This is a genomic window from Rhodovulum visakhapatnamense (assembly GCF_004365965.1).
Lineage (GTDB): Bacteria > Pseudomonadota > Alphaproteobacteria > Rhodobacterales > Rhodobacteraceae > Rhodovulum > Rhodovulum visakhapatnamense.
Window position 1 is genome coordinate 1 of the sequence record NZ_SOEB01000022.1, and the last position, 57,079, is coordinate 57,079.

Annotated in this window: 53 protein-coding genes and 6 pseudogenes (1 of these 59 cut by a window edge); 40 read left to right on the forward strand and 19 right to left on the reverse strand. The window is 63.5% G+C overall.

Features of this window, described 5'->3' with window-relative positions:
• From EV657_RS16475 to EV657_RS16515, 9 genes and pseudogenes are all read left to right on the forward strand, one after another.
• On the forward strand, positions 1–1,273 hold a 1,273-nt coding region (locus tag EV657_RS16475; protein WP_481883015.1), incomplete at its 5' end, for an HlyD family secretion protein.
• On the forward strand, positions 1,270–4,008 hold the full coding sequence (gene rbbA, locus EV657_RS16480; protein ID WP_107978778.1) for a ribosome-associated ATPase/putative transporter RbbA: 2,739 nt from the start codon (positions 1,270–1,272) through the stop codon (positions 4,006–4,008). The genes EV657_RS16475 and rbbA, both read left to right, overlap by 4 nt.
• A gap of 7 nt (positions 4,009–4,015) precedes the next feature.
• Positions 4,016–5,128, forward strand: coding sequence for an ABC transporter permease (locus EV657_RS16485; protein ID WP_038070094.1), 1,113 nt, complete (start codon positions 4,016–4,018; stop codon positions 5,126–5,128).
• Between the two features lie 5 nt (positions 5,129–5,133).
• Positions 5,134–6,213 carry an alpha/beta hydrolase gene (locus tag EV657_RS16490; RefSeq protein ID WP_134078923.1) on the forward strand — a complete coding sequence of 360 codons (1,080 nt, stop codon included), beginning with the start codon at positions 5,134–5,136 and terminating at the stop codon, positions 6,211–6,213.
• A 318-nt stretch (positions 6,214–6,531) separates the two neighbouring features.
• Entirely contained in the window at positions 6,532–8,289 is a 1,758-nt protein-coding gene (locus EV657_RS16495) for a PHA/PHB synthase family protein (protein ID WP_051693716.1), read from the forward strand.
• A gap of 4 nt (positions 8,290–8,293) precedes the next feature.
• Positions 8,294–9,688: a bifunctional enoyl-CoA hydratase/phosphate acetyltransferase gene (locus EV657_RS16500; protein WP_089258481.1), complete on the forward strand. Its 1,395-nt coding sequence runs from the start codon at positions 8,294–8,296 to the stop codon at positions 9,686–9,688.
• Complete coding sequence (locus EV657_RS16505; protein ID WP_035745643.1) at positions 9,685–10,854, forward strand: acetate/propionate family kinase; 1,170 nt, start codon at positions 9,685–9,687, stop codon at positions 10,852–10,854. The genes EV657_RS16500 and EV657_RS16505 overlap by 4 nt, the downstream gene beginning before the upstream one ends.
• Positions 10,851–11,186 carry an SDR family oxidoreductase gene (locus EV657_RS16510; protein WP_074855046.1) on the forward strand — a complete coding sequence of 112 codons (336 nt, stop codon included), beginning with the start codon at positions 10,851–10,853 and terminating at the stop codon, positions 11,184–11,186. Before EV657_RS16505 ends, EV657_RS16510 begins: the two co-directional genes overlap by 4 nt.
• Positions 11,131–11,382: pseudogene (locus EV657_RS16515) on the forward strand (IS5/IS1182 family transposase); the annotation flags it as partial. The gene EV657_RS16510 and the pseudogene EV657_RS16515, both read left to right, overlap by 56 nt.
• 58 nt (positions 11,383–11,440) lie before the next feature.
• Here the strand turns inward: EV657_RS16515 and EV657_RS16520 are convergent.
• The 3 genes from EV657_RS16520 to EV657_RS16530 form a co-directional block, all read right to left on the reverse strand.
• Positions 11,441–11,920: a hypothetical protein gene (locus tag EV657_RS16520; RefSeq protein WP_051693715.1), complete on the reverse strand. Its 480-nt coding sequence runs from the start codon at positions 11,918–11,920 to the stop codon at positions 11,441–11,443.
• The gene (locus EV657_RS16525) at positions 11,917–12,510 is read right to left on the reverse strand and encodes a recombinase family protein (RefSeq protein ID WP_051693714.1); all 594 of its coding nucleotides are present in this window, start codon (positions 12,508–12,510) and stop codon (positions 11,917–11,919) included. The genes EV657_RS16520 and EV657_RS16525 overlap by 4 nt, the downstream gene beginning before the upstream one ends.
• Positions 12,511–12,629: 119 nt before the next feature.
• The gene (locus EV657_RS16530) at positions 12,630–15,566 is read right to left on the reverse strand and encodes a Tn3 family transposase (RefSeq protein WP_341800938.1); all 2,937 of its coding nucleotides are present in this window, start codon (positions 15,564–15,566) and stop codon (positions 12,630–12,632) included.
• Between the two features lie 82 nt (positions 15,567–15,648).
• On the opposite strand from EV657_RS16530, the pseudogene EV657_RS22310 reads away from it, so the two are divergent.
• Positions 15,649–15,789 (forward strand): annotated as a pseudogene (locus tag EV657_RS22310) (helix-turn-helix domain-containing protein); the annotation flags it as partial.
• Between the two features lie 114 nt (positions 15,790–15,903).
• Here EV657_RS22310 and EV657_RS16540 read toward each other — a convergent pair.
• The 3 genes from EV657_RS16540 to EV657_RS16550 form a co-directional block, all read right to left on the reverse strand.
• On the reverse strand, positions 15,904–16,368 hold the full coding sequence (locus EV657_RS16540; protein WP_134078927.1) for an HD domain-containing protein: 465 nt from the start codon (positions 16,366–16,368) through the stop codon (positions 15,904–15,906).
• Positions 16,369–16,520: 152 nt separating this feature from the next.
• Complete coding sequence (locus tag EV657_RS16545; RefSeq protein WP_134078929.1) at positions 16,521–17,363, reverse strand: hypothetical protein; 843 nt, start codon at positions 17,361–17,363, stop codon at positions 16,521–16,523.
• Between the two features lie 238 nt (positions 17,364–17,601).
• Positions 17,602–18,255, reverse strand: coding sequence for a hypothetical protein (locus EV657_RS16550; RefSeq protein ID WP_134078930.1), 654 nt, complete (start codon positions 18,253–18,255; stop codon positions 17,602–17,604).
• A 259-nt stretch (positions 18,256–18,514) separates the two neighbouring features.
• Between EV657_RS16550 and EV657_RS16555 the strand changes: the two genes are divergently transcribed.
• From EV657_RS16555 to EV657_RS16575, 5 genes are all read left to right on the forward strand, one after another.
• Positions 18,515–19,234, forward strand: coding sequence for a rhomboid family intramembrane serine protease (locus EV657_RS16555; RefSeq protein WP_243837686.1), 720 nt, complete (start codon positions 18,515–18,517; stop codon positions 19,232–19,234).
• 659 nt (positions 19,235–19,893) lie between these two features.
• Positions 19,894–21,564 (forward strand): c-type cytochrome, encoded by a 1,671-nt coding sequence (locus tag EV657_RS16560; RefSeq protein ID WP_132466042.1) that lies wholly within the window; start codon positions 19,894–19,896, stop codon positions 21,562–21,564.
• Entirely contained in the window at positions 21,561–22,214 is a 654-nt protein-coding gene (locus EV657_RS16565) for a TorD/DmsD family molecular chaperone (RefSeq protein WP_132466045.1), read from the forward strand. The genes EV657_RS16560 and EV657_RS16565 overlap by 4 nt, the downstream gene beginning before the upstream one ends.
• Positions 22,211–24,685: a trimethylamine-N-oxide reductase TorA gene (gene torA / locus EV657_RS16570; protein ID WP_132466048.1), complete on the forward strand. Its 2,475-nt coding sequence runs from the start codon at positions 22,211–22,213 to the stop codon at positions 24,683–24,685. The genes EV657_RS16565 and torA overlap by 4 nt, the downstream gene beginning before the upstream one ends.
• Before the next feature lie 40 nt (positions 24,686–24,725).
• Positions 24,726–25,010 carry a BA14K family protein gene (locus EV657_RS16575; protein ID WP_165905405.1) on the forward strand — a complete coding sequence of 95 codons (285 nt, stop codon included), beginning with the start codon at positions 24,726–24,728 and terminating at the stop codon, positions 25,008–25,010.
• Positions 25,011–25,510: 500 nt separating this feature from the next.
• Here the strand turns inward: EV657_RS16575 and EV657_RS16580 are convergent, their stop codons facing one another.
• The 7 genes from EV657_RS16580 to EV657_RS16610 form a co-directional block, all read right to left on the reverse strand.
• A complete protein-coding gene (locus tag EV657_RS16580; protein WP_134078932.1) occupies positions 25,511–26,458 on the reverse strand; it encodes a mechanosensitive ion channel family protein in 948 nt (315 codons plus the stop codon).
• 370 nt (positions 26,459–26,828) lie between these two features.
• Positions 26,829–27,272, reverse strand: coding sequence for a nucleoside diphosphate kinase regulator (gene rnk, locus EV657_RS16585; RefSeq protein WP_132466057.1), 444 nt, complete (start codon positions 27,270–27,272; stop codon positions 26,829–26,831).
• An 83-nt stretch (positions 27,273–27,355) separates the two neighbouring features.
• Entirely contained in the window at positions 27,356–27,823 is a 468-nt protein-coding gene (locus EV657_RS16590) for a hypothetical protein (RefSeq protein ID WP_132466060.1), read from the reverse strand.
• 294 nt (positions 27,824–28,117) lie between these two features.
• On the reverse strand, positions 28,118–28,333 hold the full coding sequence (locus tag EV657_RS16595) for a hypothetical protein (RefSeq protein WP_132466063.1): 216 nt from the start codon (positions 28,331–28,333) through the stop codon (positions 28,118–28,120).
• Positions 28,334–28,431: 98 nt separating this feature from the next.
• Complete coding sequence (locus EV657_RS22565) at positions 28,432–28,746, reverse strand: DUF1127 domain-containing protein (protein ID WP_341540309.1); 315 nt, start codon at positions 28,744–28,746, stop codon at positions 28,432–28,434.
• A 667-nt stretch (positions 28,747–29,413) separates the two neighbouring features.
• A complete protein-coding gene (locus EV657_RS16605; RefSeq protein ID WP_132466069.1) occupies positions 29,414–30,160 on the reverse strand; it encodes a uroporphyrinogen-III synthase in 747 nt (248 codons plus the stop codon).
• 173 nt (positions 30,161–30,333) lie between these two features.
• A complete protein-coding gene (locus EV657_RS16610; RefSeq protein WP_132466072.1) occupies positions 30,334–30,750 on the reverse strand; it encodes an RrF2 family transcriptional regulator in 417 nt (138 codons plus the stop codon).
• An 83-nt stretch (positions 30,751–30,833) separates the two neighbouring features.
• Here EV657_RS16610 and EV657_RS16615 point away from each other — a divergent pair, with 83 nt between their 5' ends.
• The 7 genes from EV657_RS16615 to EV657_RS16645 all read left to right on the forward strand — a co-directional run bounded on the left by EV657_RS16615 (position 30,834) and on the right by EV657_RS16645 (position 36,037).
• A complete protein-coding gene (locus EV657_RS16615; RefSeq protein ID WP_243837688.1) occupies positions 30,834–31,304 on the forward strand; it encodes a group III truncated hemoglobin in 471 nt (156 codons plus the stop codon).
• 4 nt (positions 31,305–31,308) lie between these two features.
• Positions 31,309–31,704 carry a hexameric tyrosine-coordinated heme protein gene (locus tag EV657_RS16620; protein WP_243837689.1) on the forward strand — a complete coding sequence of 132 codons (396 nt, stop codon included), beginning with the start codon at positions 31,309–31,311 and terminating at the stop codon, positions 31,702–31,704.
• 18 nt (positions 31,705–31,722) lie between these two features.
• On the forward strand, positions 31,723–32,103 hold the full coding sequence (locus EV657_RS16625; RefSeq protein ID WP_134078934.1) for a DUF488 domain-containing protein: 381 nt from the start codon (positions 31,723–31,725) through the stop codon (positions 32,101–32,103).
• A gap of 108 nt (positions 32,104–32,211) precedes the next feature.
• Positions 32,212–32,910, forward strand: coding sequence for a 5-formyltetrahydrofolate cyclo-ligase (locus EV657_RS16630; RefSeq protein WP_134078936.1), 699 nt, complete (start codon positions 32,212–32,214; stop codon positions 32,908–32,910).
• Complete coding sequence (locus EV657_RS16635; protein ID WP_134078938.1) at positions 32,907–34,106, forward strand: NnrS family protein; 1,200 nt, start codon at positions 32,907–32,909, stop codon at positions 34,104–34,106. The genes EV657_RS16630 and EV657_RS16635 overlap by 4 nt, the downstream gene beginning before the upstream one ends.
• A gap of 30 nt (positions 34,107–34,136) precedes the next feature.
• The gene (locus EV657_RS16640; RefSeq protein WP_166673724.1) at positions 34,137–34,622 is read left to right on the forward strand and encodes an NnrU family protein; all 486 of its coding nucleotides are present in this window, start codon (positions 34,137–34,139) and stop codon (positions 34,620–34,622) included.
• A 467-nt stretch (positions 34,623–35,089) separates the two neighbouring features.
• Positions 35,090–36,037, forward strand: coding sequence for a DMT family transporter (locus tag EV657_RS16645; RefSeq protein WP_243837690.1), 948 nt, complete (start codon positions 35,090–35,092; stop codon positions 36,035–36,037).
• Between the two features lie 6 nt (positions 36,038–36,043).
• Here EV657_RS16645 and EV657_RS16650 read toward each other — a convergent pair whose 3' ends face one another.
• Entirely contained in the window at positions 36,044–36,739 is a 696-nt protein-coding gene (locus EV657_RS16650; RefSeq protein WP_132466090.1) for a FadR/GntR family transcriptional regulator, read from the reverse strand.
• Between EV657_RS16650 and EV657_RS16655 the strand changes: the two genes are divergently transcribed.
• From EV657_RS16655 to EV657_RS16690, 9 genes and pseudogenes are all read left to right on the forward strand, one after another.
• Positions 36,669–37,580, forward strand: coding sequence for a sulfite exporter TauE/SafE family protein (locus EV657_RS16655; RefSeq protein WP_425057263.1), 912 nt, complete (start codon positions 36,669–36,671; stop codon positions 37,578–37,580). The genes EV657_RS16650 and EV657_RS16655 overlap by 71 nt on opposite strands.
• Before the next feature lie 288 nt (positions 37,581–37,868).
• Positions 37,869–38,363 (forward strand): hypothetical protein, encoded by a 495-nt coding sequence (locus tag EV657_RS16660; RefSeq protein ID WP_132466093.1) that lies wholly within the window; start codon positions 37,869–37,871, stop codon positions 38,361–38,363.
• A 14-nt stretch (positions 38,364–38,377) separates the two neighbouring features.
• A complete protein-coding gene (gene rnk / locus EV657_RS16665; protein WP_132466150.1) occupies positions 38,378–38,809 on the forward strand; it encodes a nucleoside diphosphate kinase regulator in 432 nt (143 codons plus the stop codon).
• 530 nt (positions 38,810–39,339) lie between these two features.
• Entirely contained in the window at positions 39,340–39,972 is a 633-nt protein-coding gene (locus EV657_RS16670) for a tyrosine-type recombinase/integrase (protein WP_134078941.1), read from the forward strand.
• A gap of 176 nt (positions 39,973–40,148) precedes the next feature.
• Complete coding sequence (locus EV657_RS16675) at positions 40,149–41,144, forward strand: AAA family ATPase (protein WP_134078943.1); 996 nt, start codon at positions 40,149–40,151, stop codon at positions 41,142–41,144.
• Between the two features lie 248 nt (positions 41,145–41,392).
• Positions 41,393–42,013: an IS66 family transposase gene (locus tag EV657_RS22315; protein ID WP_243837691.1), complete on the forward strand. Its 621-nt coding sequence runs from the start codon at positions 41,393–41,395 to the stop codon at positions 42,011–42,013.
• Positions 41,946–43,013: an IS66 family transposase gene (gene tnpC, locus EV657_RS16680; RefSeq protein ID WP_243837692.1), complete on the forward strand. Its 1,068-nt coding sequence runs from the start codon at positions 41,946–41,948 to the stop codon at positions 43,011–43,013. The genes EV657_RS22315 and tnpC overlap by 68 nt, the downstream gene beginning before the upstream one ends.
• 50 nt (positions 43,014–43,063) lie before the next feature.
• A pseudogene (locus EV657_RS16685) lies at positions 43,064–43,589 on the forward strand (plasmid pRiA4b ORF-3 family protein).
• Positions 43,590–43,604: 15 nt separating this feature from the next.
• Positions 43,605–43,955: a hypothetical protein gene (locus tag EV657_RS16690; protein ID WP_134078944.1), complete on the forward strand. Its 351-nt coding sequence runs from the start codon at positions 43,605–43,607 to the stop codon at positions 43,953–43,955.
• Positions 43,956–44,024: 69 nt separating this feature from the next.
• Here the strand turns inward: EV657_RS16690 and EV657_RS16695 are convergent.
• Positions 44,025–44,165: pseudogene (locus EV657_RS16695) on the reverse strand (transposase); the annotation flags it as partial.
• Between the two features lie 170 nt (positions 44,166–44,335).
• On the opposite strand from EV657_RS16695, the gene EV657_RS16700 reads away from it, so the two are divergent.
• Complete coding sequence (locus EV657_RS16700; RefSeq protein ID WP_208323291.1) at positions 44,336–44,677, forward strand: helix-turn-helix domain-containing protein; 342 nt, start codon at positions 44,336–44,338, stop codon at positions 44,675–44,677.
• Between the two features lie 10 nt (positions 44,678–44,687).
• Entirely contained in the window at positions 44,688–45,173 is a 486-nt protein-coding gene (locus EV657_RS16705) for an IS630 family transposase (RefSeq protein ID WP_166673725.1), read from the forward strand.
• A gap of 212 nt (positions 45,174–45,385) precedes the next feature.
• On the opposite strand, the pseudogene EV657_RS16710 reads toward EV657_RS16705, so the two are convergent.
• A pseudogene (locus EV657_RS16710) lies at positions 45,386–46,045 on the reverse strand (IS110 family RNA-guided transposase); the annotation flags it as partial.
• Between EV657_RS16710 and EV657_RS16715 the strand changes: the two are divergent.
• A pseudogene (locus EV657_RS16715) lies at positions 46,004–46,747 on the forward strand (IS256 family transposase); the annotation flags it as partial. The pseudogenes EV657_RS16710 and EV657_RS16715 sit on opposite strands and share 42 nt — an antisense overlap.
• A gap of 108 nt (positions 46,748–46,855) precedes the next feature.
• Here EV657_RS16715 and EV657_RS16720 read toward each other — a convergent pair.
• Positions 46,856–47,251, reverse strand: coding sequence for a CZB domain-containing protein (locus tag EV657_RS16720; RefSeq protein WP_134078948.1), 396 nt, complete (start codon positions 47,249–47,251; stop codon positions 46,856–46,858).
• A 124-nt stretch (positions 47,252–47,375) separates the two neighbouring features.
• Here EV657_RS16720 and EV657_RS16725 point away from each other — a divergent pair.
• The 3 genes from EV657_RS16725 (at position 47,376) to EV657_RS16735 (ending at position 50,208) form a co-directional block, all read left to right on the forward strand.
• Positions 47,376–48,133 (forward strand): IS5 family transposase gene (locus EV657_RS16725; protein WP_134078949.1). Its coding sequence is split into 2 segments (ribosomal slippage): positions 47,376–47,697 and positions 47,697–48,133, totalling 759 coding nucleotides; the frame shifts between segments, so codons are not numbered across the junction.
• A gap of 187 nt (positions 48,134–48,320) precedes the next feature.
• Positions 48,321–49,784 (forward strand): methyl-accepting chemotaxis protein, encoded by a 1,464-nt coding sequence (locus EV657_RS16730; protein ID WP_243837693.1) that lies wholly within the window; start codon positions 48,321–48,323, stop codon positions 49,782–49,784.
• A gap of 34 nt (positions 49,785–49,818) precedes the next feature.
• Positions 49,819–50,208: a CZB domain-containing protein gene (locus tag EV657_RS16735; protein ID WP_166673726.1), complete on the forward strand. Its 390-nt coding sequence runs from the start codon at positions 49,819–49,821 to the stop codon at positions 50,206–50,208.
• A 446-nt stretch (positions 50,209–50,654) separates the two neighbouring features.
• On the opposite strand, the gene EV657_RS16740 is transcribed toward EV657_RS16735, so the two are convergent.
• Positions 50,655–51,185, reverse strand: a complete 531-nt coding sequence (locus EV657_RS16740) for a hypothetical protein (RefSeq protein WP_134078955.1) — start codon at positions 51,183–51,185, stop codon at positions 50,655–50,657.
• Between the two features lie 231 nt (positions 51,186–51,416).
• Between EV657_RS16740 and istA the strand changes: the two genes are divergently transcribed.
• Positions 51,417–52,949: an IS21 family transposase gene (gene istA / locus EV657_RS16745; RefSeq protein WP_134078956.1), complete on the forward strand. Its 1,533-nt coding sequence runs from the start codon at positions 51,417–51,419 to the stop codon at positions 52,947–52,949.
• An 11-nt stretch (positions 52,950–52,960) separates the two neighbouring features.
• Entirely contained in the window at positions 52,961–53,692 is a 732-nt protein-coding gene (gene istB, locus EV657_RS16750) for an IS21-like element helper ATPase IstB (protein WP_134078958.1), read from the forward strand.
• Between the two features lie 331 nt (positions 53,693–54,023).
• Here the strand turns inward: istB and EV657_RS16755 are convergent, their stop codons facing one another.
• Positions 54,024–55,802 carry an SLC13 family permease gene (locus EV657_RS16755; RefSeq protein ID WP_166673727.1) on the reverse strand — a complete coding sequence of 593 codons (1,779 nt, stop codon included), beginning with the start codon at positions 55,800–55,802 and terminating at the stop codon, positions 54,024–54,026.
• A gap of 355 nt (positions 55,803–56,157) precedes the next feature.
• Here EV657_RS16755 and EV657_RS16760 point away from each other — a divergent pair, with 355 nt between their 5' ends.
• A protein-coding gene (locus EV657_RS16760; RefSeq protein ID WP_134078961.1) for a DUF7986 domain-containing protein crosses the window boundary here: on the forward strand, positions 56,158–57,079 show its 5' portion. Its footprint extends 419 nt past the window's final position; the window shows 922 of its 1,341 coding nt (coding positions 1–922); the start codon lies at positions 56,158–56,160; the stop codon falls past the right edge of the window.

Below are 57,079 nucleotides of genomic sequence, written 5' to 3' on the forward strand. Positions count from 1 at the left end.
TGGGCCCACATCCTGCTCACTGGCGAATACAGATGGCCCAAAAGATGATCAAACCGCCTTAGCGTACTATTCTGCCCCCTCCGGCAACAGACCCCCATACAGGTTTTTACCCTGTCATCGAGCGTTGACAACAGGGGAGCGTAGGGCGAAAACCGCATCGGGACATGCGCGAAGCATCCATCAGCACAGCAATCAGAGGCAGATCGTGGCAAAGCCCGGCAGAAACACCATTATTCTGGGCGGCCTGGCCGTTGTCGCCGTGCTTGGCTGGCTGGCCTGGGACCGGCTGCAACCCGCCGGTCTGCCGGCGGGTTTTGCCAGCGCCAATGGCCGGATCGAGGCGACCGAGGTGGATATCGCGGCGCTCACCGGCGGCCGAATCGCCGAAATCACCGCTGCCGAAGGTGACATGGTCAGCGCAGGCGATGTGCTGGTGCAGATGGACGTGGTGCAGCTGAACGCACAAAAACGTCAGGCCGAAGCGCAGCTTGCCCGCGCCGAAATCGGCGTCGAGACAGCAAGGGCGCTGGTCGCTCAGGCCGAGGCACAAGAGCGCGCGGCCCGGGCCGCGGTTGATCAGGCAGGCTCGGTTGCCGATGCCGCGTCGCGCAGGCTTGAACGCTCTGAGCAGCTTGCAAAGACCAGTGCGATCTCGCAGCAGGTGCTGGATGATGACCGCGCCCGGGACGCCCAGGCCCGCGCCGGTGTGGCCTCGGCCGAAGCCAGCCATGCGGCAGCGCTGGCGGGGGTCAGCAGCGCGCAGGCGCAGGTGGTCGATGCAAGTGCGGCCGTCGAGGCGGCAAAGGCGTCGATTGATGCGATCCAGGCCTCTCTGGACGACGCCACGCTGAAAGCGCCGCGCACGGGCCGGATCCAGTATCGCATCGCACAAGAGGGCGAGATTGTCGGCTCTGGCGGGCGGATCCTCAGCCTTGTCGATCTGGGCGATGTCTATATGACGGTTTTTCTGCCGACATCGCAGGTCGGCCGGGTGCAGGTCGGATCAGAGGTGCGCCTTGTCATGGATGCGGCGCGGGAATTCGTGATCCCGGCCACGGTTTCCTATGTTGCCGATGTGGCGCAGTTCACGCCAAAGACGGTCGAGACCGCCGATGAGCGCGAAAAGCTGATGTTCCGCGTCCGTGCCCGCATCGACCCCGAGCTGCTGTCGCGGCATATCGAATATGTCAAAACCGGCCTGCCGGGCATGGCCTATCTGCGGCTTGATCCGGATGCCGCCTGGCCTGACTTTCTTTCCAATGTCGTGAAATGACCGGCTCAGTTGCCGGGGTCTCCGGCCTGACGCTGCGCTATGGCAAGGTCACGGCGCTTGACAATGTGACGCTGGAGATCCCTGAGGGGCGCATGGTCGGGCTGATCGGGCCAGACGGGGTCGGAAAGTCCAGCCTTCTGTCGCTGCTGGCCGGGGCACGTGTGATCCAGCAGGGCAAGGTCGAGGTTCTGGGCGGCGATATGCGCGATGTGGCGCATCGCAACCGCGTCTGCCCCCGCACCGCCTATATGCCGCAGGGTCTGGGCAAGAACCTCTACCCGACGCTTTCGGTCGAAGAGAACCTTGATTTCTTCGGCTCGCTTTTCGGTCATGACAAGGCCGAACGCGAGCGGCGGATCACCGATCTGCTGGCTGCGACCGGCATGACGCCGTTCCGGTCGCGCCCGGCGTCAAAGCTGTCGGGCGGCATGAAGCAAAAGCTGGGTCTGTGCTGCGCGCTGATCCATGATCCCGATTTCCTGATTCTTGACGAGCCGACCACCGGCGTCGATCCACTGTCGCGCCGCCAGTTCTGGGATCTGATCGACCGCATCCGCGCGACACGGCCGGGGATGAGCGTGATCACCGCCACCGCCTATATGGAAGAGGCCGCGCGCTTCGACTGGCTGGTTGCGATGAATGCGGGCCGGGTGCTGGCCACCGGCACCACCAGCGATCTGCTGTCGCGGACCGGGGCCGACACGCTTGATGCAGCCTTCATCGCGCTTTTGCCCGAAGAAGACCGGGGCGAAGACAGTGCCGTGGTGATCCCGCCGCGGACCACCGATGACAGCGATATCGCCATCGAGGCCGAGGGGCTGACGCAGCGCTTTGGCGATTTCGTGGCGGTCGACAATGTTTCCTTCCGCATCCCCAGGGGTGAGATTTTCGGCTTTCTGGGTTCGAACGGCTGCGGCAAGACGACGACGATGAAGATGCTCACCGGGCTTCTGGAGCCGAGTGAGGGCCGGGCAAAGCTTTTCGGCCATGAGGTCGATGCAAGCGATCTGTCGGTGCGCCGCCGGGTCGGGTTCATGTCGCAGGCCTTCTCGCTCTATTCCGAGCTGACGGTGCGTCAGAACCTTGATCTGCACGCGCGGCTTTTCGATATGGCGGCCGAGAAGATCCCCGCCAGGGTTGACGAGATGATCGCCCGGTTCGATCTGGGCGACGTGACCGACAGCCTGCCCGAGGCGTTGCCGCTGGGTATCCGCCAGCGGCTTTCGCTGGCGGTGGCGATGATCCATGCGCCCGAGATCCTGATCCTTGACGAGCCGACCTCGGGGGTGGACCCGGTGGCGCGCAACGGCTTCTGGCGCATTCTGGCGGAACTTTCGCGCAAGGATGGCGTGACGATCTTTGTCTCGACCCATTTCATGAACGAGGCGGAATGGTGCGACCGCATCAGCCTGATGCATGCGGGCAAGGTGCTGGTCTCGGACACCGCCGAGGGGATCACGAAAGCCAAAGGTTGCGCCACGCTGGAAGACGCGTTCATCGCCTATCTTGAAGAGGCGATTGGCGAGACGGCACCCGCCCCCGCCGCTGCGCCCGAGGCCGCGCCCGAGGCCCCCGCAGCCGGGGTGACCCATCACGCGCAGCAATCCGGCTTCAGCCTGCGGCGACTGCTTAGCTATTCGCAGCTGGAAAGCCTGCAATTGCAGCGCGATCCGATCCGGCTGACCATGGCGTTGGTCGGCAGCCTTCTTCTGATGATCGTGGTGGGGCTGGGCATCAACATGGATGTCGAGGATCTGACCTTCGCCGCCCTTGACCGCGACCAGACCACCACCAGCCGCAATTATATCGCCGATATTGCGGGATCGCGCTATTTCATCGAACAGCCGGCCCTGACAAGTTACGACGAGATCGACGCAAGAATGCGCTCGGGCGAGCTGGCGCTGGCGATCGAGATCCCGCCCGGCTTTGCCGCCGATATCGCGGCAGGCAGGGATGTGCAGGTCGGGGCCTGGTTCGACGGCGCCAACCCCAGCCGCGCCAATACGGTGCAGGGCTATGTGCAGGGCATGCATGCCGACTGGATCACACGTCAGGCGCGTCAGCTTTACGGTGACAAGGCGAGCGGCGGCAGTTTCGAACTGGTGACCCGATACCGCTACAACCCCGACGTGCGCAGCCTGAATGCGATGGTCCCGGCGATCATCCCGCTGCTTTTGCTAATGATCCCGGCGATCCTGACCACGCTTTCGGTCGCGCGTGAACGCGAACTGGGCTCGATCATCAATTTCTACGTCACGCCGGTGACGCGGCTGGAATTTCTGCTTGGCAAACAGCTGCCCTATATCGCGCTGGCCATGCTGAATTTCTTCCTGATGATGGCCATGGCGGTCACATTCTTCGCAGTGCCCTTCAACGGCAGTTTTCTGGGCTTTACCCTTTCGGCGCTGATCTATGTCACCGCGACCACGGCGCTTGGTTTTCTGGTGTCGGTCTTCATCGCAAGTCAGGTCGCGGCGCTGTTCGCGACCGCCATGCTGACGATGATCCCGGCGGTCAGCTATTCGGGTTTGATCGACCCGGTCTCTTCGCTGTCGGGTTTTGGCCGGGTTCTGGGCGAGATCTACCCCTCGACCTGGTTTATCACCGCCGCGCGGGGGGCTTTCTCCAAGGCCTTCGGAATGGCGGAACTGGCCGGGCCGATGCTGGCCATGGGCATCGCCATTCCGGTGATTATCGGGCTGGCGGCGGCCTTCCTGAAAAAACAGGCGAAGTGAGGGGCGGATGAACCTGCGCAACACCTTCAATCTGGGCGTCAAGGAATTGCGCGGGCTCTGGCGCGATCCGGTGATGCTGGTGCTGATCGTCTATTCCTTTTCGCTCTCGATCTGGACCTCTGCGAACGCCTCGCCCGAGGCGCTGACGAATGCCGCGATCTCGATCGTGGATGAGGATCAGTCGCATCTCTCCGCCCGCATCACCTCGGCCTTTTATCCGCCCTATTTTGTCGAGCCGCAGATGACCACGACGGCCGAGATGGATCGGCGGATGGATCAGGGGCTGGATACTTTTGCGCTGAACATCCCACCGGATTTCGCGCGCGATGTGCTGGCCGGAAAAAACCCGGCGATCCAGCTGAATATCGACGCGACAAGGATGAGCCAGGCCTTCACCGGCGGCGGCTATATCCAGCAAATCGTGTCCTCCGAGGTTTCGGAATATGTGGCGGGCTACCGGGCCGAGACCGCGCTGCCGGTCGATCTGGCGCTCCGCGCGCGGTATAATCCCTCGCTGGATCCGAAGTGGTTCGGGGCGATTTCCGCCGTGATTCAGTCGATCACCATGCTGTCGTTGGTGCTGACCGGCGCGGCGCTGATCCGCGAAAAGGAACATGGCACGGTCGAGCACCTGCTGGTCATGCCCGTCACCACGACCGAGATCATGTTTTCCAAGATCTGGTCGATGGGGCTGGTGGTGCTGCTGGGGTCGATCTTTTCGCTAAGTGTTGTGGTGCAGGCGCTGATGGCGGTTCCGGTGCAGGGCTCGGTCGTGCTGTTTCTTGCGGGCGCGGTGCTGATGGTTTTCGCCATGACGGGGCTTGGAATTTTCCTTGCCACCATCGCCGGGTCGATGCCGCAATTCGCGCTTTTGCTGATGATGGCGCTTTTGCCGCTGCAGGTGCTGTCAGGCGCGATGACGCCGCGGGAATCCATGCCAGAGATCATCCAGACCATCATGCTTGCAGCCCCCAACACGCATTTCATCATCCTCTCGCAGGGCATCTTGTTCCGAGGTGCGGGGCTTGACGTGGTCTGGCCCCAGTTCGCAGCGCTGGCGGCGATCGGGGTGGCGCTGTTCTGGCTGGCACTGATACGATTCAAGAAATTCCTGCGGTAAGGCATATGTTGGGCCGCCTGCTTCTGATCCTGACGCTTGCGCTTGCAGGCTGCGCTGCGCGTCCGGGGCCGGAAGTTCTGGCCCCCGATGCCGGTGCCCTGCCCGAGGGCGCCCGCCTTGTCCGGGTGCTGACCATGACCACCCGCGCGCCCGAGGCAAATCTGCCGGGGGCCTTTGGCGACTCTCGCTCCATCCGGCCAAGCTGGCTGGAATACGAGGTCTCGGTGCCGCCTGGCCATCGGCCGGGAAAGATTGAATGGCCGGATCGCAATGGCAGCAGCGCCGACCGGAATTTCGTGATGCGCAGCCGGCAGACGCTTAGCCGTGACGCCTTTGCAAAGCGTCTCTCGCGCGAGGGGGTCGGGCTGTATGTCCACGGCGTCAACACCCGCTTTCATGAGGCCTTGTTCCGCACCGCGCAGCTTTCGGTCGATGCGCATATCGAGGAAAAGCCCGTCCTTTTTACATGGCCCTCGGCAGGCTATCCGGGCGCCTATCTGGCTGATCGTGACGCGTCTGACTTTTCCCGCGCGGCGCTTGCCGATCTGCTGCGGCTTTTGACAAAGGGTCGGTCCGCTTCCGACGCGGTGCCGGTGCTGGCTCACAGCATGGGCGCGCGGCTGACGATGGAGACGCTGGTGCAACTGCGTCTTGCCGGGCGGGACGATGTGCTGGACCGGATCGAGGTCATCCTTGCCGCCCCGGATATTGATATCGATCTTTTCCGCGCCCAGATGGTCAGCCTTGGGCCGATGAAGCATCCCATCACGGTGCTCGTCTCCTCGGACGATCTGGCGCTGAAACTGTCGTCGCAGCTTTCGGCACGTCGGATACGGCTTGGGCTTGTCGATGTGCGTGATCCGGCGGTCCAGCGCCTGGCGGTCGCGACCGGAATACGGATCGTGGATATTACCGATATTCCGACCGATGATCCCGCCCACAGCCGCTATGTCGGCCTGCTTTCCGGCGAGGCCGGGGCTGTGGTTGAAAACACCCTTTTCGGTGAGGTACGCTTGGCGGGGGCCTTTGTCTTCAATCAGGTCGGTGGTGTCTTCACTGGCATCGGTGATGTGCTGGCGGATTGAGGCCGCGGCCTTGGCCCGGCGTTGGTGCCAGCGGCATTGGCCGGGTCATGGCCTCGACGTCGCGCCGTTTTGCCGGTAATCGTCCATGATGATCAGGGCAGGGACAGGGGATTCCGTGTCCGCCGCCGGACGCCGATGCTTTGCCTGTTCAGTCCGGGGGCGGCTGTTTCGGCGGTTTGACGGCGCTTTACGACATGTCGTCGGCATCGGGCCTTGGGCGCAATGCCTATGTTCAAGAAAAATCTTGAACTCTTTGATTTCGATCAACACTCGTTGATAGTTCTGTGCTAACTCCCGCCGGTAAATTGGAGACGCGACATGGCCCTTACTCCCAAATCAGATGGCTCGGGTGCAACCGGCGATGAAAGCCTTGGCATCGAGGCTTTTCAGGCCGTTGACCGCATACGAGAGGCGCTCTCGGGACAGCTCAGCGGCGGGGTCTCGCCCGGCTCGCTGATGATGGCCTATGTCGACTGGGCCTTTCATCTGGCGCAGGCACCGGGCAAGCAGATGGAACTGGGCGTCAAGGCGGGCCGCAAATGGCAGCGTCTCATGGCGCATCTGATGGCCTCGGCGATGGATCCGCAGGCCGCGCCGGTCATCACGCCCTTGCCGGGCGACCGCCGTTTCGCCGGTGAAGCCTGGGCGAAACCGCCCTTCAGCTGGATGTCGCAGGCTTTCCTGCTGCAGCAGCAATGGCTGCATAACGTCACCCATGAGGTTCCGGGCGTGACGAAGCACCACGAGGATGTGGTGTCTTTTGCCGCGAAACAGATCCTTGATGTCTGTGCGCCTTCGAACAACCCTTTTACCAATCCCGAGGTTGTGGCACGGACCTGGGCTACCGGAGGCATGAACCTTGTGAAGGGCTGGCAGAACTGGCTGCAGGACGTCGTCCGCCAGATCCGGCAGGAGCCGCCAGAGGGTGTCGAGGCCTTTACACCGGGTCGCGATGTGGCGGTGACGCCGGGCAAGGTAATCTTCCGCAACCACCTGATCGAACTGATCCAGTATACGCCCACGACAGAAACCGTGCACCCCGAGCCGGTGCTGATCGTTCCGGCCTGGATCATGAAATACTATATCCTCGACCTCAGCCCGGAGAATTCACTGATCCGCTGGCTGGTGGCGCAGGGCCACACGGTTTTCGCCATTTCCTGGCGCAATCCGGGTGCAGAGGATCGTGATCTGACGCTGGAGGATTATCGCCGGCTGGGCGTGATGGCCGCGTTGGATGAGATCACCCGTCTAATGCCCGATCAGAAAATCCACGCCACCGGCTATTGTCTGGGTGGCACTTTGCTGTCGATCGCGGCGGCTGCCATGGCGGGGAAGGGGGACGCGCGTCTCGCCTCGCTGACGCTGCTTGCCGCGCAGGTCGATTTCGCCGAACCGGGCGAGCTTGCGTTGTTCATCGACCCAAGCCAGCTGCATCTTCTTGAAAGCATGATGTGGAACCGCGGCTATCTCTCTGCCGATCAGATGGCGGGGGCGTTTCAGCTTTTGCGCTCGAATGACCTCATCTGGTCCCGGATGGTGCGCGATTACATGATGGGCGAGCGGACGGCGATGAATGATCTCATGGCCTGGAATGCCGACAGCACCCGGATGCCCTATCGGATGCATGCCGAATATCTGCGCAGGCTTTATCTGAATAATGAGCTTTCTTCGGGACGCTTCACCGCCGGGGGCAAGACAGTTCTGTTGCAGAACATCCGGGTGCCGATCTTTGCCGTCGGGACCGAGCGCGATCATGTCGCACCCTGGAAGTCGGTCTACAAAATCCACCAGTTCACCGATTGCGAGGTGACTTTCGCGCTGACGTCGGGCGGGCATAATGCGGGGATCGTCTCTCCTCCCGGTCACCCGCGCCGCCGCTACCGGCTGGCGACCCGCGCCCATGACGACGCGCTTTTGCCGCCCGAGACCTGGGTCGAGGCCAATCCTGCAACCGAGGGTTCGTGGTGGACGCCCTGGCAGGCCTGGCTTGCCGCGCGTTCGGGTGCCCCCGCCGCGCCGCCCGCAATGGGCAACGCGCTGGCAGATGCGCCCGGCACATATGTTTTCCAGAGGTGACAAGATGACCGGCACTCTGACCAACTATCTGTTTCACCAGATGAAAATCGGCGACCGCGCCAGTCTTGTCCGCCACGTCGGTCCCAAGGATATTGAATTGTTCGCCGCTGTTTCCGGCGACGCCAACCCCGCGCATCTGGATGCCGGTTTCGCCGCCCATGGGCCGTTTGGCCATGTCGTGGTGCACGGCATGTGGACTGCGGCGCTGATTTCGGCGGTGCTGGGCACCCGCCTGCCGGGGCCGGGGACGATCTATCTCGACCAGCAGATCCGCTTTAACAAGCCGGTTTCGCCAGGCGATACCATCACCGCCGAAGTTGAAGTGGCCGAGCTGATCGAGGGCAAGAACCGTGTCCGCCTGACGACCACCGCCCGCAATCAGCGGGGCGAGGTGGTGCTTTCGGGCGAGGCGCTGGTGCTGGCCCCGGTCGAGCAGGTGACCTGGGTGCCGGGTGACCTTCCCGAGGCGGTGGTCTTGCCGAAGGGGCGCTGGCAGGGCTTTGTCGAAGAGGCCCGCGCATTGCCCCCGGTGCGGGCGGCGGTGGTGCATCCCTGTTCGAAATCCGCGATCCTTGGCGCGATCGAGGTGCGCGACGAAGGCCTGCTTGACCCGATCCTGATCGGTCCCGGCGCAAAGATTCGCGCGGCGGCCGCCGAGGCCGGGGTCTCGCTTGACGGCTTCCGGATCGAGGAGACAGAGCACAGCCATGCAGCGGCGGCGCGGGCGGTGGAACTGGCGGCCTGTGGCAAGGTCCAGGTGCTGGTCAAGGGCAGCCTGCATTCCGATGAACTGCTTGCGGCGGTGGTTTCGAAAAGCGGCGGCCTGCGCACCGAACGCCGGATCAGCCATGTCTATGCGATGGATGTGCCCGCCTATCGCAAGCCGGTGATCGTCACCGATGCCGCGATCAATATCGCACCGACATTAGAGCATAAGCGCGACATCTGCCAGAATGCCGTCGATCTGATGCGGCTTCTGGGGCGCGATCAGCCGAAGGTCGCGGTGCTGGCGGCGGTCGAGACAGTGAACGCGACGATGCCCGCCACGCTGGATGCCGCCGCGCTGACGGTGATGGCGGCTCGAGGCCAGATCACGGGCGCGCTGGTTGACGGGCCGCTGGCCTTCGACAATGCGATCAGCCCCGAGGCGGTGGCGACGAAGGGCATCGTCTCGCAGGTGGCGGGCGAGGCCGATATTCTTCTGGTGCCGGATCTCGAGGCCGGGAACATGCTTGCCAAACAGCTGATCTATTTCGCGGGCGCCACGGCCGCGGGGCTGGTTCTGGGCGCACGGGTGCCAATCGTTCTGACAAGCCGGGCGGATCCTTTATCGGCCCGCATCGCCTCGGCGGCGCTGGCCAAGCTGGTCGCGGTCCGCAAAGCGGAGGGGAAGGCGTGACCCGCGATCTGATCCTGACATTCAACACCGGATCCTCGACTATCAAGCTGGGGTTTTACGCACTGGAGGCCGCCGCGCCGCGCCCGCTGGCCTCGGGCGTGATCGATTTCCGCGATGAGCCTTTCGAAGTGCGCCTGACGCGCGAGGGCAAGACCTTTTCAGGCCCGATCACAGCGGATCCCGGCGATCTGACAGCCGTGCTGAACCAGGCTTTTGCCTGGCTGGCCGGGCATTTCAATCTTTCGCGCCTTGCGGTGATCGGCCATCGGGTTGTGCATGGCGGCGATGTCTTCACAGGACCAGCCCGGATCACCGATCAGGTGATCGCGCAGATCGACGCGCTGGCGCGGCTTGCGCCGCTGCATCAGCCGCAAAGCCTTGCGCTGATCCGGGCGATGCGAGGGCTTTACCCCGATGTGCCACAGACAGCCTCTTTCGACACGGCGTTTCATGCCACCAACCCGCCCCTGATCCGCCGCTTTGCCCTGCCGCGCGCGCTTTATGATCAGGGGATCAAGCGCTATGGCTTTCATGGTCTCTCCTACCGCTATATCGCCGGGCAACTGGGCGATCTGGCCACCGATGCAAAGGTGGTCGCCGCACATCTGGGCAGCGGCGCAAGCCTTTGTGCGATCCGGGGCGGCAAGAGCATCGACAGCTCGATGGGGTTTTCGACGCTGGACGGCATCCCGATGGCGACGCGTTCGGGTGCGCTGGACCCCGGCGTGATCCTGCATCTGATGGGCGAAATGGGGCAAAGCCTGAAACAGGTCGAGACCATGCTCTATCGTGAAAGCGGCCTTCTGGGCGTGTCGGGTTTCGAGGCTGACAGCCGCGAGCTGATGGCCAGCACGCGCCCAGAGGCTGCCGAGGCGATCGACCTCTTTTGCCTGCGCATCGCGGGCGAGGTGGCACGGTTGGCGACCAGCATGGGCGGGATCGATGCGCTGGTCTTCACGGCAGGAATCGGCGAGCATCAGCCCGGTATCCGCGCCCGTGTCGCCGCGCGGCTGGCCTGGCTTGGGGCAGAGCTTGACCCCGATGCCAATGAAGCAGGGTCGCGCAGGATCAGCACCGCCGCCAGCCGGGTGCAGCTTCTTGTCATTCCGACCGATGAGGAAAGCATCATCGCCCAGGAGGCCGTCAGCGAAGAGGCAGCGACATGATTGATCTGAAAGGCAAACGCGGCCTCGTGGTTGGCGTGGCGAATGAGGCCAGCATCGCCGCCGGTTGCGCCAGGGCCTTTCGCGCGGCGGGGGCAGAGCTGGCGCTGACCTTTCTTAATGAAAAGGCCCGGCCATGGGTCGAACCCGTGGCGCAGGAAGTGGGTGCGCCGCTGTTCCTTCCTTGCGATGTGCGTGAACCCGGCCAGTTGGAAGGGCTCTGTTGCACAAATCCCTTTTGGGATTCATCTCATGAATCCAGCGTGGTAGCTGGAATCCATGAGCAGACCCACACCTCCAACCTACAAGACCAGGAACTGGCCATCCTACAATGAAGCGCTCAAGCGCCGCGGATCGCTGACGATCTGGTTCGATCCCGAGATGAGCTGGGAGGCCGCACCAACTGGCAGGCGTGGCCGCCAGCAGAGCTACAGCGACGCCGCCATACAGACGTGCCTCTCGATGAAGGTGCTGTTCGGCATGGCGCTCCGGCAGACGACCGGGTTCGTCGAGAGCTTGTTGCAGCTGGTTCGCGTAACAGGCCCGAGCGTGCATATTTGATCGTTTGATGGGACAAAAGGCGTACAAACTATGCGCCTGAACGCTGCAGGTACATGACGACGTTTTCGGCGGGGAACTTGAAGCCTCGGCCATCGGAGACGCGTTCTGCGCTGATCGGATATTTTGGCCTGTTTGGATTGATGGCGACGATGCGGAAGAGTTCATCCTTCGATCGGAAGGTTCGGCCATGATCCTCGGGCTCCAAGCCAAAATGAGGCGCGAGCACCTCGAACAGGGCCTTCTCTGGTGAGTAGATCTCGCCGCTCTCTTGCGGGATGCCGACGCGGAAGCTGATCTCGAAGCTATGGCGCAGATCGATATCCGAGAGATCCCCGCCTTCGACCGTCAGCCCGTGGGTTTCTGCCACGGCGAGGCAGGCCTTCATCATGTCCCGGCGCAGCCGGTCGCAAAGCTCTGGGGTCAGGTTGCGTGGTGGTGGGACCTTGGCCCCTGTTTGCACAGGCGCTTTGGGCGCGGAAGGCTGTCGCTTGCGTGGGGGCTTTTTCATGCAGTCCGCCCCTCAATGATATCATTGCCCGTCAGCATTTCAGCCTTTGCTTTATAGACAGTACCGCGCGAGATCCCCATTTCGCGGGCAATTTCCGTTGGAGAGAGGCCTGCACCAAGCTTGGCCTGAATGGTGGCCATGTCGATCGTGGGTGGGCGACCGCGATAGACCCCTTTGCGTTTCGCGGCCTTGATCCCTTCAGCCTGCCGCTCGCGGCGGAGATTGGTTTCAAATTCCGCAAAGACGCCAAGCATGTCAAAGAACGCTTTGCCCGTCGCCGTGGAGGTGTCCACGGGCTGCTCGGTGGCCGCCAGATGCGCGCCCTTTTCTTTCAGCCGCGCAACGATGGTCTGAAGATCCTGCATTGAGCGGGCAAGCCGGTCGATCCGCGTCACCACCAGGGTTTCGCCTGGGTGAATAAAGTCGAGGATGATTTTCAATTCAGGGCGGCCTTCAAGCGTCGCGCCACTGCGCTGTTCTTGGCGCACCATCCCACATCCTGCGGCTGTCAGCGCCTCAATTTGGGCATCGAGGTTCTGATCGACGGTCGATGTTCGGGCATAGCCGATTTTGGGGCTCGATCTGTTCATTTTGGGTGTGCCTCTGAGATGATGTGTTCATTATCTCGAAACGGACCCAAAGTGAACATAAAAATGAGTGCTTCCGCTGTTCATGCCTTGCGTTACTTTGGGTATACTCATAGTAACGCTCAAGCCGCGATACGCTCGTAATCGATCCGGGTCTCCAAATCGATATCGTAGCGGCCATAGGGTGTGATGTGCGCATAGATCAACGGCGTCAGGCCGCGATAATCCTCTGGAGTCAGTCGATCCTGCCAATTCGGGTCCGACAGGACCGATTGGACCATGCGCGTGTTCACATAAACCATCGATGCCTGGACCAGTTGCAGCGCCAGGGCGGAGATTTCTTGATCGGCGATCCGGTTCGAGGCAATCTCGCCGCCCTTGCCGAAGAAGACGAAGCCGTTCGCACTGTTCCAGTTCTCGACAACGTTCAGGCCTTCGTGGATTTCCCGGCGAAGGGCTTCTGATCGCAGATAGCGGCACAGGAAGATCGTCTTGATGGCACGACCCAGTTCAGCCAGCGCCTTGTAGGTCGGGTGCATCACGTCGGTCCGGGCAAACCGGCGCAGGATCGCTTCGGGGTCGGCGGTGCCGTGCTGCATGGCGGCGGCGTATTTGACCATCTCGTCGTATTGCCGCTCGATCTCGGCCCAATCGACTACGTTCGACAAGATCGGCGCCAGATGCGGCAAGTGCGTCCGCATGCCCGCGGCGGGAAGGACCAGCTTTTGGCGGGCAATCGCCTTCAGGCGTGGCGCCAATTCGAACCCGAGCAGATGGCAGAAGGCAAAACCGACAGCAGTCTGACCATGGCTATCGACGTACTGGCGCTGGATTTCCATGTCGGTGCAGTGCCGGAGCACCCCCTCGATCATCGCCGCCACCTCCGAGGACGAACACCTCTTGAGCTGCGAATAGATACAGGTCGCCTGACGCTCGACATGCCAGTAGATCATCACCCCGCGCCCACCGTAGCGCGCGTGCCATTCAGTCATCAGGTTACGGTCCCAGGCGCCGAACTTGGTGGAATCCGAACCGCAAGCCGTGCCCGCCGCGCCCCAGATCGCGGGATTGCGGACCCTCAGTGTCGCATCAGCCACGCGCGCCGCGGCGGCACGCAGCGCGTTTGGGTCGATATAGCGGCGGTGGATGTGGAGCAGTTCGTCATAACTAATGTCACCGACACCGGCGGCGACGCGTTTGATCCCGGCATTGGTCCCCGCAGCATAGAGCGCCAGCAGTAACCGCCGGTCCCGGTCTGCGTGGGCCAAGGCTTCGCGGCTGGCGGACGTCTCGAAGCAATCCAGAAACCCCGTGTCCAATGCCGTTTCCTTCAGGACATCGAGCAGGCCGGTCATCGGCCAGACGCGTTCGACCTCGCGCTTGAGAGCTCCCAGCCCCGGTGGTTCCGGCACCGGGGCAAAGGGCGTTACTCTGATCCGGTTTTCCCCGAATGTTCGCAACCGGACCTGTTCGTTTTCCGGCAGGGTTCGGTTCAGAAGGTGGAGTTCGCGCGTCAGCACATCGCGCACCTGCGAGACAAACGCTCCGGCATCCTGGGTGAGGCCAAGGCCCTGATAATAAATGTGTCTTTGCGCCTCGAAATCGGTCGGCAAGTCATTGTCCGGGTTGCGGTAGCGGTCAGCGCCATCGACCCAGATTTCCTTCGCGCGCACCCTCTCACGTAACTGTGCCAATACGCAGAGCTCGAAGGTAATCACGTTCAGACGGCCGGATGCATCGATGACGGCCTCGCGCCATTTGGCGGGAATGGAACCCTGAGGAGCCAGATCGACAGGCACGACCCGTCGTCCATCCTGTTGCCACCGCTCGATCAAATCGAGTGCATCCAGGATCGGGCGCCAGCTTGCGTTGTTCGATCGAAACTGCAGCGCGGCAAGAAGCGGCGGAACCATCCGACGGTAGTGGCTGGCGTAGGAGCCGCGCATCGCCGTTTGAATTCGCCGGTCCAGCGTGCCCTTGGCGCCGTCTTCTTCAATCACGGCCTTCAGCTTGGCCACGCTCGCGACAGGATAAATGACCTCAAGCACCCGGCCCTCGGGTTCATCCACCGCTGCAATAGCCATATCGACCAGCAGGCGCTCCTTGCCATGGACCCGCTCGATATCCCGCGCAATCGCCCCCACTACCCGGCGGCGCGACCGTGTCTGCATCCGGTGGATGATCTCAAGCAGCAGGTCGATCAGCGCGTCGATCATTTCGCCACGGCGATGCATGAGATTGAGCGCAAAGAGACCCAGCCGACGCGTGTCGCCATGGCGGCGCATCTCGGCCGCGGTCTCACCATCGACGCGGCGGGACAGTCTCTGGACCAGGGCGGGGTCGACATCTTCCATGATCTGGAATGGTAAATCGAGCGCATTCACGAATGCCAATCGCATTGTCGCCGCCAGGATGTTTTCCGAAGTGGCGGCACCCGCATCCGCTTTCAAACTCAGAAACCCCGTTGCGCATTTGGGGCCGGCCAGGCTGGCCTCCAGTTTCCGGCGGGCCTCACCGGACAAGCTGTCTGCAATCCTCTTGAGCAGGTGTTCAACGGCATCATGCCGAGCACCGCGGACAAGCCGCTCCATGATCTTGTCCGACGGAACGAAGAACCCCTGCGCGCGGCTTTTGCGATACCCAAGCTCGACCTGATCCTCAATCTTCCCGAAGGATCCCCGAAACACGAAAGCCAGTTCATTCCGCAACGCTTGCCGATCTCGATCAGCGGCACGTCGAATATCCAAATACCTCAAGATTGCTGCCCGGTGCCTGCGCGCCGTCACATGACCGCACTCGAAATCCCGCGCTTCCGGCGCGGCGATCCCCAGCTGCGCGGCAAGGTAACGCAAGACATCGGCCTGGACATCGCCCGACCGAGACGGAAATCGCGCCCGCGCTCGGAAGAAGCTCAGCTGAAACGCAAACCAGACCCGGCCGGAACGATTGATCCCCTCGATCAATCCGATGTCATCAAAGGATAGGCTCCAAACCTCGACAAAAGACCGTTCCAACCCGTCATCCCCCAAACAACGCCAGAAACAGCCTCCCGTCTTCAAGCTGTCCGGTCAACAGACAGTTCGTTCATGTTATATTCTCTAAAATGTCCATATATGCACGCTCGGGCCTGTTGGGCCAAGCTGGCCGCTGGTGTCGGTGCAGATGGCCGAAAAACTGACGGGCGCGCATCGCGCGACGGTTCAGCGCAACATCGACTTGATGGAGGAGCAGGGCCTCGTCCGGGAGGTCACGGGGCAGGGGCGCTATCGCATGTGGCGGATCGTGGAGACGCGCACGACAGAGGCCAGGTCGATCCCCGACAGGCATGAGTACCTGTTGGCTGAAGATCTCTACGATGTGCTGGCCGCGCGCCAGTGATACCCGAGTACAGCGCTGTCATGCGTCTGCATCCCGCAGCTCCCGTAGTGCAGCGAGGTAGCGGTTCATGCGGCGCATGTCCTTTTCGGTCAGCGCCGACAGTCGCGACGCGTTCAGGTTGTCGAGGATGTCGGCCGTCTTGACCCGACGTGCAATCTTGTTGCCCTTGGCGCGCCGAACGAAGGCCACGTAGACAGCCTCGCTGTCGCCTTCATCCTCGGGCCGCTTCGTGACAAGGCGCAAGGCGTCTAGCACAGGCGGCGAGAACCCTTCTTCCTCAAGGCGCTCGAATGTCCAGCCACGGCCGTCCTCGACCACGTCATGCAGGACGCCTACGATCCGTTCATCGTCGGTCTCGAGTGACATCATCACTCGGAGCGGATGGAGCAGATACGGCGCGCCGGCCTTGTCGGTTTGTTCCCGGTGAGCTTCCGCAGCGATTTCAATGGCGCGTTGAAGGTTCAATGGCTTCTCCTGGTTCATGAATGTGATCGTGACCTTGCGGTCGAAATTTAGCGTGATGGTATTCGCACGATGTCCATCTGCTCAACGCCAATGCGTTCGATGCCTGAAGGAAATCGTCTCTGGCCTATGACGTGAGCCCGCACAGGCGGTGTCGCAGGAGCACCGCAGAGTCATCGCGAAATCTCACCTGCCATCACAGCCCTCCCATGAACAGCAAGCGTCGCGGTGAATCTTGGACAGCCGAACTGCCGGATGACGTCGACGACCCGCGCGTCGTAGGCAGCCTGCCCGATGAGCCTACACAGCTCTGACGCGTGAAACTGCCGGTTGCCGCTGGGTGCAGCCTTGATCTGAGCGTGCAGTTCACGCTCCCGTGGGTCAGCCGCCTGCTGCGGAGTTGGCGCTTCCGCCGGTCGGCTCACCGAACCGGTTGAGGTTCGCCATCGGCGCATGAACCCGAGGAGGTAGCCGGCGGGAACCTTATCGTTCCCGCGCGCTTGGTTGAAAGCCAAGAAGCGGTCCCAGATCACCTGCGTGTCGACGTTCCAGCAGGGCAGGGCCCTCTTCGCAGCTTTGATCAGGTCCGCCCAACAAGTCTGAAAGACGTTCGATGTTTCAGAAATAGTGATCTGCCCCGAGAAAATAGTTTTGTTATTTCTTTCTCTAGATAGTGATGTGTCGCCTGTGCCTGACGCAACATCCTGATCGCCGTCCTCGGAATCGAAGGTCGTGAAGCGGAAGAGCCAGGGGGCGAACTTGCCGTTGGGCTTCTCTCGCTTCAGTTCCAGCTCGGACGCCTCGAGTTCAGCCAGCAGCTCGGTCAGGTACTGGCGCGAGATGCTCATCTTGGACGCCAGGTCGGCGAGGGTGAAGGCGGCCGTACCGCGCGGCAGCCCGTTGTAACCCTCCTTCCACGCGATGGCGTCAAGGATGACGGTCGCCAGCTTGTGGGCGGAAACGGACAGTTCTGTCTGGGTAATCCGTCTCAGGATCAGGCCGGTCGTGGGTTCCATGGTTGGTGTCTCCTGTGAGAGACGACCCCATGCCGAGAGCAAACAACATTCTTGTCAGCAAAACAACTTTGCTGGTTGCGGCGGTTCGGACAGTGCGCTAGAAGATCCTTGTTCACGGGTTCTTCTAGCGCGGCGTCAGGCTTTTCGGTCTGGCGTCGTTTCCCTTTCTGGGCTCAGTGCACCGTCACAGGTGCGAGATGATCGGGTGCGGACCTGCACCGGGCAGGCCCGAGCAAGTTCAGTAGCGGACCTCTTCGAAACCGTAGTTCCCCTCATGATCCCGCCAGTCCACGAAGACTGAGCGGTAGCTTACCCAGTTGCAGTGTCCGGTGTCGGGCAGCTGTGAGGCGGGCGGGACCTGTGCGACACTCGACCGTTTCCATCGATAGTCACCCTGTACACCGTAGGATCCGAGGCGCGTGGCGTCGTAGGTGTTGCAGTCGCCTTCACTGTTTTCGCGTTGGCTGAACTGGATATGAAAGACACGGATGCTGCGGACGAAGTCGAAGGCGTCGCCCGAAATGTCGATGTCGGCCTGCTCGTCTGACTGGACTTCGACCAGGGGCAGGGGAGCTTGCGGTACGCTGGCCTGAGGCGCCTCTTGGAAGGTGATGTCGTAGAGCCGTTCCATCGGCGAGAGGGGGGCAGGGGCGTTGAACGACGCCCCCATCGGGCAACGCCAGATCTGCAAGGGTGGCTCGATCGGCCAGGGTGTGATCCTGCGGATGAAGACCGCACGCGCATGGGCACAGGGTGCCGATGTCGGCCAGCCGCCTGCGAGACAGAGCAGAATGGCGCAGTCGACCTGGTAGGCTTGCGCCGGCTCGACCGAACCGACGAAGCTCGATACTGTGATGGCCGCAGCTGCTGCGGTCCGGACCTTGTGATTCATGACGCCGACTCCAGCTATAATGGTGCGGCGATACAAAACAACACTAACGATAGCAAGCGGATTTGATCGCTGGGTAACGGCGCTCCCTTCGGGTCTGCATAGGAGGAGAGCGACAAGGGATGGAATGAAGCCCAACATCCTTGGAGATGAGCCTCTGATGCCTCGCCATAGCCTTCGGTAGGCAGCCCCGCTCTTGATTTGGGCCGTGACGGGGTTCGCCGCCCTGAAGCTCGGTCCTCCAGCCGTTTCCCAGCGGTGCATGAAAGCCGTTGAAGGCCTTGCGGAGACGTCTACTGTCGCCGCCATGATGAACCGGGATCACATGCCCGCCTTCCTGCGGCGCGCCGTGGCGCTTGTCGCTTTTGTCGCAGTGCTCTGGGCGATCCAGCTCGTCAATTGGATCACCGGCTACGGCCTGAATCCGGAGTTTGGGCTCATCCCACGGTACCTTGGTGGGTTGGATGGTATCATCGCAATGCCCCTCCTGCACGGAAGCTTCGCGCACCTGATGGCCAATACGCCGCCGCTTCTGGTGATGGGTGGACTGCTGGTGGCAACAACCACGCGGGCCTTGCTGCCGGTGAACGCCCTGGTGATCGGCTTCGGGGGAGGCCTCGTCTGGGTGTTCGGCAGCTCCGCCACCCATATCGGCGCGTCGGGACTGGTCTTCGGCTGGTTCGGTTTCCTCGTCGTGCGCGGTCTCGTGGATCGCTCGCTGATCACGCTAGGCGCGGCATTAGTGGTCGGTGTCCTCTATGGCTCCATTCTCTGGGGCGCACTTCCGGGCCAACCCGGCGTGTCGTGGGAAGCGCATCTCTTCGGTGCCATCGCCGGCGCGGCCGCTGCGTTCCTGGTCCGAACGCATGTCCATGCCCCACGCTTGGGCGACGTCGATCTGGAGTGGAGCAGTACGCCCGACGTGGCCGGCCCATTCCCGCCATTGACCCATGCTTGGCTCCGCCGCGGTGCGGCCCGTTAAACCTGCCATTCGCTGCGCCTGCGAAATCACGCGGCCCGGCACACCGCACATCGCGGGTATTGCGAATACCTGACACAAACCATCAGATGTCGTTGGCCAGCCCTTATTCGCCGTTCGCCCTGGAGCAGCCAGCAGAGTCATCTTCGACCGGGAGGGCGGAAAGTATGATTTCGCTGCGATCGCGAGACGGACACACCGGCGATCTGGGAGCCGACATTCCGACTGTCTGGCAACCAGCTCATTTCTGCGCCGCCGCAAGTGGGCTTCCAAAGACCTTTTCTCGGCGAATAAGTTCGCGCTGGCCGGATAGCGAAAGCCTATCAGCCCCAGCCGAGATTGCGGATGTTGCTCTCTTATTTCGGGTTCTGTTCGGCCCCCACAAGGCCGCTCTCGTAGTGGCGGAAGATGGCGCGGAAATAGGGAGTTGTCGCCTCGCCATGTAAAGGCGGAAGGCAGGTCCCGCTGGCCAACGCCTTTCGACCTTCAACGATGCGCGATCACGACGGCATCAAAGCCCCGCATCGCTTCTGAAAGAACCGACAGACCGCCCCCATCGAACGCCACGGAAAAATCGTGATTGGCACGGTGGTCGACAGTTTCGTGAATATCGTTAAGCTTATGACGGTTATCTGCGGCTATTCCTAGAAGGGAATTTTGGCATGGCACGGTCCGAGGAACGCTCCAGAAGCCTGTTCTTGCGGCTCTTTCTCGGGGTGTGCATACTCGCCGTCCTGGGCTTCTTTGTCCTCACCTCGCCCTGGACTTGGTCCCTCGTGCATCCTTCACGCGAGGTCGCGTCTATCGAAGGGGCCGACCTGGAGAACGGCGAGTTCATCTTCCTCGCGGGCGACTGCGCGACCTGCCATGCAACGCCCGGCCAGGAGGACCCGCTGGTGCTCGGCGGCGGTCGCGAGCTCGACACCGAGTTCGGCCTGTTCCGGATGCCCAACATCTCTCCGCATGACGAGGACGGCATCGGAGACTGGACGCTGGCCGAGTTCGACCGTGCGGTGCGCGAGGGCGTCGGGCCCGGAGGACTCGACGGGGAGAATTTCTACCCGTCCTTTCCCTACACCTCCTATCAGAGGATGACCGCCGAGGACGTCCGCGACATGTATGCGTTCATCCAGTCGCTGGAGCCCGTCGCCGGCCGGATCGACGACCACGACCTGAAATTTCCCTACAACATTCGCAGGGGCGTCGGACTGTGGCGGCTGGTCTTTCTTGATGGCGAGCGCCTGCCCGAAGGCAATCCCGGGCCGCTTCCCGTGGCCGAGGACGCGAACGACCCGTTCGCGCCGGTGACCATCGACGCACCCGACGACGTGATCCTGGCGCGCGGCAAGTACCTGGTGGAAGGGCCGGGCCATTGCGCCGAATGCCACTCGCCCCGGACCATGCTGGGGACCATCCCCGCCGGGATGCGCCACGGCGGTGGGCCGACGCCCGAGGGACACGGCCATTTCCCCAATATCTCGCCGCATGAAACGGGCATCGGCTTCTGGTCTGCCAACGCCATCGCGAATTACCTCAAGACGGGGGTGAGCCCGATCGGAAAGCGGGCCGGCGGCGATATGGAAGAGGTCGTCGCCAACACTTCGCAGCTGAGCGATGCCGACCGTCTGGCCATGGCTCGTTATCTCAAGACGGTCGCGCCGGTCGACAATCCGGCGCCAGGCCTGCCGGAGCCGAACCGCAGTTCGCAGGTGGTCATGCTGGAGCAATCCGGCGAGAGCGCCCGCGAGTTGCCGACATCGCCGGCCGAAGAGGTGGGCGTGGCGAGCTCGGCCTTCGTCGTGCATACCAAGTCGTTCTTTCTGGACGCCGGTGGGGCCGAGGAGGATGGCAAGCTCCTGAGCGGGACCGAGGTCGCCGTGGTCGAGGAAGGCGGCGATCTGCTGCGCGTGCGGCTGGATGGCTGGCAGCTTGTCGGGGCCGAGGCGGTGCTTTACGCCAAGCAGGGCCAGCGCATCATGCAGGCCGTCCTCGGCGAGCCGGCGATCGCGGCGCTGGAGACGGGCGAGACCGTGACCGACCCCGATACCGGGCAGGACTGGGTATCGGTCAGCCTGGAGGGTTGGGTCGACAAGACCGGCATGCTGGTCGACGGCGACGCACTCTGGTCCTTCACCGCCCAGATGTTCAATTCGGCTTGCGCCGCCTGCCACAGTCCGCCGGAGGCGGACCATTTCCTGGCGAACCAGTGGATCGGCACGCTGGGCTCGATGAAACGTTTCACCTCCCTCGAACCGGACGCGTATCGCCTGCTGCTCGTCTATCTGCAGAACAATGCCAAGGATTCCGGCGCGAAGGAGCGCGCCGACCTATGAGCGCAAGCGCCGGCCTCTCCCGCGCCCCGGACCCGGCGGAGATCGAGGCCTTCGTCGCGGAGTTCCTGGGCCGCGCCTTCCTTGCGCCGCCGGATGACGCGGCGGTGGACAGCATGACCGCGCCCGAGGCGACGCGGCTGTTGCGCGAGATCGCGGCCAGCCTCTCGGAGCAGGACGCCGCCGAGACCATGTGCGCGGCGCTCACCCGGGGTCCGCCCGGGGCGGTCGCCGCGGACCTCGCGCGGCGGCATGTGGCGCTGTTCTCGGGCGTGAGCGGCCCGCGCACGATTCCGATCTATGAAAGCGCCTATACCGGCGGGGCCAGGCATGCGGCCGAGACCTTTGCCGACTTGCAGGCGATCCTCAGGCATCTCGACCTGCGCGTGGCCGACGACTGCGCCGAGCCGGTCGACCACCTGTCGCTGGAGCTTGCCCTCTACGCCACGGCCCTGCGCTGCGGCGATGGGGCGGCGACGGAGGCCATGCTGGACCGCCTTGCCGGCTGGGTGCCCGCGTTCTGCGCCAAGGTGGCCGCGGCCGATCCGGGCGGGGTCTACGGCGCGGCGGCGCGCCTGCTCGCCGCGCTGGTCCGGCACCGCATCCCCGCCCATTACTCCCCCCTCCAGGCAGAAGGAGCGCGCGCGACATGACGATATATCCAAAAGAGGCCTTTCCGGCCGTATCCCGCCGCAGCTTCCTTCAGGGCGCCGCGGCGCTGGGTGCGCTCGGCACCGGGGCCGGGCCGCTCTTGTCCCCGGGCGCCGCGGCCCAGACCGCCAGCGCAGATATCCTCTCGGCCTGCCATTGGGGCGTGTTCCGGGGCCGCGTCACCGACGGGCGCGTGACCGAAATGATCCCGTGGGAGGAGGATCCCGCGCCCTCGCCGCAGCTCGCCGGCGTGCTGGACTCGATCTATTCGCCCTCGCGGATCAAGTACCCGATGGTCCGCCGGGCCTGGCTGGAACAGGGCCCCGGCGCCGACCCCGACGGCCGCGGCACGGGCGATTTCGTCCGCGTAAGCTGGGACGAGGCGCTCGACCTCGTGGCCAAAGAGCTTGTCCGCGTGCGCGAGGAACACGGCTCCACCAGCATCTTCGGCGGCTCATACGGCTGGAAGAGCCCCGGCAAGATGCACAATTGCCAGACGCTGCTGCGCCGGCTGCTGAAGCTGGAGGGCGGCTTCACGAACTCGGCGGGCGATTATTCCACGGGCGCCGCGCAGGTCATCCTGACCCATGTCGTGGGCTCGATCGAGGTCTACGAACAGTGCACCACCTGGCCGGTCCTGGCCGAGCATTGCGAGTTGATGGTGTTCTGGGGCGCCAATCCGCTGCGCACTTCCGAGATCTGCTGGCAGGTTGCCGATCACGGCTCATTCGCCGGGGTCGACCTGATCCGCGACGCCGGAATCGAGACCATCTGCATCGACCCGATCCGCACCGAGACGGCCCAGCGCCTGGGCTCGGAATGGATCGCGCCGCGGCCGATGACGGATGTCCCGCTGATGCTGGGGATCGCGCATACGCTCTATACCGAGGACCTGCACGACCAGGAGTTCCTCGACCGCTACACCAGCGGCTTCGACCGGTTCCTGCCCTATCTTCTGGGCGAGAGCGACGGCCAGCCCAAGACGCCGGAATGGGCGGCGGAGATCTGCGAGGTTCCGGCCGAACAGATCCGCGACCTCGCCCGGCGCTTCGCCTCGGCGCGCACCATGCTGGCGCTCGGCTATTCCACCCAGCGCCAGCACCATGGCGAGCAGGTCCACTGGATGCTGGTCACCCTGGCCTCTATGCTGGGGCACATCGGGTTGCCCGGCGGCGGCTACGGGTTGAGCTATCACTACGCCTCGGGCGGGGCGCCCACACACAATTCGCCGATCCTGACGGCGGTGTCGGACACTCCGGGCGGCGTGGGCGGCGTGGGCGGGCCGGCCTGGCTTGCCGGGGGCGGCTCGCTGACGATCCCGGTCTCGCGCCTGGTCGAGACGCTGCTGAACCCCGGCGCGACGATGCAGTTCAACGGCCACGAGATCGAATTGCCCGAGATCAAGCTGGCCTACTGGGCCGGCGGCAACCCCTTCGCCCATCACCAGGACCGCAACGAGATGCTGCGCGCCTGGCGCAACCTGGAGACCTTCATCGTCAACGACTTTCAGTGGACGGCGACCGCGCGGCATGCCGACATCGTGCTGCCGGCCACCACGTCCTACGAGCGCAACGACATCTCGCAGGTGGGCGACTACGCGCTCAGCCACATCGTCCCGATGAAGAAGCTGATCGACCCGGTCTTCGAGGCGCGGTCGGACTACGAGATCTTCACCGGGATCGCGCAGAAGCTCGGCCACGGCTATGCCTATACAGAGGGCAAGACCGAGATGGACTGGATCCGCGGGTTCTACGAGACCGCACGGATCGAGGCCCGCGCGAAGGGCATGGAGATGCCGACCTTCGAGGCGTTCTGGGACAGCAACGAGCCGCTCGCCTTCCCACTGACCGAGGAGAGCCGCAACTTCGTCCGCTATGCCGATTTCCGCGCCGACCCGCTGTTGAACGCGCTCGGCACGCCGTCGGGGCGGATCGAGATCTTCTCGCGCAATATCGAGAAGATGAACTACGACGACTGTCCGCCGCACCCCACCTGGATGGAGCCGATAGAGCGGCTCGGGATGGAGGGACAGAAATACCCGCTTCACGTCGCGTCGAACCATCCCCGCATGCGGCTCCATTCGCAACTTTGCGGCACCTCGCTCCGCGAGGAATACGCGGTGCAGGATCGCGAGCCGTGCTGGATGAACCCGGCCGATGCCGAGGCGCGCGGGCTCGCGGATGGCGATGTGGTGCGAGTGTTCAACGACCGCGGCCAAATCCTTGCCGGCGTCGTCGTCACTGACGAGATCCGCCCCGGCGTGGTGCGCATCGACGAAGGCGGCTGGTTCGATCCGATGAACCCGCGCGAGATCGGCAGCCTGTGCCGCTATGGCGACGTCAACAACCTGACGACGGGCATCGCGACCTCCAAGCTCGCCCAGGCCAATTGCGGCCAGACCGCCCTCGTCGAAATCGAAAAATTCGAAGGAGAGCTTCCCGATGTTCTCGTCTTCTCCGACCCCGTGTCCTGAACGCCCGTCCCGGCAAAGGGGCTCTGCTCCCCGCGCTGTCTTGGCCCTGGCTGCGGGCTTCCTGGTGCTTCCGGGGCTCGGGACCGGGGCGCTCGGCTTCGAACAGAACGCGGCACCGGCGCCCCAGGAAGATTACCTGCCGATACAAAGCCTCGGCGAAGAGCCGCCCGGCCCCGCGGAAGAGCTTCCGCAGTCGCTTCATGCCGCGTGGTGCCTTGGTCGGTACGACACTTACGATGTCGGGACCAACACCTTCCTCACCGACAATCAGCTGCGCCGCGAATGTGTCTCGCCGTATGGCGCTGGAACAGACGGAGCGGACTGATCAGGCCAGTGCTGAGCGGACAACGGAGATGAAAGACTGCCCCCGTCTTGCAGTGCCTCTTGGAGTACGCCCCTGCGGGTGGACACGATCAGGCGGCGTTTTTGACCATGGCGCAGGCGTGGCGGTCTTCGAACTGGGCGGGGCTGAGATACCCCCGCCCAGAAACTGAGAATGGCCGCGTAAATTCTACGACCAAGTCCCCGCAAAAACGGGGGGATTACCCGATGAAACGGGGGCCGCCGACTGCGACTTCCTCATACGTTTCATACTCCATCAGGTATGCATCCTCCACCATCAGCGTCTTCATTGCGCAATCCGACGCATCCGGTCAGCGATTCAGACAACGTCCGGTCACGCGCTAAGGTTATCCGGTCACCGCGCGACGTTGCCGCTGAGCGTGTTTTGGTGATGTCGCCTTGAGCGGGCCTGGTCAAGCGTTTCGGCCCTGGCTGTTGATTTCCGCTGAGAACTGACCCGGTTTTTCATCGAGAAGTGACCCGTCAGACGGCCCCCGCCGGAGGGTTACCGAATATCCGTGCGACCTCCGTTTCATGATCGACGGGAAGCATGGCTTTCCCGCGGGGACGATTCATCTCGATCTGCATGCGTGGGGTCGGGACTTTCGCTTTCCGCATCGCGCGGTCGATCAGAGACAGTAGCTCGTCCCGGCAATCGACGTCCCGTTCGAAGCGCGACAGCCAGAACCGGACCGCATAGGAGTTGCCGTCGCTTCCCAGCTCCTGGACGCGGACATCCGGTGCCGGTTCGGTCTGGATCAGGCGCGCCTCGCCCACGGCCTTCAGGATCATTTCCTTGGCGGCGTCCACGGGAACCTCATGCGCAAGCTTCAGCGACAGCTGCGCGCGATACTGCGGTTTCGGGGCGGAGTAGTTGATGATGCGTCGGCGCGCGATCTGGCTGTTCGGCAGGATCATGTAGGTCGAGTCCAGCGTCAGCACCCGTGTCGTGCGCCAGCCGATCTCGATGACCTTGCCTCGTGCGACCTGCTCGATATCGACCCAGTCCCCGATCCGGTAGGGTGCCTCGACGCCCAGTGGGATGCCGGACAGCGTGTCGGCCACGACGTTCCGGATCGCGAAACCCAGCACCGCGAGTATCAAACTCGATCCCGCAAGCGCGCCAAGAAGACCTTGTTCCAGCAAGAGCGCGGCAGAGGCAACGATTGCGGCGAAGAACAGCAGAACCGCCACGAGATCCCGAAACAGGCGCGGGTACGGGCGCTTGTCGCGTCTCCGGCGATCTGCGAACAGGCCGAACAGCCGGCTACCGAGCCAGGCCGCAGCAAGGCAACCGACGACGCCGCCAGGCAGGCGGAGAGACAGTCCCACCCGCGGCTCGACATCCTGGTCGAAGATTACCAGGCCGGCTGAGACAAGAAGCAGAACCGAAGGCCAGATCAGCCGACGGAGATGAATGAGAAGTCTCATGTCAGCAGCCCTGTTCCTGATGCCGCGATGGTCGTCGAGACCGGCACTGGAGGCAGGTCACGGCGGCGCCGGCATGTCGCTCGACGGCGGAGCCACAACGACGACAGGAAATTCGGATAATGGGGGTAGCGCCCCCGATAATGTGCCGACAGCTGGGACAACGATGAGCGGCTGCGCGGGGAAGCGATGTCTTGCAGGACGGGCAGGCAAGCGGAAGGTGACGATTCATGAGACCCTCTTTCAACGGGAAGTAAAGACGCCGAAGCGGCGATTGCCGATATCCCGGAAGGAGCGTCGTGGCTTCGTCAGCGCATCGAGCGGCTCCTTCCGGGCAGAGCATGGGCTTCGGCAGGGCCCAGGGAATGTCTGTTCATTGTGCCTCCAGACCTTCGGGGGCATCCTGGGACGCGACGTGGAGCACGGTCAGAACCCGCCGCTTTCCATCCCTGGTATCCCAGTGGAGCGATGCGCCCTCTGCCAGTCCGATCAGGGCAACCCCGATCGGTGTCAGGATCGAGATCCGCCCGCGTGCGATGTCGGCGTCCTCTGGATAGACGGGCGTTACCGTCTTTTCCTGGCCGGTCGACTCATCCCGATAGGTGACCGCGCGACCGATGGCCACGACGTTCTGCGGGAGTTTCGCCGCCGGAACGATACGGGCCCGGCCGATTTCGCCGAGCAGCCGGTCGGCAAGGTCCGGGTTGCGCTGGATCGCGCCCTCCGCAAGTGCCTCGAGCCTTTCCAGGCAGTCCGCACCTATGACGATCCTGGGCCGCCGGCCGGTGTCGCGTGACGTAGAGAGTTGTTTGTTCATCGTAGTTTCCTTTCCACCAACTGGCGGTGTGAGTGAACTATAGGTGGCCATGGTCCCTGATCCGCCAGGGGTGGATCAGAGCATCAGGCCGCGGCTTGGTCCGGAGACGGATGCACATCCAACACCACGACGACTTCGATCTGACCGTCATCCCGCAGAAGCGGAACCTTCTGCAGTTTTCGCATCCCGATCAGGGTCGCCCCAAGCAATGAAGCAACGAGAATATGTCCCGGGACCGGCACGGGGTTCATGGAAAGCACGCCGCTGCGAGCGCCCTCACCGCTGATCATGTAGGTGACGTGGCATCCGGCCACGACAAGATCAGGCGAGGCCGGCTCGGGAGTTCCGCGCGAGATCCGCAGCTTGTGGCGCAGCAGCCCGTTTAGCAGAGCGGGATTGGGCGAATTCCTGGTTCCGCGATAGCGAAGCAGGTGCTCGATGCCGAGCCGGTCTTCGACAGTGAGAAGAAAGCCGCGCCCGACAGCGGAGCGTTCAAAGAGCGATCGAAAGTCACTGCCGGCAGGCTGGTGGGTGATCCTGGTAATGGTCATGATATGTCTCCCGGAGCGGTAAAGCCCGCGTTCTCAGATGCAAGGATGTGAGAAAGCCCCGGGTGGTCGAAGACGCGCTTATGCGCAGACCGCCCGGGGACTCGGGCGGTTCAGAAGCAGAAACCGAAAAAGGTTTTCGTGCGTGACCATGTGGAGACCTTAGTCTTTGGGCGCACCCTGTCAATCTTCGAGACCGGGCGGGTTTTGGAACGGACAAGGATGCACAGATCCCGCGAAGGTGAAGAAGGCGAATTGATGACGAGGTCCACGAGGCAGACTGTCGACGACAGGGGGTCACAGACGGCGCACCTCGAAGAATGAGCTACGTCGATCTTCCTGGATTGGCCAGCGGCGTGGCAGCGGGATGATGTTCGCCGATATCGTGCGACCACCATCGTCTTCCCAACGCGCCAGGCATCTGGCGCTCGGCGTCGCCGCCGAAGGTTCTATGTCCTTCGGCCCGAAAAGGTCCGGGAACAGCTCTTCGAAGTCCGCCTTGCAGATCATCATTTCGTCACTCCTTTCCATCATTTCATGGCGAGCCGCTACTCGGCCATTGCCGCGCACCACTGCCGTCCAGTGCTGTGTATTCTCGAGAATAGGACCGGCTATGCCGTTCGGCCGCCGCGCCACCCCGCATCGACATGCACATCCGATGAAACTGGACGCATGCTCAGTTCGCGATCCGTGAGACCATCGACGACGCGCGGGATATCACTGCGATCAATCCCGATGTCGCGCAGCAGGCGATCGTCCATGCCTCGAAGAGTTTCGATCATTTTCCGGCGTTGCCAGCGGCGGAAGGCGGTCCGGAGCCAACGTCGAAATGCTCCGGGCTTGCGGTTGAGCTGACTGGCCCTTCGAGGGGGTGGGAAGTGAGGGGTATTGGATTTGAAGACGTGGGGGTGCATGTCATGCTCCATGACGAAGAAACTGAACCGAGACGCACGCACCACGTCAGCTGGGTGACCCGCACAGGCGTGATCTTCCGGCCATATTGGCGCGTTTGCCACTTCGACTGATCTGTAAGAGATCGAGATGACCCCGAGGCGCGGACCGGCAAGCGGCCTGATCCCGCCCGGGGCTACCGGCGGTTCAGTGTGTTTCCTGCGTTGATCAGGAACCTCGTATGAAGACTGAACATGGTCATGACTGAGATATCGGCAATCCGCGTGTGTTTATCAAGAGCACGGCGTGGCCTGCGACCTTCTGGCGCCGAATGGACCTGCACCGGTTTCGTTCCGGTCTTTTGGAGCGATAGTCGCCATCAAGGAGATCGGATAGCGCCATTCTCTTTTCGGTCATCGTCATCTCCGTTCTCGGTCTCAGGTGTTGCAACCCGAACCTTCTCCGAAGATCGGCGGTGCGGTACCGACCGCGCACACCACTTCGATCCACCCTTCCCTGAACGCCAACATGTGTCTCCCGCGCGGTGACCACGGAGAGAACCTCAGAGGCCGGCACGCAGGATAAACGGCAGAGAGATCAGCGCTCGACCAAGGCGATTAGAGAACGCTCAGGGACAGCATCATAATGTCCCAGCCGCTTGTGTGAGGATCGCCGGCATTCGCGAGGTCTGACCGGGCCGTGTCAGAGAGGCGTTGAGTGTTCTTGGAAACCCTGATCGCGTGCGGATGCAAGTATATCGATCATGGCCTCTTGCGATGGGGCTGTCGCCACGCGTATTTTACGCCAGCCTTTCCGGTCGAGGCCGCTTGCAACCTTTTCCGAAAGGACCGCGGCGGTCATGGTCTGCAGGCAAGCAGATACCCTCGCCTCCTCGCAAAGCGCGGTGAAGAAATGCGCGGTGCGATAGGACATGAAGACAATGCAGTCGATATCGCCACGGCGGAGCAGTTCCCGTGTCGCATTCGAGAGAGATCTCGCCGGCGTGGCCCTATATGCAACGACGCGCCGCGCGTCATGGCCATGACGCTCAAGCGCCCGGGCCATGTCCTCGGTGATGTCCCACCCGCTCAGATAGGTGATCCGGCCCTCGGACGGGTTCCGTTTCTTCAGGATGAGGTCCAACAAGCTTGTCGCATCCCCGGCTGCTTCGTGAACACAGGTGAATCCCACCCGACGCAGAGGCGCAGCTGTTCCGGCACCGACAGCGTAAATCGGGACCGTCCTGCATACGGAAGGGTCATTCGCGATCCGCAGCGAGGCATAGACGGACGTGACCACGAATGCCTTGGAAGCTTCGAGGGTCTCAGGGCTGAAGTCGACATACGACACATCCAGGATCGGCGCAAGCGAGACCTGTAAACCCATGTTTTCAAGCGACAGCTTCATGGCCTCGGCTTGCAGGGCGGGACGCGTAAGGAGAATATGCATCGAGGCCGGGCCTTTCTGTTTTCTTCGCCGCTCACTTGGAGCCCGCCGGTTCAGGGGCCTCGGTTAGGTCTTCCAGATCATCCGGCCCGTGCGCCACTTTCGGATCGTTTTTCCCGTCGATTGTCAAGTTTGCAAACCAGGCCATTGTGTTTGCGCCAATGGGCCATAACGCTTCAGAAATCCGGCCTTGCCGGAAGGGCAATGTCGGCGAGCGTCGAGCGGTCGAGATCGGCGAGGAAGGCGGCCTCGGCCGAGCGCAGGCGCGCCTTGAGCCGGCAGCAGCGCTCTATCGTGCAATCGCCGCCATCGGGCGCGAAGCATTCCACCAGGGCCTGCCCCTCTTCCAGCGCGCGGACGATCCTGCCCAGAGTGATCCCATCGGCAGGATGCGCGAGGATGGCCCCTCCGCCCCCGCCGCGTCTTGTCTGCACAAGGTCCGCCTGCGCCAGCCGCTGCATGATCTTGGCCAGGTGATTGCGGGACAGACCGAATTCCTCGGCGAGTTCCGCGGTCGAGAAGGCACGGTCCGGCGCGCTTGCCATGCGCATCAGCATGCGCAGCCCGTAATCGGTGAAAGACGTGAGACGCATGTCGGCTGAACACCCCTCCTGAATAGGTATTTACAATACCTATTACTGTGGGTATGGCTAGAGGCAACAGACGGGAGCGCCCGATGGTCGCCAATGCCTCCACCACGGCAATCGCCAGCGCCCGGCCGGAGATGACCGCCGCGCTGATGGACGAGACCGGCCTCGATGACGATGTGCTGCGCGAGCTGGTGCACCGCTTCTACGACCGGGTGCGGGCTGATCCGGTACTGGCGCCCATCTTCGCGGCGCGGATTACCGACTGGGCGCCGCACCTGGATCGGATGGTGGCCTTCTTGTCCTCGGTCACGCTGATGACGGGTCGGTATCATGGGCGCCCGGTGCCGAAACACGCGCCACTGCGGCTCGGGTCGGCTCATTTCGACCGATGGCTTGCCCTGTTCCGGACAGCGGCGCGCTATGTCTGCACGCCCGCGGGCGCCGAACACGTGATCGCGCGCGCCGAGCGGATCGCCCGGTCGCTGCACATGGCCTGCACCGATGCCTGCATGGCCCCCGGGGACATCCCCGTGCTGCGGAGCGCCGCCGCCGAGTGATCCGATGCCCGCCGCACGGAGCGGCGAGGCCAAGGCCGAGCTTTCGGAAGCGAACGCCGGCACCAAACAAGACAAGGCAGCAAAGGAGACAGACATGACACGCCAGGTCCTCACCGCATTCGCCGTCTGCGCCCTCGTCTTCACAACGGTACCGGCCAAAGCCCAGGAGAACGAGTCGTCCTGGCTGCCCAGTCTGCTGACCGACACGCCCGAACAGGGCTTCGACCTTGCGGTGTTGATGGCGCGCCGCGCCGTCAAGACCACCCAGACGGACGTGGACACGTTGCACAAACTGCGCCCCGCCTATGCAAACGACCCCGACAGCCTGATCCACGTCTCGGGCGTGATCGCCGCCTATTTCGCGACCGTCGCCGAGGCCAACGGCTACTGGCGTGACTGATCCGGCGCGGCTGACGGAATGACTGCAATTCACGCCATCCGCATCGCACGGGTCTATGACGATCTCGAGGGCATCTCCGGTGCGCGTGTCCTGGTCGACGGGGTCTGGCCCCGCGGGGTAAGCCGCGAGGGCCTGCAACTCGACGACTTGATCCGCGAGGTCGCGCCATCGACCGCGCTGCGCAAGTGGTTCGGTCACGATCCCGCCCGCTGGACGGAATTCCGCGACCGATACCGCGCGGAGCTCGCGGACAATCCCGAAGCGGTCGCGCGGTGTCTGGACTGGTGCCGCGCGGGCCCGGTGGCTCTTCTCTTCGGGGCGAAGGATCGCGACCACAACCAGGCCGTGGTGTTGCGCGACCATCTGCGCGCGAGCCTGCATGGGGAGATGCCGTCGTGAGCCAAAGGATGACGCCAGGCCGCCGACCGGTCCGGGCGGTCGGGGACTCCCGCGCATCGGGCCAATCGGCGCAGTCCGCGACGGACCGCCGGCCATGAAGAGGATGAGATGAACGACCAGGACAAACCGGCAGCCCGCTTCGCCTCGCCTCCCTGCATGGCGGGCGAAATCGCACCCGATTATTTCAACCCGCTCGGCACGGACTCCACGCAGGCCAGGGATGTGGCCCGATGGCGCCGGGCGGAGCGCGCGCGGCTGCGCGTCGCGCGTGGGAAGATCCCGGTGGCGGAGCACCGCAGGACAAGCCAGGCGCTGGCCGGGCATTTGCTCGATCTTCTTTCGAACCGTTTCGGCGGCGCGCGGGGCCGTGTCCTGTCCGGCTATTGGCCGATCAAGGGCGAGCCCGACCTGCGCGCAGCCCTGGCCGACCTGCACGACGCGGGCGTCATGATCGCGCTGCCGATCGTGGAGGAAAAGGCGGCGCCCCTGGTGTTCCGCCGTTGGGCTCCGACCACCCGGATGGTGCTGGGCGACTGGAACATCCCCGTCCCGCCCGCCAAGGCGGCGCGCGTCACGCCCGCGATCATGCTCGCGCCGCTGATGGGCTGGGACGGCGCAGGCTATCGCCTTGGCTATGGCGGCGGCTATTTCGACCGCACGCTGGCGGCGCTGTCCCCGCGCCCCGCGACCATCGGGATCGGGTTCCAGTCCGCGCAGCTCGCCACGATCCACCCCAAACCGCACGACATCGCGCTCGACGTCATCCTGACCGAGGCGGGTGTCCAAGTCACGCGGGAGGCCCCATGAGCAGCACGGCCGAGAAGATGCGGGCATGGACCGGGCCGGCGATCCTGAGTTTCGGGTTCCGGCCGTTCTTCCTTGGGGGCGCGCTCTGGGCGGCGCTCGCCATGGCGCTCTGGATCGGCATGCTCAGCGGACGCCTCGCCTTGCCGACCGCGTTCGACCCGATCTCCTGGCATGCGCACGAGTTCCTGTTCGGCTATCTCGGCGCGGTCGCCGCGGGCTTTCTGCTGACGGCGGTACCCAACTGGACCGGGCGATTGCCCATCGTCGGCTGGCCACTCGGCGCGCTCTTCGCCACCTGGTGTCTCGGCCGGATCGCCGTCGCCCTGTCCGCGGAACTGCCGCCCATCTCAGTCGCTATGGCCGATCTGCTGTTCCCGGTCACACTGGCCTCGGTGCTCGGCCGCGAGATCGTCGCGGGACGCAACTGGCGCAACCTGATCGTGCTGGCCATGCTCTGCCTCTTCATCCTCGGCAACGCCCTGTTCCACTGGGAGGCTGCGCGGGGGTACCCCGGTGCACAGGGAGTGGGGCTGCGGCTGGGTCTTGGGACCGGGATCATGATGATCGGGGTGATCGGGGGGCGGATCGTGCCGTCCTTCACCCGCAACTGGCTGGTCCGGCAGAACAGCCCGGTCCTGCCCACCCCGCCGATGCAGCGCTTCGACAAGCTGGCGCTGTTGGCGCTCGGCCTCGCGCTGTTGCTCTGGGTCATCGCGCCCATGGCGATGGTGACCGGCACGGCCCTGCAGCTCGCGGGCGGCCTGCATCTGATCCGGCTGGCGCGGTGGGCGGGGCACCGCACCAGCGCCGAGCCGCTGGTGCTGGTCCTGCATGCGGGCTACCTCTTCGTGCCGCTCGGTGCGTTGGCCGTGGGGGCCACGGTGTTCTGGCCGGACGCGGTCGGCATGGGCTCTGCCCAGCATGTCTGGATGGCCGGTGGACTTGGTCTGATGACGCTGGCGGTGATGACGCGCGCGACGCTCGGCCATACAGGACAGACGCTGCGCGCCGATACCGGCACGATCGCGATCTACCTGTTGCTGCTGCTTGCGGTTCTGGCACGCCTGCTTGCAGGCGCATTTCCGGGCCTTGCATCGCTGTTCCATACCCTCTCCGGCCTGACCTGGATCGGCGCCTTCGGCGGCTTTGCCATGCTATATGGGCGATACGTCCTGAGACACCGTCCGGAGCACTGAGGGATGGGCTGAGGCGGATTCATCGCTGTCTTGTCAGGCTTCTTCATCCTGCATTCCATTCCGGTGCGCCCGCCCGTCCGGTCCTGGCTGGTCAGGCGGCTGGGGCGTGCGGGCTTCGGCATCGCCTATTCGTTCCAGTCGCTGGCGATGCTTGGCGTTCTCCTGGTGGCCGCCAACCGGGCGCCGTATCTGGCCCTGTGGCCCGAGCCGCCGGGTGCCCATTGGCTTGTTCTGGTGGCGACGACGGCGGCCATCCTGGTCCTGGTCTTCGGGTTGTTCCGCCCCAACCCCCTGTCCTTCGGCGGCCTTCGGAATACGGCGTTCGACCCGCGCGACCCGGGCATCCTGCGCTATTGCCGCCACCCGGTACTGCTGGCGCTGTTGCTGTGGTCGGGGGCGCATCTGATCGCGAACGGCGACCTGGCCCATGGCCTGATGTTCGGCAGTTTCGCCCTGTTTTCCCTGCTGGGCACGTGGGCCATCGACCGGCGGCGGCAGCGGGACATGGGGGACTAGGTCTGGCGGCGAGCCGTTGCGCAGATGCGGTCGGCGCCCATGCGTTTACCCCAAGGCGCGAGGGCCCGCTTTGCCGGTGGCCTTGTCGCCATGGCCCTGCTCATGGTGCAGCATCCGTGGCTGGCGGGGGGCGGCATACTGGAACAGTTCACCCCATAGGCTTATGACACGGCCCCGGTTCGTTCGGCGCACCGGAGAACATGGCCGCCGACAATGGATGCAGGTGCCGTCCCCTCCGCTGGCGGACCGCCGAGCGCGTCGCTTGCATCACCCACGCAACCCGCCACCGATGACATGCCACGGAGTCGAGCCATTTCTCCCAGTGTGCAACCCAGAGTGTTGACGGCGGGAGGATAAGGGTCTACCCGGCAGCCACGGGATGATGGCGTCATTCCGTTCCCCCAGTATCGTCCTGCACGCCCGGATCTGTTCCAGCACCGCCGCCGCGGTGTCAGAGGAGGTTTTTCATGGCACACCTGACCGTTGTCCCGTCCGATCTCGCCGGTTTCGAGAAGCGCGCCGGTATCGCCGCGATGTGCATGGCCATGGCGTTGCTGCCTATCGGGGACGCGATCTCGAAAACCCTGACCGGGTTTACCACACCATTCGAAGTGACCGTCTGGCGCACACTGGTGCAGGCGGCTTTCTTCGTCCCGGTCGCGGTGATCCTTCGGCACCATCTCAGCGGGTCACTTCTATCGGCTGCGTCGCTCGTCTCGGCCCTGCTCATTGTCACCGTGAGCCTGTCTCTGGTGACCGCCTTCGCATCGATGCCGATCGCCACCGCGATTGCGATCTTCTTCGTGGAGCCACTGCTCCTGACGCTGTTGGCCGGTCCGTTCCTCGGCGAAGTTCCGGGCCCGCGCAGGTATGCCGCGGTCGGTGTCGGTCTGATCGGCGCCTTGGTCGTGATCCGGCCGAACTTCGTCGAGTTCGGGCCGGTTGTCCTGTTGCCAGTGCTGGCCGCGTTGGCCTATGCGCTCAACATGATCGTCATGCGGAAAGCGACGCGCGACCGGTCCGCGCTGACCTTCCAGTTCGGCGCCTCTCTGTCGGCCGGAGCCATCGTTCTGGTGGCGCATCTCTTGGCAAGCGCACTCGGGTTCGAGCGGACCGCCGTCTCCGGATTGCCGGGCTGGGTTCTCTGGATCGTTCTCGCGGCTGGTGCCCTTGCGATGGTTGCATTTCTCGCGATCACCTTCGCATTCAGCAAGGCGGAGGCAAGCCTGCTTGCGCCGTTCCAGTATCTGGAGATCGTCGGCGCGACCCTTGTGGGGTACCTCGTCTTCTGCGAAATCCCGGATGGAATGACGCTGCTGGGCACGGCGATCATCCTGGGCTCCGGCGTCTATGTGTTTTATCGCGAGCGCCAGCGCGAAGTGGAGGCCGCCACATGCCAGCCGATTGAGCGATAGGGGGCGTCACCCCCTGTCGTCCGGCTGCTGCATCGCGCCCATGATGGTTCTCAGGTGGGCCCGCATTGCGGCTTCGGCGGCCTGCGGATCGCCCCGGCCAATTGCAGCGACGACATCGCCATGCTGATCGCTGTGCAGGCCGGCGAATTCCCTGACGCCGATCCGGCGGTAGGTCCGATCCCATTCCCTTTGCCAGGCGGCGCGACGCCGCGCGCTCGCAAGGTAGTCGAGAAACCCGCCGAGCAAGGGGTTTCCTGCGACTTCTGCCACGCCGCGATGGAACCCGGCATCGGCCGTCTCCGCCTCGGCCCGTCCAGAGGCGCCTCTTCCTTGCGCAACGAGGCCCTCGAGATAGGCCACGTCGGGCGCCGAGGCGCGTCTTGCGGCCTCTGCCGCGATTGGCGGTTCGATCATCAGCCGGGCCTGCATAAGCTGCTCAGGGGCGGTCGCACTCAGCAGGATTGTCTCCTTGACGGGGTGGCCAAGCGGCGCGGGTCCGCGGAACGTGCCCTTGCCGACCTTCCGCCAGATTTCGCCTTCCCGTTCCATCTCCAGCAATGCCGCGCGCACGGTCTGGCGACTGCACCCCAGAAGCCCCGCAAGAGCGCGTTCGGTCGGCAGGCGATCGCCGATGAGCGGCGCTTGCTCGTCTAGAAGCGCGCGCAATCGTTCCAATGCAATGGCTGGACTCGTTCTTGGCATTGGTCATGCGTCCAAGGTGATGCGTACCAATTTGCAGACCATTGCGGTTTCGCGCAAGAGCGGGTTGATGGTTCCCGGGCCGGAGGTTGCAATGACCGTATACCTTGTCCTGATCCTCACGGGCCTTGCCGCGGGCGCGCTGAACGCCGTGGCCGGAGGAGGGACCTTTCTGTCCTTTCCGGCCCTTGTCTGGACCGGCGTGCCGCCGATCATGGCCAATGCGACCGCTACCCTTGCGGCCTTGCCCGGCTATCTCTGCAGCGCCTGGGCGTTCCGTGCGGACGTCCGTCGGGCGCGCAGCCTGCCTGTGCGTCTGGTTCTGCTTGTATCCGCATTGGGCGGAATCCTGGGCGCGGTTCTGCTGCTGGTGACGCCGAGCGCCGTCTTTTCAGGTGTGGTTCCGTGGCTGCTGGCCTTTGCCACCGCGGCCTTTGCCTTCGGCCCTCCGATCACGCGGCGCATCGCCCGCATGGGAAAGGGCACGTTTGGACTGCCGCAGGCGGCTGCCGTGCTCTTGGCGGTCACGATCTATGGCGGCTATTTCAACGGCGGCGTCGGGATCCTGCTTCTCGCAGCCTTCGGCCTGATCGGCCTTACCGACCTGAGGGAGATGAACGGGCTGAAGAACCTTGTCTCGTCCGTCCTCTCTGCGGTCTCCGTTACGGTTTACATTGCTGCCGACCTGATCGCCTGGAAAGAAGCACTGGTTCTCGGCGCCGCATCGGCCATCGGTGGGTATATCGGCGCGGCGCTCTCGCGGCGCATCCACAATGTGAGGGCGCTCCGGGCCTTCATTGCACTGGTCGGCGCAAGCATGTCCCTCGTCTTTTTCCTGAGGTAAGTCCTTGTTGCCCAACGGAAGGCTCGAACACCCCGATGCCGTGCTACGCCGATCGGCAGAAATTGGCCGACTTCCTGCGGTTGCGATCCCGACCGGACGACCCGGATTGACCAATCGCAACCGAGCCACTAGCTTGCTGGGATGGTGGTCTGCAATGAGCATAATGTCTTTCGTCTGCTGAACCGCCGGTAACCCCGGGCGGTCAGGGTGCATTTTCGCCAGCGTACCCCCGGGGCTCCTCGACATCCTAATCCGGAACTGAACGAGTGACTCGTTCGAGGAGAAGCCATGGTCATCGGTCCATTCGAAACCACGCGCAGAATCTCACAGAGCCCCCGTTGCGGCATGGTTGTACGACCTGCCGTCACGCTGACGCAGGCCGACCGGCATGAGCTTTCCAAGCTTGTTCGGCTTTGCGACACGGACGGAGAGATGCGATCGCTCTTCCTGCAGCATGTTCTGCGTCATAAAATGCAAAGCGCCGCCATTGTCCCCGGTGATGTGCCGAATGATGTGGCCGCCGCCGGGTCGCATGTCGTCTATTCTCTCGGTGCCGGGGTTTCCAAAACCGGGTTGCTCAGCCATCGGGCACGCGCAGGCGGGAGGTACGGGATCATTCCGGTGTCCTCGCTTCTTGGCGCGACGCTCCTGGGAATGCGTGCCGGCACCAGTGCGCCCCTCCTTCGGGACGACGGCTCAATCGTCACGCTCTTGCTGCTTGACGTCCGACATCCGGACGATGCCGCTTCGCCTGACACGCGCAATTTACTCTTTCAAGCTTGAGGCAGGTAATCACCATGAATATCCAGACTAAATCGACGTCGCGCTCAAAGCTTCGCCCCAAAATCGTCATAAGTGAAAAAGACCTCGACCGGCTCGAAGCGTTGGCCGAGGGTGCGGCGAAGCGCAATCCGCAATTGTCCGACCGCCTTCTCGAGGAACTTGCGCGGGCGCGCATCATGCCTGCCGCCAAGTTTCCGGCGCATGTCGTGACGATCGGAAATCGCGTCACCTATCGCGACGAACTGACCCGAGAGGAGAAAACGATCAGCCTCTCCTTTCCCGAGGACGCGGATATCGGTGCGGGCCGGGTTTCGGTCATGACCCCGCTTGGCGTGGCCCTGATCGGCCTGTCCGAAGGCGCCGCCTTCCACTGGGAGACGCGGGACGGCCATCGACGGACCCTGACGGTCCTGAAGGTCACATCAAGCGAACCGGAAAAGGCGTGATGGACGCATATTGGAGCCCTTAACTCTCCCTGCCCATCCCTGTGAACGGAGTAAGCCACAGAATTAAGTGACGGCATGTCGTCTTCCTCGGCATCCGTCGCCGGAAAGCTACCCGTGGAAATCTACGCCAGAGCCAAAGCGAGCGTTGCGCTTGAGACAAATGCCTCCAAAATGCGGGTCTGCTGGCGATCAAGGTATGAGATCGAAAGGCGCGAAGATTCTGCTCAACCGGCCGCGACCAGGGAGTGGAACTTTCGCATGCGGCGAATGGCCGGTCTGGTGAATCGCGCCGTAGCGCTCGAGGATGTGGCGAGGCTCCGGACTGTGGGCCAACCGGCCTTATGGCTTACTCCGCAGCACCCATTCTGTGACGGTCGCTATCTGCGCATTGCGCCCGTTCGGGCGCGACGCAGCGTTGGTCGATTGGGGCCCCGCGGTTGGCCGTGCCGCTTCGCCGGCCCCCCGTGCTATCATGGGTCACCAACGTCGGGTTGGTGTCGTGGTGGGCGTGGCGGATGGGAGGAACTGCCATGCCCACTGCCAACCTGCCTGCCATTCGCGCTTGCCGCCCCGCCTGGAACAAGGGCCGCGTCGTCGGGCAGAAACGTCCGCTGATGCCGAAACACGTCTGGGCCATTCGCGTGCGGCTGGAAATCGCCGAGAACCACCGCGACCTCGCGCTCTTCAACCTCGCCATAGACAGCAAGCTACGCGGCTGCGACTTGGTGAAACTGAAGGTGGCCGATGTCTACGCAGCCGGCCAGGTCAAGGAGCGCGCCTCGATCATCCAGAGCAAGACCCAGCGGCCGGTCCGGTTCGAGATCACCGAGGGCACGCGCAGGTCGCTCGCGCGCTGGATGGAGGAGCCCCTGATGGTCGGCTCCGAATACCTTTGGCCGGGGCGGTTCCACGAACGCCTCCACATTTCGACCCGCCAGTACGCCCGCCTCGTCCGGGAATGGGTTCAATCCATCGGCCTGGACCCGACCTCCTACGGCACGCATTCGATGCGCCGCACCAAGGTCGCCCAGATCTACCGGAAGACGGGCAACCTGAGAGCCGTGCAGTTGTTGCTCGGGCACACCAAGATGGACAGTACTGTCCGCTACCTCGGGGTCGAGCTCGAGGACGCGCTCGCGATCTCGGAAAGCGTCGAAATCTGAAGGTGATGGGCCGCCTGCACAGCGGCCCAGCCCGGCCGATCATACACCGGCATCCCAAGGGCCGAAGCGCGACATTTCACTTGGTTTCTGATACGAGGTCCGGGGCCATCACTGAGATATCAATACTGGTCAGAAGCTCCCAATGCAGGTATCGTCAACCAAAACACGGGGCGAGCATGGCACGCGGTGAACTGGTCAAAAAATTGCTTGCGAGCTATGGCCATGAGGAGGAATTCCGCGCGGTTGTCGAGCAAATTATCTCCGAAGAGGAGAAGAAGAACAACCGCGTGTTGGCGCGCAGTCTTCGAAAAACGGTGGAAAATATCGGTGCGGCCGCGCGACATGCCGGCGAACTTTCGCGCCTGGTTCCATTTCCGGATGAGGCTAATGACTTCATCCAGCGGGTAGAGCCGGCGCACGGCTCCCAGGATATTCTGCTCTCTACGGAGAACACTGAGCTCTTTCTCGGGCTGATCCGGGAATTCCGGCAGGCAGACCGGATCAGGCGTCACGGACTTCCCGTACGATCCAAACTGCTGTTCTGCGGACCGCCGGGCACCGGTAAAACTCTGTGCGCCGAAGTCTTCGCCAATGAGCTCGGGCTTCCCTTCTTTCACGTCCGGCTCGACAGTCTGATTTCCTCCTATCTGGGCGAAACGGCGACCAATATTCGCAAGACATTTGAATTCGCCCGCCGTCAGCCTTGTGTGCTGTTCTTCGATGAGTTCGATGCCATTGCCCGCTCCCGCGAAGAGGCCGGTGAACACAGCGAGCTCCGCCGTGTGGTCAACAGCCTGCTGATCTTCATCGAACAGATTCAGCCGGGCGGATTTCTGATCGCGGCGACCAATCTAGACGGGCATCTCGATCCGGCAGTGTGGCGGCGGTTTGATGAAATCGTCTGGTTCGATGCGCCGGATGCGGCGATGGTACGCAAATACTTGATTCATGCTTTCCGCAATGTCCGGGCATCCTTCGATCCGGCCGGTTATGCGGATCAGCTTCTGGGGTATTCCTATGCGGACCTTGAACGGGTCTGCGTCCAGGCAATGAAGCTGTCGGTCCTCGGCGGCAGCAAGGCTGTTTCGGACAAGGATTTCCGTGAAGCGATGCGGGATGCGAGGCGACGGTTGACACGCAAACAGAAGCTGGAAGCGCAGGCCGGGGAGTAAGCCGTGCCGCGTCATCAGCATTTGCCGCTCCTGCGGCTGCCCGAGACGATGGAACGGCGGAAAACCGGCTTTCCCGGCCCTGCGCCAACGCGCGACGGCGGCTATCCGCAGCCCAGCTCGGCTATCTCCTGGAGGGGATCGACTGGCGCAATCCGCGCTGGACGCAACGCCCTGCAAAGGCAGGCTAAATTGGCTTCTCCGGCCTTATTTTTATGGGCTTTCCGATGCCTGCATGGTAGGTCTCGGCCATGCCAGATGCCGCTTCCGAGATCGCCAGATTGCGCGCCGCGCTTGCGGCCTCGGAGGCCCGTGCCGAGGCCGCAGAAAGCGAGCTGGCGCAGACCCGGGCGGTGGTCTCGACCTCGGAAGAGATGATCAAGCATCTCCGGCTCGAGATCGCCAAGCTCCGGCGCGAGCAATATGGCCACAGCTCCGAGCGCCGCGCCCGCCTGATCGACCAGATGGAATTGCAGCTTGAGGAACTCGAGGCCGCAGCCACTGAAGACGAGATCGCCGCCGAGAAGGTAGTGAAGACCACGTCCGTCGCGGGGTTCGAGCGTCGCCGCCCGGCCCGCAAACCCTTCCCGGAGCATCTGCCGCGCGAGCGCGTGGTGATTTCGGCGCCCACGCCCTGTTCCTGCTGTGGCTCGGATCGCATCGTGAAGATGGGCGAGGATATCACCGAGACGCTCGAGGTCATTCCCCGGCAGTGGAAGGTGATCCAGACGATCCGCGAGAAGTTCACCTGCCGGGCATGCGAGAAGATCAGCCAGCCGCCAGCGCCGTTCCATCCCACACCCCGTGGCTGGGCTGGGCCCAACCTGCTTGATCCTGTTCGAGAAGTTCGGCCAGCATCAGCCGCTGAATAGGCAAGTCGAGCGCTACGCCAAGGAAGGTGTCGAGGTCAGCCTGTCCACCCTGGCTGACCAGGTCGGCGCCTGCACCGTGGCGCTGGAGCCGATCCATGCGCTGATCAGGGCCCATGTCCTGGCCGTCGAGCGGCTGCATGGCGACGACACCACGGTGCCGCTCTTGGCCCGGGGCGGTACGAAGACCGCGCGGCTCTGGACCTATGTCCGCGACGACCGGCCTTTCGCGGGCGGTGCACCGCCGGCCGCGCTGTTCTACTTCTCGCGCGATCGGGAGATGGCTCACCCGAACCGACATCTCGCCGGGCAGCGGGGCATCCTTCAAGCCGATGCCTATGGCGGTTACAACGACCTCTATCGCGGCGACCGTGATCCCGGTCCGGCCGGAAGCGCGCTCTGCTGGAGCCATGCCCGGCGGAAGTTCTTCGAGCTTGCCGACATCAAGGGCAATGTCCGCAAGGGCAAGTCCGCCTACGATATATCTCCTGTCGCACTGGAGGCGGTGGCGAGGATCGACGCGATCTTCGACATCGAACGCCAGATCAACGGCCTTGATGCCACGTTCCGGCTCGAGGCCAGGCACCGGTTGTCCTGTCCCTTGGTTGAGGCATTGCACGCTTGGCTGTGCGCCGAGCAGGGCACGATGTCGAAGCACAATCCTGTCGCCAAGGCGATCAATTACATGTTCAAGAAAGACCGATGGGAGGCCTTCACGCGCTTCCTCGAGGATGGGCGGGTCTGCTTGACGAACAACGCGGCCGAGAGAGCACTCCGCGGTGTGGCCCTTGGCCGAAAGTCATGGCTCTTCGCCGGCTCCGAGCGCGGCGGTGACCGCGCCGCCTTCATGTATTCGCTGATCGTCACCGCGAAGATGAACGATGTCGATCCTCAGGCCTGGCTCGGTGACGTCCTCGCCCGGCTGCCTGGCACGACAGCCTCCCGGGTGCCGGATCTCCTGCCTTGGAATTGGTCCCCGACACGGCAAAGGATCGCCGCATGACCCTGATCGCCCGCCTCCGGGTCATCCTGAACGACGTCGAGCCAATGCCGATGCGCCACATCGAGGTGCCGCTGAAGATCAGGCTCGACCGGCTGCATGAGGTCATCCAAGCGGCCATGGGCTGGACCGACACCCATCTCTACGAGTTCCAGTTGGGGCATGCCCGACCCGGACGGGTTCTACGACAGCCCCATGGACGCGAAGAAAATGACCTTGGAAAAGCTGCTCGACCAGACCGCCACCAGGACGATCCAGTATGTCTACGACTTCGGTGATGACTGGGACCACAGCATCCGGATCGAGCGGGTGGGCGAGGCCACCCAGGGCGTGACCTATCCGCGGCTTCTGAAGGCCGCAGGGGCCTGTCCACCGGAGGGCGTCGGCGGCGCCTGGGGCTACGAAGAGTTCCTCGAAGCCCTCGCCGATCCCGATCATGAGCAGCACGAGGACATGGTCCACTGGTCGGGCGGAAACTTCGACGCTGAGGATACCGGGGCCGACACCATCATCGAACGCTTCGAGCGGCTTGCGAAAAAATGGGCCCCGCGGCGTCGCAAACCCAAGGCTACGATCTAAGAGACGCCAGCGACCGTGGCCTACGCCGGATGGTTACCCCTCATCGCGCTCGTCGTCTTGGTGTTTCTCGCCCAGACCGATGCCTCCGTCGGTACTGGCGGCATCGATACGGCGCGCGCTGCTCCGGGAACTGTTGTGGGCAAGCCCTCCGCACCTGGCACCGCATCGCGCATCGGTCTTGCCTCGCGCGACGTGCGGGTCGTCGACGGGGACACGATCCGGGTTCCGGGCGACAGCTGGCGGATTCGCCTCGTCGGCTTCAACACGCCAGAGGTGTTTTCGCCACGTTGCGAGCGCGAGCGGCAGCTCAGCACGCGTGCCACAGTGCGCCCGAAGGAGATGCTGAACCAAGCCCGAGCGTATTGAGTTCAAACATCACCTTGACACGTAACGATGCCGTCAGTAAAGGTAACCATCCCATCAACAGAGCCTGCACCACAGGTAAAAGCTGAACTCGGTGACGCCGATCAACCGCACGGCCTCGGCCACCGACCGCCCTTGCGGATTCAACACGGCCACCTGCCGGAGCTTCGCAACGATCTCCTCGGGATTGTGATTCTTCTGGGGCTTTCCCACGTCCTCCAACTGGCTCGAAAGCCTGTTTCAGGGAGGGCCACTTTTCAGGGGGCAGACCACGCGGGATCGCTGTGCCGATGCTCAAACTAAAGCGTCCGGCCAAAAACCTGAATCGCACGGGATTCCCATGACCGCTGATCTGTGATTCATCCTGTTTGGGAGGATGGATCATGTCAGCACCTTTGCCTGACGCGCTGCGTGCGCGGTTTCAGAAGTTGGTCGAGGAAGGTTTGAGTGGGCGCGCGGCGGCGTTGCGTCTGAAGCTTACCCTTGCCACCGGGGCGCGTTGGGGCCGTGCGATCCGGCGCACCGGACAGGCTAGAGCCGCGCCTCAGGGGCGCCCCGGTGGCAAGGGTAAGCTTGATCCGCACCGCACCTTTCTGATCGAACTGATTGACCAGGATGGGGACATGACCATGCCTGAATTGGCCGGTGCACTGGCGGATGCGACCGGTGTTCAGGCGCACCCGGACGCGATTGGTCGGTTCCTGCGCAAGCTTGGCTTCACGTAGACAAAAGACATTGGTCGCGACCGAGCGGCGTCGCGCCAAGGTAAGAAAGCAGCGCGACGATTGGTGCAAGCATCGCCTACCTGCCGTCGCAGCCCGGCCTGAACATGTTGTCTTCATTGACGAAACCTCCGTCGAAACCAACCTGACCCGCCAGCGTGGCTGGTCACAGCGGGGCGAGCGACTGGTGATGGATGCGCCCTTTGGGTCGTGGGGCACGCAGACCTTCATCGCAGCCCTCAGCGCCGACGCGCTGCTTGCACCTTGGGTCATCAAGGGGGCGATGGATGGTAAAGCCTTTGCGGCCTACATCGAACATGTGCTCATCCCGGAACTGGAACCCGGCACTGTCGTCATCCTCGACAGCCTGGCCACGCACAAGAATGCCGCCGCTGCCAAAGCCTTGCGCGCGGCCGGATGCTGGTTCTTGTTCCTGCCACCTTACAGTCCCGATCTGAACCCCTGTATGGATGGCTCCTGCATGGCAAGGGGATTGTGAGCTTCTGACGGCTGGTCGGCTGCGGCCATGTATTCGGCGTCTCGTTGCAGCGACTTTGCTGCGCGCCATGATGAATTTCCGCGTCGGCTGAAGGCTCCCACTCAATCGAACGCGCTCGGCGGCGCTTCGGATTCATCGGGGTGTTCCCGTTCGCCGTTTCCGTCAGTTCGCCATCACCTCACGTTGCGCCTTACCATTCCTTCGATCCGCTCTCAGCCGTGCATGACCTCGACTCGCGGCTTGTAACTCGTCCCGTCACGCAGAAGCGCGTAGATCGTCCGGGCCATGCGGTTCGCCAAGGCGATCGCGAAGACCCTTGTTTCCTTGGTCGCGAGCTTCCGCGACAGCCAGTCCGTTCCCGGGTGGCGGCTCCTGCGCCGGACCATGATCTGCGCCATGGCGCCAAGATACAGCAGGCGCCGGATGTATCGATTGCCCATCTTTGAGATCCCGCCGCTTCGTGGCTTCCCGCCGGTCGAGTGCTGCTTTGGCGTGAGGCCCAGCCAGGCGGCATAATCCCTCGCCGAGCCAAAGTTGCTGACATCCGGTGTCGTCGCTGCAATCGCGGTTGCGGTCAGCACGCCGACGCCGGGGATCGATACCAAACGCCGGCTCACCTCGTTCTTCCGGTGTACCTCCTCGATCTCGTCGGTCAGTTGGTCGATCCGTGCCTGCGTCTCCGCGAGTTGATCGAACAGCGCCTGAAGCGGAAGGCGAGCCGCCTCGGGCACGTTATGCAACTCCTCCGCCAGGCTCGCGACCCGCTTCGACCCCTTCGCCGTCACGATCCCGAACTCCGCCATGTGCGCGCGGATCGCGTTGCCGACCTGCGTGACCTGCCCGACGAGGACATCGTCCGTCTGATCCTCGACGGCACCGTGATCAAGACCCGGATCGATAAGAAGGCCACGAACATCTCGGTGCTGGCTGCCATCGGCGTACGCCGCGATGGCCAGAAGGTACTGCTTTCCATCAGAAATATGGGTGGCGAGAGCACGGCCGCCTGGCGCCAGTTCCTGGATGACCTCGATGCACGCGGCCTGAAGCGGCCCGACTTCGTGATCGTCGACGGCGCCCCGGGACTGGAGGCCGCGCTCGTGGGACTGTGGGGCGAGGACCTGCCGATCCAGCGCTGCACGGTTCACAAGCACCGCAACCTCCTGGCGCATGCCCCCAAGCACATGCACGACGAGCTGACCGAGGACTACCGCGACATGATCTACGCCGACACCGCCGCCGGGATCGAGACGCGCCGAAAGGCTTTCCTGCGCAAGTGGCGGCTCAAGTGTCGCGCGGTTGCTGACAGCCTCGAAGAAGCCCGCGACTGGCTCTTCACCTTCACTCGCCTCGATCCGTCGCAATGGAAATCAGCCCGGACCACCAACGCCATCGAGCGCCTGAACGGGGAATTCCGCCGCCGGATCAAGACCCAGACCGTGCTGCCCTGCGCCGAAACCGTGCCGATGCTGCTCTGGGCGCTGCTGGCCTCCGGCCAGATCCGGATGCGCAAGGTCGACGGCTGGGAGACCCTCTCTCAACCCCTCGAGCCGATGCCCCTTGACCTCGCCGCCTGAGAACACGAACCTTCACATGCCCGGAGCATGCCGCCAGGGAATTTCCACAGCATTCGCGACACGACCTTCAGGGCTGCCGGATATGTCTCAGGTTAAAGGTCGGACGCTTTAGCGGGTGTCTTTTTCCAAGACCTTCATCTCGAGTTTCCAAAGGCTGAGTGCCTTGAGCACGTTCTCTGCCTGCGTGGCAAACTCACCGGTCAAGAGCGCCTTGGCATCCTCGCTCTCTCCGGAAATGGCAAGCGAGAGCACCCTGGAGGCTGTCGCGTGAAACGAGGCATGTGCCTCGTCGAGAGCTTTCCACGCGGCTGAGCTCTTGTCATCCTCGCCGAAAGCCGGGCCGTGAAACCATTTTCCGAACTCGCAGCTCTTGTCGCAAGCGGCTTTCTCGGGTGTGATGTCCGATCGACCCTGCACGATCGCGGATGTCAGGTTCGCTTTCCACTTCAGATGCTTCATCTGCGCAGTGGCGATCTCGGAGATCCTGTCTGAGTTCTTGGACATGGGTGACCACTGGTGGTTACTGACCGTCCGGTCGGTACCTGATGGGCGTTAGGCTCAGGACCCATTAATTTTCTTGCGACCACCTTGCCGACGTGATTCACGCTCCCGAACTGATGGGGGCATGATGAGAAATCTTTTCTGGCTGACCGACGAGCAGATGGCGCGGCTACGGCCGTTCTTTCCAAAGAGCCATGGCAAGCCGAGGGTCGATGATCGACGGGTCTTGAGCGGGATAATTTTCATCAATCGCAATGGCTTGCGTTGGTCCGATGCGCCGCCGGAGTATGGCCCACCGAAGACCCTCTACAACCGATGGAAGCGCTGGAGCGACATGGGCGTTTTCGCCCGGATGATGGAGGGGCTTGCGTCCGAGGCCGCCGACCGGAAGACGGTGATGATCGACGCCACCTATCTCAAGGCACACCGCACCGCTTCGAGCCTGCGGTTGAAAAAGGGGGGCGTGGCAGGCTGATCGGGCGGACGAAGGGTGGCATGAACACAAAGTTGCATGCCGTCACGGACGCGAACGGCCGCCCGATCAAGCTCTTCATGACAGCCGGCCAGGTCAGCGACTACACAGGTGCGGCGGCCCTCCTGAGCAGCCTGCCCGAGGCCGAATGGCTGTTGGCCGATCGTGGCTATGACGCCGACTGGTATCGTGAAGCCTTGCAGGACAAGGGGATCAAGCCCTGCATCCCGGGCCGGAAGTCCCGAGGCAAGCCCGTCAAATACGACAAGCGCCGCTACAAGCGGCGCAACCGTATCGAGATCATGTTCGGCAAGCTCAAGGACTGGCGCCGTGTTGCAACCCGTTACGACAGGTGCCCGAAGGTCTTTCTGTCCGCCGTAGCCCTCGCCGCAACTGTCATCTTCTGGCTTTGAAAATTAACGAGTCTCGAGCCTAAGCGGCGCTTAACGGCGTCGGTTCGCCTGTGCGACCGCAACCCGCGCCCGCATAATACCCCGCATCCGTCACATTTCACACTGCCTGCGTGAATAGAATGGTAACTTCTCCACCTCAATGGTCGCACGTGCAGCCGTCACAACTCGCGCAACGGAAAGGATACCTATGCTCTCGGACAACAGGAATTTTTTTGCCGGGATGCGTCTGCCGCTTTCCGTTGTCATGGCGGGAACGGCCGTTCCTCTCATGCTTGGCATGCTGTTTTATGCCGACGGTGTCATGTCGGAGGCCGTAAGATACCAGACGGCGTCCCTTGACCCAAGCGTTGCCGCCGAACTGATCGCCCGCGACCGTGAGATGCTGACTCTGATCGCAGGCACCTTCCTGGCCATTCTGACCCTGATGCTCCTTATCGTTTTCCATCCACTTTCGCGCCTGGCGCGAAGCGCGGAAAACCTCGCGCGCGGCGTAAACGAACCAACCACGACGTTGAGGCTCGCCAGTGGTGAGATCGCGCGGATCAGGGATTCGCTCAGCATCCTGCGAACGACCTCCATCGAACGCGAGGAGATGGAAGAGAAGGAACGGCAGTCCGAAATCGACCGATATGACCGCTGGGCCGAACAGCATTTTGTCGTGAACAGCCTCGCGAGCGGACTCAGAGGCCTTGCCGAAGGCGACCTCAGCCGTACGCTCGATACCCGGTTTCCGGGCGAATTCGAAGACCTGCGCCAAGACTACAATGCGACCATCGACACGCTGAACGATTTGATCGGCTCGGTCGCGCGTAACGGTGTCGATATTCACAGCCGTGCTGACGAAATCAGCGCCTCGTCCGACGATCTATCCCGCCGGACGGAGAACCAGGCCGCAACGCTTGAGGAGACCGCCGCCGCGCTTGATGAAATGACGACAAGCGTGCGTTCGGCTGCCGAAAGCGCCGCACAGGTGGAAAGGGTCGTGAAAGAGGCCCGCACCGATGCCGAACACAGCGGTGCGGTGGTAAAGCAGGCCGTGAACGCCATGTCGGAAATCAAGCGGTCTTCGGGTGGGATCGTACAGATCATCGGTGTGATCGACGATATCGCGTTTCAGACAAACCTCTTGGCACTCAACGCAGGCGTTGAGGCTGCCCGTGCGGGCGAGGCAGGACGCGGATTCGCAGTTGTCGCGTCCGAGGTCCGCGCACTGGCCCAAAGGTCCGCGGAGGCGGCCAAGGAAATAAAGGATATAATCGACGCCAGCTCAGCACATGTAGACGGCGGCGTGGATCTCGTCCACCGGACAGGCGAAGCGTTGACCGGTATCGTGGACCGCGTGGGCCAGATCTCGAGCCTCGTAAGCGAAATCGCCCTCGGTTCGCAGGAGCAATCCATCGGCCTGAACGAAATCAATCTGGGCGTCACCCAGCTCGACCAGGTCACCCAGCAAAACGCTGCGATGGTCGAGGAGGCAACGGCGGCAGCCGCCACACTTCGTCAGCAAACCGAGCAACTGGAGCAAATGATTGCGCGCTTCACTTTGAGAAACGGGCTGGGCGACAGGGACAATGTCATCGCCTTCGGTGTCGGTCGCGCCTCCCACATCATCGACAAGATGTGGCGTGAATTTCAGGCCACCGGTTCATGAGCGACAAATGAAGGGCATTCGTGGAGTGACATCGATGGACAAGGAACGCGCGATGCTGTCCGAGATCTCGAACGCGCAGCACAAACATCTCAGTTGGAAAGGCCATCTTATGGGGGCGATTTCCAACGGACAGTCCGATATCACGCCGGAAAAGGCGGCATGCGACAAGAGCTGCGATTTCGGACGTTGGTTCAACGGGGATGCTGTCGGCCCGGAAGTCAGGGCAACGGAGGCATGGAAGACCATCGACGCGATTCACGCCTCGTTCCATGCGAACGCCGGTCGGGTCCTCACCCTCGCCACCACGGGCCGTTCGGAAGAGGCAAAGACCTTGCTGGCAGGCGAGTTCGGAGAAAGGGCCGATCACATGCTGAAGGCGCTTAGCTTGTGGAAACTGGAACTCAAGGCCAAATCCGGCGAATAGACCAATTGTGAGAGCTAAAGGGTCTTCTCTCAAGCGCCGGACTTCGCTTGAGGTATACATTCCGCCGTTCCCCGCAGAGTGTCTGCCCTTCGTGACGATCGGCAAGGTTCCAGGCTGACTCCTTTGCTGGATGTCAGCCTCCCTATTTGTCCGGAAGTGCTCTCGCGCCTTTGGCAAATGAGCGGAGTCCGCCTGTTCTTCCCGGTCCTCTTGCAACGTCAGCGCAAATCGAATGTGTGCGGCAAACTGCGGGGTCGACTTGCCGCGCCGGCCTTGGCCCGTGATCAGTTTCCGCAGGCGCAATAGGTGTCTCCTTCGACGGGCCTCGCAGGAGCACCAAAGCGAGAACCGCATGGCTTAGGTGTAGCGGACTGCAAGCATCCGTGGCCCGGACTGCAAACATCGGCCGTTTTCCGACCGAATTATTTGCGACTATCGGGGGGTGCTCAGATAGGCAGCCCGGCCTGACGCATGAGATCGCTGATTTCAGAGGTCCGGTCGGTATCGAGCTTGCCCTTGAGGAAGCGCCGGGTTTCGGCCTGGCTGAGGTCGAACTGCTCGGCCAGCGCTTTCGGAGAATAGCCGATCCGGGCGAGACGGGCGTCGAGATCGTCGAAGCCGGCCGAGATTGTGTCCCGCACGATTTCGGCGGTGACTTGGCCGGCGCCCATGCGGAAGGTGTCGGCAAAGGCGCGGTTCAGATGCTCGGCGATCTGCAGCGGCGTGTTCAGCTTCTCGGCCAGGAAGGCGCGGGCCTCGGGTGCAATCACGTCATCCACCTTTGTCCCGTCGGCCAGGCATTGCTTCAGCACCCAGTCGATGAAGGGCGCGGTATCCGTGCCGAGGCCTTCGGTCTCGATCCGGGTGGTGCGGTGGCCGATCTCCTCCATGGTGGCACGCTTCAGATCGTTCTGCAGACGCGGATGGCCGATCAGCACCACGGACAGGGTGCCGCCCCCGGCATCGGCGAGATCCATCAGCCGTTTCAGGCCATTCAGCGTGTTGCCGTGAAGATCGTGGGCTTCGTGCGCGTTCCGGGCTCATCCGGTCAGCGATTCCGATAACATCCGGTCAGTAATTCCGATCTGATCCGGTCACGGATTCCGGGGTATCCGGTCACCCCGGCATCCGGCCGAGAGATGCGCTGCTGGGCGATCGTGCAGCGGGGTAGCCTTGCCGTCTTCGAGGACGAGCAGGGAAGCCCTAGAATGAGACGATTGCCGATGCGCAAGATTGCAGAAGCCCTTCGCCTGAAGGCCGCCGGGCTGTCGACGCGGAAGATTGCCGTGAGCCTGAATGTGGGCCAGTCGACGGTCAGCGAGTATCTCAAACGTGCGCAGATGGCCGGGATGTCCTGGCCGCTGCCCGACGGGATCGACGAGGCCGCGCTCGAGCGCCGGCTGTTTCATCCGTTCGGGGAGGCGACGCGGCGCGGGCTGGCGCAACCGGACTGGCCGGCGGTGCATGTCCAGATGCGGCAGAGAGGGGTCACCCTGTCGTTGGTCTGGGAGGAATACCGCGCCGCCCATCCGGACGATGGCTACGGCTACAGCCGGTTTTGCGAGCTTTACCGCCGCTGGGAAGGTCGGCTGTCGCCCACCATGCGCCAGCACCACGTCGCGGGCGAGCGTGTCTTCGTCGATTATGCCGGTGACACCTTGGAGATTGTCGATGGCGAGACCGGCGAGGTGCGCGCGGCGCAGATTCTCGTCGGCGTGCTGGGGACGTCGAACTACACCTTTGTCGAGGCGAGCTGGACGCAGAGCCTGCCGGACTGGATCGGCGCCCATGTCCGGATGCTGGCCTTCTTCGGCGGCGTACCCGACCAGATCGCGTCGGACAATCTCAAGGCCGGCGTAACGAAGGCCTGCTTTCACGAGCCGCAGATCAATCGCACCTATGCCGAGATGGCGGCGCATTACGGCACGGCGATCCTGCCCGCGCGCCCGTACAAGCCGCGCGACAAGGCGAAGGTCGAGGTCGGCGTGCTGCTGGTCCAGCGCTGGATCATCGCGCGGCTGCGCAAGCGGCGGTTCTTCTCGCTATCCGAACTCAATGCCGCGATCCGCGATCTGCTGCCCGGCCTGAACGGCAAGGTAACCCGCCATCTCGGTGCCAGCCGCCAGGCCCTGTTCGACCAACTGGACAAGCCGGCGCTGAAACCGCTGCCCGACAGCCCCTACGACTATGCCGACTGGCTCGAACGGCGCGCCGGGCTCGATTACCATGTCGAGGTCGAGAAGCATTACTACTCGGTCCCGCATACGCTTCTGAAGAAGACCCTCTGGGTCCGGATTGCCGCCCGGACCGTCGAGATTTTTCATGAAGGCCAGCGGGTTGCCTCCCATGTCCGGACCTCGGGCAACCGCAAGCATACCACCGTGGCCGCGCATATGCCCGCGAGCCATCGCCGCTATGCCGGCATGACGCCCGCCGAGATCAGCCGCCGGGCCGAACAGATCGGCCCCAACACCGCTGCCCTGGTGGAGCTGATCCTGAGAACGAAACCGCATCCCGAACAGGGCTACCGGGCCTGCCTCGGGATCGTCAGCCTCGCCAAGCCCCATGGCCGCGATGCCCTCGAAGCCGCCTGCCTGCGCGCCCACGAGATCGGCGGGCAGAGCTACAGCTCGGTCAAATCGATCCTGCAGAACAACCTGCATCGCCAACGGCCCGAAACGCCCGCGGAGGGGCCGGTGATCACCCATCCCAACATCCGCGGCTCCGGATATTTCCAGTGAGAGGAGACATCATGCTTGACCATCCAACCCTCGACCGGCTGCGGGCGCTCAAGCTCGACGGCATGGCCGAGGCATTCATCGAACTGCAGAAGCAGGACGGCGCCGCCGATCTCAGCCATGCCGAATGGCTGGGCCTGCTGATCGACCGCGAGGCCGCCAATCGCGCCAACAAGCGCTACCAGAGCCGGATGCGCGCCGCGAAGCTGCGCCAGGCCGGGGCCGCCATCGAGGATGTCGACTTCCGCACCCCGCGCAAGCTCGACCGCGACCTCTTCCGCCAGCTGGCCGAGGGAGACTGGATCGCGCAGCGGCAGAATCTGATCGTCACGGGACCGTGCGGGGTCGGGAAAACCTGGCTTTCCTGCGCCCTCGGCCAGAAGGCCGCCCGCGACGGGCGCAGCGTCCTCTATCACCGCTTGCCGCGTCTCTTCGCCGATCTCGAGCTCGCCCATGGCGACGGCCGGTTTCCGCGCCTGTTCCGCCAACTCGTCCGCACCGACCTTCTGATCCTGGATGACTGGGGTCCCGACCGGCTGACGGCACAAAACCGGCGCGACCTGATGGAAATCGTCGAGGACCGCTACAAAAACGGCTCGATTGTCATCACCAGCCAGTTGCCCGTCGAAGCATGGGACGAGGGCGTCGGCGAGCCGACCTTTGCCGACGCCATCCTCGACCGGCTGGTTCACAACGCCCACCGGCTTCCCCTCGACGGGCCCTCGATGCGGAAGAACGAAACATGACGCAGGCCCCGATCACCGCCGCGCGCGCCGCCGCGCCAGCGTCATGGGGCGCGCACGGCGCCGCGCGCGGCTCCCGTATCGCCAGAACCGAAACCCTTGACCGGCCCGACCGGAAACGACATCAAAAACCCACGCCCAGCGGCGTCGTCTCGCGGTGACCGGATACCCCGGAACAGCTGACCGGATGTCGTCGGAATGACCGACCGGATGCTCCGGAATGCGCAACAGGTCATCGAGGGCGTCACATTCACCGACGGCGTCGCCGCGTTCACACCGAAACACGCGCCGCCTGATCAGGCCGCGTCACCCATAATCGGGCATAGCTCTGCCGTCAGAACGGAAAGACGACGGGTATGATGAAATACGCAATGGTCGCGATGCCGAGCGTCAGCGGCACGCCGACCTTCAGAAAGTCGGCAAACCTGTAACTGCCCGGACTGACCACCAGAGTCACCACCGGTGACGAGACAGGCGAGGCAAAGCCCGCCGATCCCGCGATCAGCACCGCGATGGCCATCGGCACCGGCGAGACCCCCATCGACAGCGCGGCGTTTACCGCAATCGGCCCCACCAGCACCAGCGTCGCGGTGTTCGAGAGGATCCAGCTCAGGGACATCGTCAGGAAGAACAGCGCCATCATGACCGCCCGCGGACTGTCGTCGCCCGCCATCTGCAACAGCGCGGTCACGATCATGTCGGCGCCGCCGGTCTTGTCCAGCGCCGTGGAAAGCGGCAGCATGCCCGCGATCACCACCAGCGTATCCAGACGGATCGATCGATAGGCTTGGCTGGTAGAGATGGTGCCGCTCATCACGGCCGCAATCGCCGCCAGGATCACCGCGATCGTGATCGAAAGCCCCCCGATCGAAACCGCGATCATGCCGAACAGGATGATGAGCGCGATCCACAGTTTGCTTGAATTCGGCACCGACCGCGCCCGCTCGGCCGGCTCTTCGAGAATGACGAAGTCGCGGGTGGCGGCATTGATCCCGTCCAGCTTTGACCACGGGCCGGCGACCAGCAGCCGGTCACTTCCGCGCAAGGGGGTCGTCTGGAGGTCGGACACCGGCCTGGCGTCGCGCAGGATATCCAGCACCTCGAGCCCGTAACTTTCGCGGAACGCCAGATCGGCCAGGGTTGAACCCCGGATACCGGCCTCGGGGTGGATCATCACCTCCATGACCCCGAGCGTGTCGATCCATCTGTTCATGTCGTCGTAGAACGAACCGGCCGGCGCGACACCGGGCGTCTGGGCAAACCGGGCAAGGTCGGCCTCGCTGCCAGTCACGACAACCAGGTCATCACGCTGCAACTCCATTCCGATCGAGAACAGCGTCACATGCGGGGTACCGCGCGGGCCGCGGCGCCAACGCGACAGGATCCGTGGCGCGGCGACGGTCAGGTCACGCGCGGCGCTGCCGGCAAAGCTTTTCTCGATCCGCATGACCTCGGCCCGGTCCAGGCCATGAATGCGGAACATTTCGGCAAGGGATCGGTCGCTGCGCCGTGGCTGGTCGGCACCGTTGGCCGTCAGCGGGCCAAGCATGTGACGGCCGACAAAGACAAAGAACAGCACCGTGAGGGCCAGAATGGTAACACCGATGATGCTGAAGCTGAAAAAGCCAAGCGGCTGGCCGGTGGCATCGCGCAGCGCGTCGGAAACCGCCAGGTTGCCGGGCGTGCCGATCAGCGTCAGCATGCCGGAAATGAGGGCGCCGAACGCCATCGGCAACAGCAGACGGGCGGCGTTGATGCCCGAGTCGCGGGCGATGCGCAGGACGATGGGGATAAAGATCGCCACCACCGCCGTCGAGGACATCACCGACCCCAACACCGCGGCGCCAACGCAAAGCGGCACCATCAGCCGCACTTCCCGGCCCCGGCCGTATCTCAGGATCTGGTCGCCTACCGTGCGGGCGACGCCGGTCCGCTCCAGCATCTCGCCGACGACGAACAATCCTGCAACCATGATGATGATGGTCGCCCCGAACCCCGCAACAGCCTCGGCCGGACTGAGAATTCCCGAAAGCGCTAGGGTCACAAGCACGAAGAGCGCGATCAGGTCATAGCGCACCCGGTTCGACGCCATCATGATTGCGGCCAGGCCCATCAGGTAGAAAACAAGTGTCGAGTCGCTTGGCACGGACGATCTCCGGGTTGTGAGGGTATCACAGCCCTAAATGATCAAAACAAAGGGTTCCATCGATCAGGTGACCGCGCATTGCGGCCGCTCGGGCATGGTGCAGGATTCGGTGTTCTCGGCCTTGCCGACGTCGGATGCCGCGCGGGATTGCCGCGCACCGTTCGCGGTCGAGCGGCACGGACGGACTCCCACCTGTTCGGGCCGTGTCCACCTTTGATCGGTCGCCATACCGCGCGGTTCTTCCGCGCCGTTCCGCCACGGGCTTGCCCGGCTCAACGGGTCGTCCTACGGATAGGGCAGCGGCTCCGAGGGGAGGACACCGGTGAAACAGGGGCATGACCTCGGCGGGATCATCGATTTCGCCCATCGCGACGAGGCCTGGGCCGAGCGGCTGGCCGGGGTCGTGGACGAGCATTTCCTGCCGGCGCTGGAGGAGTTCGACCTCGACTTCGAAGACCTGGCCGACATCCTCGGGGACCAGGCACCCTGGACCCTCTGGGGCTGCGCCTTCGAGGATTTCCTGTCCCGCCGCTGGCACCCCGACGGGCAGAACATCGCCGAAACCTACCTCAAGCGGCGGGGCTGGACGGAGAAGGTGCTGAACCGCGCCTATATCGAGGGCCTCCGCGACGCCCATGTCAGCCTGCACGAGGTGACCGAGGTGGTCCCCGGCACCAGCATGGTGCTGCGCGACCTGCTGACCGGGGCGGATCCCGTGACCGTGCGGGAAAAAAGCGCGACGCGGTCGCTGAAGCAATGGGACCGGGTCGCCGTCCGCGTGGTGCCGGTCCGCGATCACCACCTGGTCTCGGGCGGCCTGTTGCCCTTTTCGGCGGATGCGGTGGAGCTTCTGTTCGACGGGCTGCAGGATGCGCTGCGGCTGCGCAAGACCGAAACGCCGCGGCTGAGCGTTGAGCAGCTAAGGTCCGCGGCGCCGCTCTTCAGCAGCGCGTGGCTCTTCACCCATCTGCCCCGCTTGCTCGACCCGCAGATGCCGCACCTGACGAACACGGATGGCGAGGACCTGGAGTTCCACGAGCTTCGCTTTCCCTTCAAGGCGGGCGTGGTGCAGGCCCAGGTTGGCGCCGCGCTGGACGGGCTGGCCGACCTGTCGCCCGACGGCCCGAAAGCCTGGAACTGGCTCGCCCCGGCGAAGGGTGTTGCGAAGGGAAAGGGGCTGGCCCTCGGGACGTTCTCTGACGGCGGCAATGTACACGGTGCACTCCACCTGAAGGGCAAGGCTC

Coding starts and splice junctions, on each gene's coding strand:
- EV657_RS16525 (WP_051693714.1), bottom strand. CDS start 12,510: ATGAACAGATCGAGCCCCAAAATCGGCTATGCCCGAACATCGACCGTC.
- EV657_RS16605 (WP_132466069.1), bottom strand. CDS start 30,160: ATGCATATTCTCCTTACGCGTCCCGCCCTGCAAGCCGAGGCCATGAAG.
- EV657_RS16700 (WP_208323291.1), top strand. CDS start 44,336: ATGTCAGCACCTTTGCCTGACGCGCTGCGTGCGCGGTTTCAGAAGTTG.
- EV657_RS16720 (WP_134078948.1), bottom strand. CDS start 47,251: ATGTCCAAGAACTCAGACAGGATCTCCGAGATCGCCACTGCGCAGATG.
- rnk (WP_132466150.1), top strand. CDS start 38,378: ATGAATATCCAGACTAAATCGACGTCGCGCTCAAAGCTTCGCCCCAAA.
- EV657_RS16740 (WP_134078955.1), bottom strand. CDS start 51,185: ATGGATCTCGCCGATGCCGGGGGCGGCACCCTGTCCGTGGTGCTGATC.
- EV657_RS16510 (WP_074855046.1), top strand. CDS start 10,851: ATGATTGATCTGAAAGGCAAACGCGGCCTCGTGGTTGGCGTGGCGAAT.
- EV657_RS16580 (WP_134078932.1), bottom strand. CDS start 26,458: ATGAGACTTCTCATTCATCTCCGTCGGCTGATCTGGCCTTCGGTTCTG.
- EV657_RS16655 (WP_425057263.1), top strand. CDS start 36,669: ATGAGCGGCGCTTGCTCGTCTAGAAGCGCGCGCAATCGTTCCAATGCA.
- EV657_RS16755 (WP_166673727.1), bottom strand. CDS start 55,802: ATGGGCCTGGCCGCAATCATGATGGCGTCGAACCGGGTGCGCTATGAC.
- EV657_RS16595 (WP_132466063.1), bottom strand. CDS start 28,333: ATGATGATCTGCAAGGCGGACTTCGAAGAGCTGTTCCCGGACCTTTTC.
- EV657_RS22565 (WP_341540309.1), bottom strand. CDS start 28,746: ATGGAGCATGACATGCACCCCCACGTCTTCAAATCCAATACCCCTCAC.
- EV657_RS22315 (WP_243837691.1), top strand. CDS start 41,393: ATGCCAGATGCCGCTTCCGAGATCGCCAGATTGCGCGCCGCGCTTGCG.
- EV657_RS16625 (WP_134078934.1), top strand. CDS start 31,723: ATGACTGCAATTCACGCCATCCGCATCGCACGGGTCTATGACGATCTC.
- EV657_RS16495 (WP_051693716.1), top strand. CDS start 6,532: ATGGCCCTTACTCCCAAATCAGATGGCTCGGGTGCAACCGGCGATGAA.
- istA (WP_134078956.1), top strand. CDS start 51,417: ATGAGACGATTGCCGATGCGCAAGATTGCAGAAGCCCTTCGCCTGAAG.
- EV657_RS16650 (WP_132466090.1), bottom strand. CDS start 36,739: ATGCCAAGAACGAGTCCAGCCATTGCATTGGAACGATTGCGCGCGCTT.
- istB (WP_134078958.1), top strand. CDS start 52,961: ATGCTTGACCATCCAACCCTCGACCGGCTGCGGGCGCTCAAGCTCGAC.
- EV657_RS16670 (WP_134078941.1), top strand. CDS start 39,340: ATGCCCACTGCCAACCTGCCTGCCATTCGCGCTTGCCGCCCCGCCTGG.
- EV657_RS16735 (WP_166673726.1), top strand. CDS start 49,819: ATGGACAAGGAACGCGCGATGCTGTCCGAGATCTCGAACGCGCAGCAC.
- EV657_RS16645 (WP_243837690.1), top strand. CDS start 35,090: ATGGCACACCTGACCGTTGTCCCGTCCGATCTCGCCGGTTTCGAGAAG.
- EV657_RS16660 (WP_132466093.1), top strand. CDS start 37,869: ATGGTCATCGGTCCATTCGAAACCACGCGCAGAATCTCACAGAGCCCC.
- EV657_RS16545 (WP_134078929.1), bottom strand. CDS start 17,363: ATGGAACCCACGACCGGCCTGATCCTGAGACGGATTACCCAGACAGAA.
- EV657_RS16620 (WP_243837689.1), top strand. CDS start 31,309: ATGCCCGCCGCACGGAGCGGCGAGGCCAAGGCCGAGCTTTCGGAAGCG.
- EV657_RS16730 (WP_243837693.1), top strand. CDS start 48,321: ATGCTCTCGGACAACAGGAATTTTTTTGCCGGGATGCGTCTGCCGCTT.
- EV657_RS16500 (WP_089258481.1), top strand. CDS start 8,294: ATGACCGGCACTCTGACCAACTATCTGTTTCACCAGATGAAAATCGGC.
- EV657_RS16520 (WP_051693715.1), bottom strand. CDS start 11,920: ATGAAAAAGCCCCCACGCAAGCGACAGCCTTCCGCGCCCAAAGCGCCT.
- EV657_RS16485 (WP_038070094.1), top strand. CDS start 4,016: ATGAACCTGCGCAACACCTTCAATCTGGGCGTCAAGGAATTGCGCGGG.
- rnk (WP_132466057.1), bottom strand. CDS start 27,272: ATGAACAAACAACTCTCTACGTCACGCGACACCGGCCGGCGGCCCAGG.
- EV657_RS16565 (WP_132466045.1), top strand. CDS start 21,561: ATGAGCGCAAGCGCCGGCCTCTCCCGCGCCCCGGACCCGGCGGAGATC.
- EV657_RS16615 (WP_243837688.1), top strand. CDS start 30,834: ATGGTCGCCAATGCCTCCACCACGGCAATCGCCAGCGCCCGGCCGGAG.
- torA (WP_132466048.1), top strand. CDS start 22,211: ATGACGATATATCCAAAAGAGGCCTTTCCGGCCGTATCCCGCCGCAGC.
- EV657_RS16490 (WP_134078923.1), top strand. CDS start 5,134: ATGTTGGGCCGCCTGCTTCTGATCCTGACGCTTGCGCTTGCAGGCTGC.
- EV657_RS16555 (WP_243837686.1), top strand. CDS start 18,515: ATGAAAGCCGTTGAAGGCCTTGCGGAGACGTCTACTGTCGCCGCCATG.
- EV657_RS16550 (WP_134078930.1), bottom strand. CDS start 18,255: ATGAATCACAAGGTCCGGACCGCAGCAGCTGCGGCCATCACAGTATCG.
- EV657_RS16540 (WP_134078927.1), bottom strand. CDS start 16,368: ATGAACCAGGAGAAGCCATTGAACCTTCAACGCGCCATTGAAATCGCT.
- EV657_RS16635 (WP_134078938.1), top strand. CDS start 32,907: ATGAGCAGCACGGCCGAGAAGATGCGGGCATGGACCGGGCCGGCGATC.
- EV657_RS16630 (WP_134078936.1), top strand. CDS start 32,212: ATGAACGACCAGGACAAACCGGCAGCCCGCTTCGCCTCGCCTCCCTGC.
- EV657_RS16590 (WP_132466060.1), bottom strand. CDS start 27,823: ATGACCATTACCAGGATCACCCACCAGCCTGCCGGCAGTGACTTTCGA.
- EV657_RS16560 (WP_132466042.1), top strand. CDS start 19,894: ATGGCACGGTCCGAGGAACGCTCCAGAAGCCTGTTCTTGCGGCTCTTT.
- EV657_RS16675 (WP_134078943.1), top strand. CDS start 40,149: ATGGCACGCGGTGAACTGGTCAAAAAATTGCTTGCGAGCTATGGCCAT.
- EV657_RS16610 (WP_132466072.1), bottom strand. CDS start 30,750: ATGCGTCTCACGTCTTTCACCGATTACGGGCTGCGCATGCTGATGCGC.
- rbbA (WP_107978778.1), top strand. CDS start 1,270: ATGACCGGCTCAGTTGCCGGGGTCTCCGGCCTGACGCTGCGCTATGGC.